This window comes from Alloacidobacterium dinghuense, from assembly GCF_014274465.1.
Classification (GTDB): Bacteria; Acidobacteriota; Terriglobia; order Terriglobales; family Acidobacteriaceae; genus Alloacidobacterium; species Alloacidobacterium dinghuense.
This window is the reverse complement of sequence record NZ_CP060394.1, coordinates 1,268,770-1,326,440: the sequence shown is the minus strand read 5'-3', so window position 1 is coordinate 1,326,440 and position 57,671 is coordinate 1,268,770. Positions and strand designations below refer to the sequence as shown.

Genomic DNA, 57,671 nt, shown 5'->3' with positions numbered 1-57,671 from the left:
CGGAAGATCAGGAAGCAATGCCCTTGGATGCGGCATTTTGGCCTCAAGCAAAGTGCCGGTATGCGCTTCGATTTCGACAAGCGGAAGCGCATCATCAATCACAAACGGACCTGCCGCAACGCGCCGAAGGCTCGCAAGATGCGCGCCGCAACCAAGCGCAATGCCCATCTCATGCGCAACACTGCGTACATAGCCACCCGCCGAGACAGTCATCCGGAAGGCGGCCGTATCACCATCCAACACTGTTATTTCAAATGCCTTGATCGTGATTCGGGCTGCTTTCAGTTTCGGCGTCTCGCCTGCCCGCGCCAGTTGGTAGGCCCGTTTCCCATCCGTCTTCTTCGCGGAGAAAGGAGGCGGCATTTGCTCGATCTCGCCTTGAAAACGCATGCCTGCCTCTCGCACCTGCTCAAGCGTCAGCGATACAGCGGCGATGTCGCCAACCGTCTGCCCCTCGGCGTCATAGGTATCCGTCGCAAAGCCGAAGCGAATCGTCCCCGTATACGTCTTTTCCAGAGATCCAAAGAATTGCGCCAGCCGCGTGTACTTGCCAAGAAGCAGAGGAAGCACGCCAGTAGCCATGGGATCGAGCGTACCCAAATGGCCAATCGACGACTCGCCCGTCGCGCGCCTCACACGCACCACAACATCATGCGAGGTCATGCCACCAGGTTTATCTACGATGAGAAGCCCGTTCACTCTGAATACTATAGCTGTTCGATTGAGTGAACTCTCAGAATCCGTTGTGCCCTCGATCGCGCACGAGTGACAAAAACTCAGCGCGTGTATTCTGCTTCTGAAACACGCCAACCATCGCGGAAGTGACAGTCGATGAGTGTTGCTTCTCCACCCCACGCATCATCATGCACAAATGCCGCGCCTCGATCACCACCCCCACGCCCTGCGGCGCAATGGCCTCCTGTATCGCATCGGCAACTTGCTGCGTCAATCGCTCCTGCACCTGCAGCCGGCGCGAAAACACCTCTACGAGACGCGGAATCTTGCTCAGTCCAATGACCTTGCCGTTCGGGATGTAGGCGACATGCACCTTGCCGAAAAAGGGCAGAATGTGGTGCTCGCACAATGAGAACATCTCGATGTCCTTCACGATTACCATTTCGTCGTAATCCACATCGAAGAGCGCACCGCGCAGAGTCTCAGTGGGATTTTCATGATATCCCTTCGTCAAAAAGGTCATCGCCTTTTCCACGCGTTCCGGCGTTCGCTCCAATCCGTCGCGTGTCGGATCTTCGTCAAAGCGACGGATAATCTCCCGATAAATCTCCTGCGTCGAAAAATTTTCCAGCCCTGTTGTCATAGTCTTGCGTACAATTGCCGGTCTCGCCATCGTCGTTCTACCCCGCTTATCCCTCAGCGCCCTGCCGCGAACGGCGCATTCGCCGGATACTCAAAAGAGTTATTGCTTGTCTCTTCCACTCGTAGCCGCACAATTTCCGCCTTCTGAAAAGCCGCAGCAAGAAGCTGGTACATCTCCATACATAGATTCTCTGTGGTCGGCACGCGATCCTTAAAGAGGGGGTCGAGATTCAAATTCGTGTGATCGAAGCGTTCCACCACCTCTTTTCGCACGCACGCATCCAGCTCGACCATATCGCATACCATTCCGGTTTCTGCATCTACAGAACCGCCTACAGTCACCTCGATCACATAATTGTGCCCATGGCCGTGTGGATTATTGCACTTCCCGTAGACATCACGGTTCCTGTCTTCAGTGAAGGCGCTTGTATGCAGGCGATGCGAAGCGCTGAACTTGTACCGGCGCGAAAAATATGCCCTCATGGCTCACCGTAGTAATCGGCAAAAAGATCGGGCATCTCGTACACGCGCACGCGATGCAACTTCGCGCCCGGAATCTTTCCCTCAAGTCGCTTCCAAACCTCAATCGCAATGTTCTCCGTTGTCGGAATCGCCTTGGCAAATTCGGGAACTTCTTTGTTCAGATGCCGATGGTCGTACACCGCAACAACCTCGCGCTCCATCACATCCTTCAACTGTTTTAGGTCCACGACAAAGCCGGACGTCGCATCCACATCTCCCGCGACCGTCACCTCCAGCGTGTAATTGTGCCCATGCCCGTTCTTATTCGCGCACCTGCCAAAAACGCGCTCATTTTCTTCCGCGGACCACGCTTCATTCCAGTAATAATGCGAGGCGGAAAACTCAGCTTTTCTCGTTAACAAGATCATTTTCTTCTTACTTTAGAGATGCAGTCTGCTGCCGCTCCGCTTCAGCGGCTCCCTCCCGCATATTCGCGTCCCTTCCAGACTACGCGTTTCGTTACCGTGTGGTCGAACCAGCTCTTCCACAGCAGCCAGACAAACAGGGGCAGGCCGAAGACACTCAACAGGCAATCGCCGAGGGGAAAATTCGACTTCGCCACCCTCCGATAGAAACGCCACAGCGTCCGCAGCCAGATCAGAAGAATGACCAACCGCGCCGTAATCCACGGCGTACTGACACTCAATGGCCCCGGGAAATACCATGCCAGCACCGGGAGTCCAGCCAGAAGAAAAATGTCGAGCAGCTTCCACCCAGCCGTTATCAGCGTATTTCCAAAGAGTAACGCCAGGTTCTTCGTCCATCCCTCGCACATCTGTCCAAAGCTGCGGTACATACGCGTGCTCAGCGCATCAGGAGCATATCGGAATCGCAATCCAAGCTTGCGTCGTTTCACCAGATACGCGAGATCGACATCCTCCAGCATCGACTCCGCCACCGCCTGATGCCCGCCGACTTGCATATACGCATCCCCCTTCACCAGTAGAAACTGCCCGTTCGCACCCGCCAGCCTTGATTCAGGATCCGACACTTTTGCCGGCGGATACGCCAGCGCAAGCTCGCTGAAAACCAGCGGCATCAGCGCCCTCTGCCAGAACCCGGCAACAATCTGCTTAGGCGAATACGACAGCATCGCCACCTTGTGTTTCTCCGCCTCATGCAGCGCCCGACGCAGGTCCCCCGCCTCATGCACCGTATCTGCATCCGTAAACAGCAGCCACTCGCCTTTGGCTAGCTTCGCCGCAGTCCATGCGGCGTTGGCCTTGCCAGTCCAATTCTTTGGCCGCTCATCCGGAAGAATCACCGTCACGCCCTCAAAACCACTGGCAATTTCCCGCGTTCGATCGGTTGATCCGTCATCCACAACCAGCAACTCCCAGTCGCGGCCCAGTTTCCAGCCTTCATCCGACTGCGCAACCAGGGACTCCAGACAAGCGCCAACACCATCCTCTTCGTTTCTAGCGGGAATAATGACCGACAGGTTCAAGACCACTCCAAGGCAAGTCCAGAACGTATTATAGAAACGTGGGTGATTTCAAAGTTCGTTATCAAAACCTGCCGGGCCCTCTGCGATCGATTTTGTTTGGGGTGATAGGACTGATTCTCCTCGCCACAACTGGGTGCGATCGCGGATCACTTCCCGAGCAAGTCGCAAAACCCGCTCCCAACTTCACCATAGTCGATGGCTCGAGAACGATCCACCTCAGCGACTATCATGGTAAAACGGTGGTTCTAAGTTTCTGGGCCTCCTGGTGCGCGCCCTGCCTTGCAGAGTTCCCGTCGCTCATCGATCTACAGAAGCAGATGCCCCAAATCGTTGTGCTGGGCGTCGACTTCAACGACGACGCTGCCGCCTACCGTCAGTACCTCGTCGATAACCACATCGACCTGCTCACAATTCACGACGAATCACAACAGAGCAACCTCGCCTTTGGAACGACTCGTCCACCCGAGACCTACATCATCGATGGTCAGGGCAAAATTCGGCGCAAGTTCATTGGCGCCCAGGACTGGACCAGCCCCGAAATCATGAACTATCTCAAAAACCTTTGAAGAAGCTCCGCCATTCGCCCGCAGTCCGCGACCTTGCTATCATTTCTCCATGACGACCGTAGATGTCCTCTTCCGCTACGAGCAGCACCCAACCGAAGCAGCCATTGCGGCCCTCAATAACATGAGCGAGGTATACGGCATTCGTGGCGTGTGGTTGAAGGAAGATGCAAAAACTATTCGCGTCGAATTTGACGCGACCCGTCTCAATAAAGCGATCGTCGCCCAGTTGTTGCGCCGTGCCGGAATTGACATCGCCGAAGAACTGCCGCTCATTCCACCACAGCCATCGGCATCAACCGAGCCAACTCCCGCGCCTGCAAAGTGATCAGACCGCGACTTCCGGAGTCAGCAAATTCGCATCCCTCGATAGAACCCACTTCCCCTCTGGCAGTTTGCGAAGAATCGTCATCGCATAGCCGGCTCGGTTCATCGGCATGCCGCCACCGCGCGGAGTAATCGTCACCCGAAGATGGTTCCGCATATAAGCGAGATTGCCAACCACCTCCAGCTCTGTAATCTCTGAACGAATCTCAAGGCGCACATGCTCCAGCCCCTGGCGAAAGCTCTGAGCAAAGGCTTCTTTCCCGTATGGCTCCCGGCCCGCGACGTGGAATACGGCATCCTCGGCGACAAGTTCCAGAACTTCCTCCACCTTGCCGGCCATCGAAGCAGCACTCCACTGCTCAACAAGATCGCGGATCGCCTGCTCATCATTCTGCATAGAACGGGACTCTCCTATTGCGACAGCTTAACACCCTGCGCACACCCGCTAACCGACCACACTCGGCATAATTTCCAAACCGCGCCGATCCCCGCTATCCGTTTGCGAAAGCCGATAGAACTTGATATCTTTAAATGAGTTCGCAGTCACCCCTCCTTGCGCGCCCATAGCTCAGTTGGATAGAGCGATTGACTACGAATCAATAGGTCGGAGGTTCGAATCCTTCTGGGCGCGCCATAAAATCAATAACTTACGGTAGATAGAGTCAGAGTCGATAGAGTCAGAGTCAGGCACGACTATGACGTAAAGTATGACATTGGCTCATGCTTCTCCCTTCCTCCTTTGTTCCGACCGCTCTTGTTGAGTGATGCCCGAAAGATAGCCTTTTAACCGACCATTGCTTGCTGGTATTCCTTATCAAGGAATGGGTGCTGAAGGTGATACGACACCCGATGGACTGATTGCACTTCGAGAAGCTCGATCTTCCTCAGGTTTGTAACATGCGCGACACGAGCCAATAGAACGGTTACATTGATACCGTTGAAGACGAGTTTCGGTTTCGCGTTCATGCGAAAGGGGTACGCCCCAAGCTGATAACCCCCACCAGTTGTAGGAGTTAAGGTATGTACGACCAAAGTTACTGGACTGGAATGACTGCACAATGCTTGCAGGCCAGGCATGATCATAGATTGATGTTTGACGAAGTCACTGGGATTGCCAACGGTCAGTGTTCGTTCAGTTACATCTGCAGTGAGTGTGATCCCCCGACGAGACAACTAGGCTATTCGTTGTTGCCCGGTCTCCCTCAGCGGGATCCCGATTTCTTTTCTTATGAGCATTAAGTTAATCAAGCTTTTGCTGCTTGCTTAGCTACATGCCAATGCAAGCAGCAACATTACAGCAAGCGCGAAAATGAAACCTGGGTCTTCGGATCCTTCTGGGCGTCGCCATAAAATCAACAACATACGATCAATACGTCCATCTATTGAAACGTACCGACGTTGCGCTACATCCGTGAACTCTCTCTGTCACCGCCTGCAAAATAATCGGCACTACTACGAATTCTTGAGCGCCCCGCGCCCGCCTCGCCGACATTAACTCCAAAAGCCCTTTCTGCGCCTTCCATCGATTGGTCTAAAATCCACAAGCGGAGGTAAAGATTTATGCGCAGCGATGTGGTGATGCAAAGCATTGTAAGTGATGTGTTTTGGTTACTCGTGCTGGTAGCCATAATCTTTTCGTTTCGGAATGAGATCAGCGCTTTGCTGAATTCCCTTGGCCGTTTTAAGGTGGCCGGCGCCAGCTTCGAGTTGAAGGATTCACGGACAACCATCGAGAACTATGTCGTCCTGACGAACATAATGATCGATATTCTTTCTGACCACGACTCGTCTCAAAAACTCGGCGATCTCATGACCTCCACCAACGTACGTCAGCTGGGAAAATTTGCAATTCAGTATGCGAAGGACGTCCCGAACGACATAAAACAAACTGAAATGCTGAAAAATATTGCTCTCATTGTTGGGCGCCGAGGTGACATCGATTCGGCCAAGCTTTTCTTCGATGCACTTCTCAAAAACAATCCTCGTGACTTGGACATCCTGAACATGAGGGCCAACATCCTGGTCGGAACCGGCTCACAAGTGAATCTCCTTGAGGCCGAATTTGCGTACGACGAGCTGGTCAAACAGCGCCCGAAAGATGGAACGTTTAGGTTTAGCCGTGCGCTCGCGAAGGTCGGCCTCGGCAAGGAGCAAGAGTGCATCGACGATCTGAGCAAGGCAATTGATCTACATTATTGGAAGAAAAATCCTGACATGCTTCACGCCACTGAATTCGATTCTCTGAGAGAAGACCTGCATTTCCTGGACCTGAATCGGAGATTGGAAAGTCTCAAGAAGAGTCAGGCGTAGAGCACTTACTTGTGCACTTCAACGTTCTGCGGCACTCGGCGTCGCTAGCTTCAAAATGTCAACCTGTCACTCTTGACAGTTATCAACGCTCGCTCTTTTCGATTTCATAGACCTCTAGAAGCGCAAATTTGCCTCCGACGTATCGGGCCGCAGCTCGGCAAGGAGTGGTTCCATGCCAAATCGGGAACAAGCGCTGTCCGCTCTTCTGTGCGTAAGTGTAACCGTCAGCTCTCTCAGCCTGAATGGCTGCAATAAGCAAGGCTCTCCACCGGCTCAAGCAGCACAAGGGCCGGCCACCACATATGCCACACCCACGGCCGACCAACTCTATCAACTCGTCGCCCCAATCGCGCTTTTCCCCGACAATCTTCTTGCGCAGGTTCTCGCGGGCTCTACTTTTCCAGACCAGATCAGCGCAGCCTATCAGTGGCTCCAGCAGAATGCGAGCCTCAAAGGTCAGCAGCTGATGCAGGCCGTCAACCAACAATCGTGGGACGCCAGCGTCAAAGGCCTCACTCAATTTCCAGACGTGCTGAAACAGATGTCTTCCAATCTCTCGTGGACCTCTGCCCTCGGAGACGCTTACTTCAATGTTCCGCAAAGCGTGATGAATGCCGTGCAGGTCATGCGTCAGCGCGCATATTCAGCCGGTAGCCTCAAAAGCAATCAGCAACAAAACGTCAGCGTTCAGAATCAAGCCCCCGGAGCAGCGCCGCCTGCGGAGGCGTCTTCAGGCTCACCACAAGTCACCGTCGTGCAGCCCCCGCCGCAGACCATCGTCATCCAGCCGTCGCAACCCAATGTCGTCTACGTTCCGACCTACAATCCAACAGTCGTGTATGGAGCCCCCGTGGCCGCATATCCCGGCTATTCCACTGCTGATCTCGTCGCCACCAGCCTGATCACCTTCGGTGTTGGCATGGCAATCGGCGCAGCCATGAGCGGAGGGTGCTGCGGATGGGGATGGAACTCATGGGGATGCGGTTGGCATAACTCTTCCGTTACCTATAACCGCAACACTTACATTTCGACCTCGAATACTTTCGTCAATCGCAATAACTACTACAACCGCAACAATTACAACAACGCAAATATCAATCGCAACGATATAAACCGGAACGACATAAACCGCAACAATATCAACCGCGACAACTACCGCGCCAACAATTTCAATAACAACGCGCGCACGTCTAACTTCACTACTCCAAGCTTCAACCAGAGAAACAATCAGCCGCAGTTCCAGAACAACCGAAATAACGTTGCGCAAAACAATCGTCAACCGCTGGGGAGCACGAATCAGCCAAGATTCGATCAGCAGAACCGGCCCGGGACGAATCAACAAAATCGCGCAGGGGTCAATCAGCAAAACCGTACCGGCCTTAACCAGACGCAAAATCGTGCCAACAACTTCAATCAGCCCCAGCGCGACCCCGCGCGTGGTTATGGACAGCAGGCCGATCGCGGGACCAACAGCGGCGCTTTCAGCAATTACAGCCAGGGAGGCAATGCTCGCACCAACAGTGCTCGCGGCCAGGAAAGTCTGGCTGCTGCAAATCGGCCGCAGCAGAACGTTGGCGGCAATGCAGGCGCAAACCGCGGCAACGCTTCACGGCCGCAGCAGTCCCGCGGAGGGGCCAAGCGTCGATAGGTCGATAGCCTGATAGCCCCGGTTGAACGTAGTTTCGAACATCACTGCAGGAGACAACTCTCGTGCATAGTACATTGCAAATTCGACCTTCGCTTTGCCGTCGCGCACATCTCATCGCGCGATATGTAGCTCCACTGACATTGATCGCGGCGCTCTCATCACTATTGCCGGATGTCTCTTCGTGCTTCGCCCAACAAGCAGGTCAGAAAACCTTTGAGTCAGCCGGCGCCGCTGCAGTTGCCCTTTACAATGCCGTCAAGTCCAGTGACGACGGCGCATTGCCAGGCGTTCTCGGTCCGAGCGTCAACGATGTCATCCGCACCGGAGACGACGTCGCCGACAAAAACGCGCGTGCAAACTTTATCCGCCGCTACGATGAGATGCATCGAGTCGTCATCGAACCCGATCAGTCTGCCACGCTCTACATCGGCGCGGAAAATTGGCCGCTCCCGATTCCAATCGTAAAGAACAGCAGTGGCGCCTGGTATTTCGACATGGATACAGGCAAGAAGGAAATTCTCTATCGCCGCATCGGCACAAACGAGAATGACGCGATCGATACTTTAGATGCTCTCGTCGATGCCCAGCACGACTACGCCTCCCAGCCACGCGATGGCGACACGACAAAACACTTCGCGATGAAGTTCATCAGTGATGAAGGCAAGCATAACGGATTGTACTGGCAGACCAGTGATACAGAAGCGCCCAGCCCAATCGGGCCACTGCTCGTGTCTGCGGCCAGCGAAGGCTACAACATGCAGCAGGGCAAGAAAGCACCGTATCACGGCTACTATTACCACATTCTCACCCGGCAAGGCCCCGCCGCTAAAGGCGGCGCGCACGATTACATGGTGAACGGCAAACTTACCCGAGGCTTCGCTTTCGTTGCCTATCCGGCCGAATATCGCAACTCCGGCGTGATGACCTTCTGCGTGAATCAGGATGGCGTGGTTTACCAGAAGAATTTGGGCCCGGACACCGCAACCATTGCGGCTGCGATGACCGAATACAATCCGAACAACACCTGGGAGCCTGCAGAATAATCTCTGTCAGATTTTGAAGTAACTAACTCAGATAAGCTTTCCAGTATTAGGCCTGTCTTCAACTTATATTTTCGGTACTTGGTGAAACGTTCATCCGCTAAATACTGGTAGAATCGCCAGTCTCCCACCTGTAAACTCCTGCTTTTACGATCCCCGTCCTAATTGAAACCAACCAGATCGCTCCATCCCCTGTTACTGTTGACAGTTCCAAGCTTGCGTTTAAAGTCCGACGATATCGAGCAAGTCAAGTTCTACCTGAGGATGCGTTTCGATACCCAGCCTCCAGTCATGTTGCGAATTGAGATCTGTGGGCGCCGGAGCTAAGTTATGGCGAAACCGCGGCTGTTGTTGGCAGACGATCATACCCTCATCGTTGAGGCGTTCACGAAGCTGCTCGAAGCAGAGTTTGAAATTGTCGGAACCGTGACAGATGGGCTTGCCTTGTTGAAGAAAGCTCCCGAACTGAAGCCTGACGTTGTCATCCTCGACCTCAGCATGCCAAAGCTGAACGGCATGGATGCAGGCAAACAACTCAAGAAAATCCTGCCCCTTACCAAAATCATCGTTCTCACCATGAGTGAGGATTTCGAATTCGCAGCACAGGCTCTGCGCCATTGGGCATCCGCCTACCTCCTGAAAAAATCCGCTGGCTCGGAGCTGATAAGAGCCATACGCGACGTTCTCAAAGGTAGAACCTACGTCACACCCAGAGTCGCGCGGCGCCTGCTGGAAGAATTCGTTCGCGATCCGCGCCCCGACCATGAAGCGCATCTCACGAAGCGGAAAAAAGAAGTGCTGCAACTGCTCGCCGAAGGCCACACCATGAGGCAGGTAGCCGTTCTACTCGAAATAAGCACGAGAACCGTCGCATTTCACAAATATCAGATGATGCAGGAGCACGGCCTCAAAACGCAGTCTGACATCGTACTTTTCGCCATCAAGCAACGCGTCCTCGCGCCACCCGCATAGCTACTGCTCAGGCGCATAGCTGAAACGAAACAGAGCATTCCTCGCCTTCTTCATTCGCCTCTTCCGTCGCGGCAAGTTTCAGAAGTCAGATTTGGATTCTACGGCTCGACCAGCGGAATGGCGGACGCCAGTTGCAGATCGATCAGCATAACCAGCCTGCGATCCAGCTGAAAAAACAGCGCCGTCTTCTTGCCGGAAATAACCTTTGCAAAGATCGGGATATATTTCACCCTGAGTTGCGCAACCGATTGATCGACCTGAAGCGCTTGTTTGGTAAGGTCTTCTGCCTGGTCATCCGTCAACGTGTCGTAGTTCTGTGCAAATTGTTTGATCGCCGTGTACTTCTGATCATTGATCTTCACCAGTTCAGCTGTGTATTGGTCATAAACAGGCCAGAACTGCTCAGATTCCTTGTCACTCAGATTCATATTGGCCGCAATCACTTGCTTTTTCTGAGATCGAACGTCTTTGCGCAGCAGGTCGATGTCTTTGTCAGTCGAGTTCTGCGCTTGGCTTGAAGAGCTGTCTTGCGACGAGCTCGTCTGCGAAAAGAGAAATCCGTTAGAGAGAGCTACCATCGACACCAATAGAACGAGCGCCATCCGGCGTTGCGTGATCATCGATTTCCTCCTAAGAATTGAAAAGATATGCGCGACGGAGTATATGCCATCGCTCGCATAACCACTTGAGTGCGTGGCTGTATGGTGGATTGCCGAGGTGAGACTCACAACTGTTAAATGTGACAGGATGATCTGGCCATCAATGGACCTGACGCTCTGATTGCAGGGCGTCAGAGTGAGTGCAAACGCCCTTGCTGATTTCAAAGCACTTGCAAATGTCTGCGAACGAATTTCTGCAATTTTGGGCCGCAATGAGTGCAAAAAACTACAGATGCGGCACAATTCGTGAAATTTTCCACTTCGGCCCTTCTCTGGGACCACCTCTGTGAAATGTCCGTATTGCCGACCAACCGTACATTACTCATCGCAAGCGCGTTTGTAGTTACTGGATGACGACCAGCTCGGCGAGCTTGGCTGCGACGTCTGCCATCGGCGCTTCTGCAGTGCTCAGGCCGCTTCGCGAGCCGAGCAGGGGGCTGACCTCGCGGAGAGCTTCATACGTCGTGTCGTGCACGATGGGAACGAGCAGGTCACGCGCCAGAAGTGCCGATAGCTCTTTGTCGGCGATACCCTCTGCTCGGAGGCGGCGCAATAGTGCAGGGGTCACCAGCACGATCCCGACTCGCGACTTCGCCAGTCCTCTGTCGATTTCGCGGAGCAACGGTGTGCCGAGGACGACGTCCTTCTCGCTGAACCAGACCCTGACGCCGCGCGACTCGAGCAGATCGTGCAGTTCCTTTGCGGCCCCGCTCCGGTCGTCCCACGCATGGCAGAGGAAGACGTCCCGAAGGTCAGGCAGGGGCGCTCGCTTTTCGACGCTCTCGCGGAACGGCGTGAGTGCCCGCACCTCGGCAAGCGTGTACGCCACGGACGAACTGGCTGGCGACCAGCGCGGCCTTGCGCTGCTGCCAGACCCGCCGCCGCTGCTCCGGCCTCCCCCGCTATTCCCCAACGAGGAGTAGGAGGGGGAAGAGTACGACCCGTAGCTGCTATAGCCGCTGTAGCGGCCATAGCGGCTACCGCATGCAGGGCAGTCCGCTGCGGCGCTCGCTGAGCGATGCCCTCTTACTGGTGCTGTGCATCTAGCCATGTGGACGATGATACCGGGTTACCATCGCCGCTCTCAATCGCCAGCGCAAAATCGGATGGTTTACCGGCTATACGGAAGTAACGTTTCGCGACATCTTTCTGGCGGGCAACACAAGGAAAGTGATCACGCTCAGAATCATCGATCCGAAAACACGTGATCTCCAAAGAAACTCGGGGCTGGCAGTCCCTCTGTCGTGAAATGGTACGGCAAGCAGCTTCCCGGGCAATAGGATCAGCTCGAATACCCCATCTGGGATAGACCCGGCCACGAATCGTGGCTGCAGGAGCGTTGCTACGGTCACCAGCGAAACCCCGATGCCGAATCCGGTAACGAGTCGCACTAGGGTTCGCCTCATGGCGAGAAGTATAGCGGACGTATCACCGGCAACACCGAACTAACAGTCGAAACTTCCGGATGGCCGACCACACGGCCAGAACTAAGATCGACGCCCTCCATTGACAGATTGTCTCCGGTGACAAGGAGTCAATTCAGTGAAACAAGACTCAACGGCTTCTCGATTTCCGCGTAGGGATAGCCGGAACAAGGCCGGGTTTCAGTATCATGGAAGCGACATGACGATGAGGCTTTCATCCGTCGCTTGCAGCTTTCGTTAGCTACCCGATTTGCTCTTTGCCTCATTTCGAGCAAAATGCTTCCTTATCTCTTCGGAGCATTCGCGTTCTTTCACACTGCGCTGTCTAGTGGCGCTCGACTCGCTCCTCAATAGCGAGGCTTGGGCTTGCAGGGATTGGGATTCTGCTTGCAGGGCCTTGCTTTGAGCAATCAATTCCGCGATGTTGGCCAGCCATTCCTGAGGCGGAGTGAGTACCGGAATCACTAGATCAGCCTCAGTTCCTGACAGCTGACCCGGCTCTTCCACAAACAAAATTACAGAGGTCGATGGGCGGGAGCGAACAACGTTGACTACGCCGTCCACCTTCAATCCCAGTCTCTGAGAAATGACAACCGCGTCTACCTGGCCCCGCTCCAACATTTCGATTAATGAATCAATCGATGAGCAAAGATTCACTTGGAATCCGGCGCTTTGCAACACCGGAATTCGGGATGCAACATCGACTCCAAAATGAACGAGACTAGGGCCTGTTAACACTATTAGGGCGAGCAGCGTTGCGAGCAAAAATCAGGCCAGACGAGGCGGAGTCCGAAGGCTGTGGCGGGACCACCGTCGAGGACAACAACGAAGTATGGCCTGATTCTTGCCGCAACCCGAAGGGAGAGGGCGGATTTTCCAGATTGCTTCGTCCCTCGTCGCTAAAATACACCCGGTATTTGTCACTCCTCGCTTCTCGCACTCAGAAAAATCCGCTCCTCTCGCTGTCGTTCTAATAGTGCTAACAGGCCCTAGTAGCCATGGCCTTGCTTATTTGGGGATAAGCTGGCACGATTTTATCCGAAGGTGCCGGAGCCAGCCAACGCTTTCTTCGCCGCTAAGAAAGCGGTTGGCGAGTGGACTTCAGCACGTCCAGCAGTGGTGCGTCATATCGATCAACAGAGACGGCTCACATGTGTGAGCACGCTCGACCGCCAATAGCTCTGATTGCCAAAACGCGGTACCCACAGTTGAAAGACATTTCGTACAGATGGCATCGAAGCTTCCATTGCGATTCTGCTGGATCATGAATGCTGGGTCAGGAACGAGGTCGACAAGAAGCGTCATTGGACGGCTTGTTCTGGCCAACACCGGGAGAGATCTAGGATGCGCCATGTTTAGCATCCTGCATGCGAGCGTCCCTGTCAGGGAGGAGATCAACAGCTTCGCATCGGTGATTATGTTCCAATTTCTCTAATCCTGACCGAAGCGATGAGGTGCCAATTGTGCGAAAGCAGATAAGGCAAATGCTGTCAAAGCTGCCATCTTCGTTTTCCCTGATCGCGAAATGAGAATCGTACTTCATATCGGGGCGTATAGTCACGACACGGTTCACGCCGATTTTCTCGCAGCAAATTCTTGAATCGTATGAACTCGTCTGCTGCCTGGTTGATCAGACAAAATGCTTCCGCAGACTTTGAGAAGTAAATCAGGCCGCACATCACCATGTTGGAGACACAGTACGTGCATCTCGGGATAGCTCTCATGCAGGCATTCGATGAATGCAGCTTTTTCACTCTCGCTGTAGGCTTGCTCCAGAATGACTAGATCAGGCTTCACGGAAAAGATAGTAGCGACAGCTCGCCCTAAGCTGGCTGCTTCGGTTGTTCGGTATCCGGCGCTATTGAGAGTATCGCAGCGAAACTTACTGAGAAAGACACTCTCATCTCTCGAAACCAAAAGTATGTGGCCCTTCATGGCGACTCCAAAGCAATGTGAGAGCATTCATGTAGTGCGGTAGGCCCCTTGCGCTCCGCCGCCGCCAAGCATCCTCGGAAGATCCGTAGGAAAACTCCCAATCCTACCCCCGGTCCAAACAAGTCGTTGAACGCCATATTGCGCCAACTGATATTAGACGATTTTAGAAGCAGCAATGCGGTGATTATCTACGAGTCTCACTGCTTCTCTTTCCCTTTCGCGCTATTGCTGCGGTCGCGTGTGCGCTGACATCTGAACCACCCTCCCGAATGAATGTGTGGACTCAAGCTGATGAATGAAACGCACAATGTCTCATCATGACCAGTTCAAAGGAACGTGCGAATCTTCTCATGGAAGAACTGCGGCATGCGGCAAGAAGCTCTCTTAAAGCGCCACAATCGGCATGTTTTGTGCTCTTATCTCTACGTTTGTGCGCGATCGCGAGAGGCAAACGATATAACCTAAAATTCTTGTCAAGCCCCCTGCGCGAAAGAAATCAATGGTGATCCCTTTGACTGAGGTTGGAGTTGGACCGTTTGTCCTGCGAAGTAGGACGGCGGTGAAAGAGCGGGGCTTCAGCCCCGCGTTAGGGCCCAACAAAGAAGGGGCTTTAGCCCCGGCGCTTTCTACACCCTTTTCCTTTGTCAAGGGGATAATCAGCAAGAAATTTTCTAACTCAAACATTCCAAAGCGAAAAAACTTGGACAAGCTTGGCGTACTATTTCCACCTAAATTGCTAAAATAGATATAGAAGAAAAAAGCCCGCTGGCACCGCGGGCTTTTTCTTTTCTCAAAGGAGACGACCCCCTGCTAAGGGGACCAATATATTTGACGCACCAGATGGCGCTAAACCATTGTGTTTCAAGGAAATACCGCTTATCGAATTGAACGTGCTGTCAGAGTATAAAGAGTATAAGTCGATCAGATTCTATAACTTACTCTTCACTCACTCGACCTTGATGTCTCAAGTATATTGAGGCCCTGCTAAGTGATTGAAAACACTAGAACCACCTTAACCCGCACAGAATCAATAGCATAGAGGGGGATGATCCCCCTCTAAGTCATTGAAAACAAATGAGGCCGATCTCGGACGGGGAGGGGAGGGGGACTGCCTTACTTGGTAGCTGGTGCCTGCGGCTGCTGCTGCTTCTGCTCAGAAGTTAGCTTGTAAGCGACATAGTACTTATAGATATTGCCCACATAAGTGACGGTCTCCTGTCCGACCTCTTTGGCAACTTCCAGCTCAACATTGCCAAACCACTTGTTCGGATCGAGCCCATCATCCTGCGCCTTCTTGCGCAGACGCACAATACGATTCGGACCAGCGTTGTAACTGGCAAAAACAAAAAGGGTTTTATTCAGAGGATCGATTCCCGGATCGTTGAAATAGGTATCAGCAATATTGCGCAGCATCTTCACTCCGGCATGAATGTTGCCGTCTGCATTGCCGACATTCGGAATATCGATAGGATTGGCCGCCGCCAGCTTCGGAATCACCTGCATCACGCCGACCGCGCCAACATGACTCTTCTTGTCTTGATCGAACAGAGACTCCTGGTAACCCTGCGCCGCCAACATCAGGTAGTCGAAGTTATATTCAGCCGCGTATTTCTTGAAGAATTCGATATACGAGTTAAACTTCTGCAGCTCTTCCGCCGAAGTCGAGTTTGTGATCCACTTCGTGTTTTGCAAATAGCGCCGCAGAAGCGTATTACCAAAAGATGTACCTACAACGTGGGTTTGAGCAAACTCATCCACCGCCTGCTTCAACTGTGGATTGTTCTTGCGCATCACCCAGCCAATGTCGAGACCGCTCGCAACCACCAGCTCCGGATGCGACTTGATATTCGGTAGTACCTGCGCCCAAAGATCAGCTCTGGGTTTGATCGTCACGGTCGCCGGAATCAATCCAGCATTCACCATCTCAATCAGATCGTCGTCGAATAGGTTATTGTCCGCAGCCTTGATCGTCAGCGGCTGTTTCCCCGCCTTCTGCTGCGCATCGCTTACCTTCTTGAGATTGTCGTAGTAAGTCGTCAGTGGATTGACATAGATCGACTTGCCCGCAAGGTCATCGAAGCTCGATACATTCGCCAAAGCTGGTCCAGTGACCACCACCTGCGCAACGTCCTTCTGGATCGGAACCGAAAAAGCGACGCGCTGCTCGCGCTCCGGCGTAATCACAATACCCTGAGCGATAATGTCGCCGAGTCCCTGAGTAAGAGCAGATTCAAGTTGGTCTGGCCGCATCGGAAGGAAGACCACCTTCACCGGCAACTTACCCGTATTCTCCTTCTCGTTAATGAACTTCTCGAACTCCTGCAGAGCCTCATATTGGATTCCCTGCGGACGCCCAGCCTGGTAGAAGAAGCCAATCGGATTCACGATAACCAGCGCGCGAATACTGCGCTCCTTCACCATCTCGTCCAGATCACCGGTTCGCTTTCCAAAGCCCGCAGGCAACACCAGGGCGCCAGAACCCCCGGACGCCGCATTCTCGCTCGGAACCAGTGCACGGGAATCTTCCTGCTTGGGAGTTTGTTCCGGAGCGGCAGGAACCTGCTTCTTACCGCAGCCTGAAACGGCAAAGCATCCAATGGAGAGCACAACGAACAGTGTGCGATACAGAGCCATGGGATCATGAAATGCCACACGACGAACAGCCTGCTACTGTCACAGTTGACAGGGTAAACAACCAGACTAGGAGGATCGCACAACTAGTCCTCCGCAAAGAACTCGCTGACCGCAGTAATATCCTGGGTAACTCGATAAGGCGGCAGACTATCCAGAAAGATACGGCCATAGCGCTGTCGCTGAATGCGCGGATCAAGCAGCACCAGCACGCCGCGATCTTCCAGTGATCGGATCAGTCGCCCGAATCCCTGCTTCAGCGTAATGACCGCCGATGGCACTTGGTACTCGAAAAAGGGGCTGCCGCCGCCGTCTTCAATCGCTCGCATGCGAGCCTGCACCACTGGATCAGTCGGCACGGCAAACGGCAAACGGTCAATAATGACGCAGCTCAACGCCTCGCCCTGCACATCTACACCTTGCCAAAAGCTCGATGTGCCAAAGAGCACCGCATTTGGCGTTGCACGGAATTCCTCAAGCAACGCCTTGCGTGGCGCAGTGCCTTGTAACAGTAGCGGGTACGGCAGCTCCATGAGGAGCCGTTCATAGACATCGCGCATCTGCTGATAACTCGTAAACAGGCAAAACGCCCGTCCTTCAGACAGTTCAAGCACGCGGCGAATCTGCTTTATCGCTTGATCCTGAAAAGTTGCATCGCGCGGATCCGGCATCTCTGGAGGAAGGTACAGCAGTGCCTGCTCGCCGTATTTGAAATGCGAGGGCACAACCAGCTCGCGCGCATCCTGCATGCCCACCCGTTTCCGAATGTGTTCAAACCCTCCCTGCACAGTCAGCGTTGCTGAAGTCAGAATCACGCTGGGAAAATTCTCGAATAGGAGTTCGCTCAGAAGCTGCGACACATCAATCGGTGTGGCCTGCAGATAGGTATTACGACCTGCTTCCCGCGTTCGTCCCGCGTTTCGCCTTTCAAGCCAAAAGACCGTGTTCCGATCATCCGCCTCCATCAAAAACTTAAGGTGCTCGCGAATATCCGTCGTGCGTTTCTTCAACCCTGGAGCTTCTTCCACTCCGCGCACATGCTCCAGTTCGCCTTCCATGCGGTGCAATGAGTTAAGCAGCGCGATATAAAGATCACCCTGGGTCTCAAGAAATTCTTCGCGATTGCCAAACTGCATGCGCCCTTCGCCATGCGCGCTCATCGGCAGCGCGCCAAAGAACATCCGCGAGCGCTCGCGGAGAAGCTGTGAGGCCGATTGCAAGCCGCTGCTCAAAGCCTGTTTCGCGCGAAGCATGGTTTCCAGATCGCGCGCCAACTCTTCGAACCGCACGTTGCTCAAGCTGATGCCGAAGTAACTCGACGCGACATCTTCCAACTCGTGCGCTTCATCGAAGATCACCGCAGCCGCCTCTGGCAGAACTCCGGCATCGGGAGCGGCTTTGGCTTGCCGTTTAATCGCGAGATCGGCAAAGAAGAGATGGTGATTCACGATGACCACATCGCTCTCAGCCGCCTTGCGCCGCATCTCGGTTATGAAGCATCGTTCATAATTCGGACAGCTCTGTCCCAGGCAGGCATCGCTACGCGCATCGAGCTTTGCCCACACAGCGCTCGTCTCCGGCAGGGAATCAATCTCGGCGCGATCCCCGGTCTCAGTTGTTTTTTCCCATTCGGCGATCGCTCTGTATTGCTCTATTTCTTCCAGACCGTTCAGAATCGGCTGGTCGCGCAGCGCGTACAGTTTGTGCCTGCATAAATAATTTGCGCGTCCTTTCATGTAGCAAACGCGCAACGGCCCAAGCAGCGATTCGAGAAATGGGACATCCTTAAAGAAAAGCTGTTCCTGAAGATTCTTCGTGCCCGTCGAAATGATCGAACGCTGCCCAGTCCGCAGCGCCGGCAGCAGATACGCCAGCGTCTTACCCGTCCCCGTTCCCGCCTCTACGATCAGGTGCTTATGCTCCTTCAGAGCACGCTCCACAGCTTGCGCCATTTCAAGCTGTCCCTTGCGGAACTCATAGGGCAGGCTCGAACGTGACAGCACGCCTCCCGGTGCGAAGAAGTCGTAGAGTGAAGGCAGCGAGGACGCAGTTTGAGTAACGGAGGCCAAAGGCGAAATTCCAGCGAACACTGGTTTCTATAATAGACAAGTGTTCGCCTTCCCAGCGCGTCACCAGGAGAAAGACTTTGAACGCAAAGAAACACCCGACGCGCAAGACAATTTCCAAAGCCGCAAACGGAGACGCTCCCGTTTTCGCCATCGTCGGACGCCCGAATGTGGGCAAGTCCACGCTTTTCAACCGCCTTACAGGTTCGCGCCGCTCCATCGTCGGCGACGAGCCCGGTATCACACGTGACCGCATCTACGGCAACGTCGAATGGAATGGCCACATTGCCCGCCTCGTTGATACTGGTGGCATCATTCCCGACGACGAAGCCCTCATCCCAACCGAAATTCTCCGTCAGGCACGCGTCGCGCTCGAAGAAGCGCAGGCCATCGTGATGGTCGTCGACGGACGCACCGAGCTAGCTTCGCCCGATATCGACCTCGCTCGTCTGCTGCAAAAGACCGGCAAACCGCTTTTTCTCGCAGTAAATAAGATCGACACCGAAGCCCTCGACGCTGGAGCCCAGAACTTCCGCCGTCTTGGAATCAAGAATCTCGTCCCCGTTTCATCCGAACATGGACACAACATTGGCGACTTGCTCGATGAGGTCTTCGCCGTGCTGACGTTTCCCGAAGTGTCTGAGGAAACAGTTGAAGCACCCGAGGAAGAACCAGCAGAAGGGGCCGAAAAAGATACGCCTCACCGCACCCACGGCGAATTCCAGCAACACGAAACGCGCGTTGCCATCATCGGACGACCGAATGTCGGCAAATCAACACTGCTCAATGCATTGACTGGATCATCCCGCGCCATCGTCTCTCCCATCGCCGGCACGACTCGCGACGCCGTGGACGAAGTCATCGAACATGCTGGCCAGCAACTCCGCATCGTCGATACTGCCGGCATTCGCCGCAAGGGCAAGACGCACCTGATGGCGGAAAAACTGTCAGTAGTCATGGCCCGCAAGCACCTCGAAGCCGCCGACGTGGCCATCCTTCTCATCGATGCAACCGAAGGTGTTACGGCATCCGACGCGACCATCGGCGGCTACGCGCACGAGAGTGGTCGTTCCGTCGTCATCGTGGTGAACAAGTGGGATCTGGTGACATCGAAGCGAACAGATGGCAAGCCGCCAGCCGATCGGGCCATCTTTGAACAACAGCTTCGCAATACTCTCAAATACTTGAACTACGCGCCTGTTCTCTTCATCTCCGCCGTAGATGGCACGAACATACACCGCGTTCTCGATACAGTCATTCGCGTCGCTGCAGAGCGCCGCAAGCGTGTTTCAACGGGGCAGATGAACCGCTTCCTGGAACGGATTGATTTCCAGCGTGCCGGCGTTCCCATGTCAAAGAAAGTCCGCATCTTCTACATGACGCAAGCAGCAGTGGCGCCACCCACGTTTATTCTCTTCACCAATCGCGACGTGAAGCTCCACTTCTCCTTCGAGCGTTTCCTCGAAAATCAGATCCGGCAAGCCTTCGGCTTTGAAGGCTCACCAATTTGGTTCAAAGTGCGCGCGCGAAACAAGGAGGCGGCAGAAAAATAGCTTACTCGGTCCGCAGCGCGTGCATCGGTTCGGTATTCGCTGCCCGCCTGGCTGGGACAACAGCCGCCACAAATGCCGCTCCCAGCAACACCAGCGTCGTAATTACGAGTACCAGCGGATCATACGGCTTGATGCCATACAGCTGGTTCGCCACAGCCCGGCCTCCCAGAATCGTTGCCGGGATACCGATAGCGAGCCCGATAACCACCTGCAGAAATGCACCCGCGAGGACCAGCTTCAACACCGCCGTGCGATCCGCACCCAGCGCCATGCGAATTCCGATCTCGCTCGTGCGCCGCTCCACGGAGTACGCCGTTACGCCATAGAGACCGATAGACGCCAGCACAAGCGCAAGCAATCCAAAGAGCGACGTCAGCTGCGCAATCATCCCCTGCTGGTTGAAGTTGCCCTCCACCTGCTCGGCAAACGTCTGAAAATCAATCACCGTCAAATCCGGATTCAGCTGCGCGATAGCATGGCGAACCTGCGCCTCCAGGCCAGGTACGTAACCGGAAGTATGCAGCTCGATCGCATTTAACTTCGTGTGCGATACATTCTCGAATGCCCCGAGATCCGGGTCGTCGTATTTCACCCATTGTTGCGCACCGAGAAAGAACATCGGGCGAATCTGGCTGGTTGCCTGCCAGTACTGCGTATCCTCGGTCACGCCAACAATCTCATACGTTCCGGAAGCCTTCTGGTCGATGCCAAAATGCTTGCCGATAGCATTGCCGTCTTTGAAAAATTTCTTCTCAAAGGTTTTGTTTACGACAGCGACCGGACGCGTTGCCGAGGTATCCGCATCCGTAAACTCGCGCCCCTTGAGAATCTTCGTGCCGATCGTATCGAAATAGCCGGCGCCTGCTCTCACCCATGAGGCGTTATTCTCGTTGCTTCCCGGCTGCGGTGGCGGTTGCCCTTCGAAATAAACGCCAGTTCCCCAGTTGTTGCCCTCCATCGGACTATAGAGCGAGTAAGACACGCTCTTCATGCCGGGGATACCGGCCAGAAGGTCATGCAGCTGACGATAGAAGGCATCCATCTGTGCCGGTTTGTATCCCGCCATCTCCGGATCGATGTGCAGAATGTAGCGATTCTTTACATCGAAGCCGAAGTTCTGATGCTGCATATTGCGCAGGCTCTGCGTCAGCAATCCAGCCGCACAGAGCAGCACCAGCGAAAACGCTGCCTGCACCACCACAAGCGTTTTCTGCGTAATCGAACTTCCCTGCCCGGTCGAACGATTCGCGCCGCGTAAAGCATCAATCGGATTCGCATGCGCCGTCATCCATGCCGGAGCCACGCCGAATAAGACTCCCGTCAACAACGACACGCCAAAAGCAAATGCCAGCACCGGTAACGAGGGCGTCGCATGAATCGGTACATAGCTTTTCTGGAATGCCAGATGCAATATCAGTTTCGTTCCGCCATAAGCAAATGCCAGGCTCACGAGCCCGCCCATCACAGCGAGCACTACGCTTTCTGTCAAAGCCTGCCGCACAAGCCTTGCGCGCGGCGCACCCAGTGCAGAGCGCACTGACGTCTGCAGCTTGCGCGTCGCAGCGCGCACCAGCATCAAGTTAGCCAAATTAGCGCAGGCAATCAGCAGTACAAACGACGAGATCCACATCAGCAGATGCAGCCCATCCTGATACTCGTCCCGCAATCGCTGCACGCCACCGCCGCCCGGAGCAAGATGCAGTGTCTGCTTCGGGATGAGAGCCTTCGATCGCTCCTCCACCTTGCTTACCGGACTCATCAACCACTGGCGCAACTGCACCTGCATCCGCGGCTCAATTTGCTTGATGTTCACACCCGGCTTCACGCGGCCAATAATGTTCAGCCATTGCAGATCCGGTCGATCGAGCACAGTCATAACGCCATCAATATGAGGCTCGCTGGATATAGGGAACCAGAACGAGGCCGGCTCAGCCGTCAACCGTTCTCCGTAGTATCCCGGCGGTGTTATGCCAATCACGGTATAGGACAGCCCATTAACGATGAAACTCGACCCTACGACAGAGGGATCCTGCCCAAACTTCTGCTGCCAGGTGCGAAAGCTCATCACCACAACCGGAGGCGCGCCCTTCTGATCGTCAGCAGGCTGCAGCAGCCGCCCCGCGTACGCATTGATGCCGAAGGTCTCAAAGGCATTGCCGGAAATGAGCTGGCTGATAAAGCTCTCTGCTGGATGATCGCTGCCCTGGCGCCGCACACTGATCTGGTTCGCACCCGATTGAAAAGCAGCCATCTGCCGAAACTCAGGATTGTTGTCGCGAAACATCTTGTACTGGTCATAAGAAAACAGCGACCAGTTATCCTCCATGCCACCGTTGATGCAGCAGTTTTCGTTATCGCCAACCCGCCACAATTCATTCGGATCCACCACCGGCAGCGACTTCAACAGGACCGCATGCACAAGAGTGAAGATTGCAGTCGTCGCCCCAATACCAAGCGCCAATGTCAAAATCGCAGTCGCGGTAAATCCCGGGACTTTACGAAACTGCCGTAATGCATAGCGAATGTCTTCCAGAATTGCCTGCATGAATTCTCCTAAGAACCAACCGATTACACCGTTCGGCGACCTACCACATAATAAGAGTTGTCATCCTGAGCGGAGCGAAGGACCTGTTTTACTCAGAGTCTAGCTATTCGCTACGCAACGTCTTTGCCGGATCGATCGACGCAGCCCGCCGCGCCGGAATGAGCCCTGCCAGCCCGCCAATCGCAAGCAGCGCAGCCATGGGCACAACCAGCGACGAAAGCACGCCTCCACCGAACGATGTGAACACCTGCTTTAAAGCAGAAGCGGCAAGGAACGACATCGCAATACCGATGACAAGGCCGATGACAACCCACGCAACCGCGCTTCTCATCACTAAACCAACAACCTGCCCTCGTTGCGCGCCCAACGCCATACGAATGCCAATCTCATTTGTACGTTGCTCAGTTACATAACTGATCAGGCCATAGATGCCCACCAGCGCCAGTACGAGTGCCAGCCCGGCAAACGCTGTCAGCAGCCACACAATCAGCCTTCTTGATGCCAACGAAGCGTCGACTCGCGATGCCAGCGTGCCAACATTGAATGCCGTCTGTCCCGGATCGACAGCGGCAATCGCACGGTTCAAAGCCGATACCAGTGTGAGCGGGTCGCCATCCGTGCGCGCCGCAAAACTGGCGATCCCGTTCGCCGACTGCGAGTAAGGATAGTAGCGCATGCCGTCGCTTACGTCTTCCTCAAGCGAGTCGGGACGAACATCGCCCACCACACCAACCACTGTCGCGACTCCATTGTCACGCAAATGCTGACCAATCGGATTCTGGCCAGGCCAGTATTTCTTTGCCAGTTTCTGGTCGATCACCACTACCGGCTGTGTATTCGAGCGGTCTTCCGTGCTGATCCAACGACCCGCAAGCAGCGGGACCTGCATCGTTTTGATGTAGTCAGCCGTAGCGAAACTCAGCTGACTGTGCGGTCCCGGATCGTTCGGGCCGAGAGCCCGCCCCTCGATGGAGAACGAGCTGGCCCCATCCTGATTGCTGAAAGGCAGAGAAGTGGTCGCCGCTGCGGATTTCACGCCCGGCTGCGCCTTCAAATTATCGAGCGCCGCATTCACAAAACTTTCCTGCCGCTGGACGTTGTTCTTATATCCCTCGCCTGAAAAAATAACCACGCCCGTCAACACGCCATGCGGATTGAATCCAGGATCAATCTGTTGCATCTGTTTCAGGCTCGCTAGAAACAGTCCAGTGCCTGCGAGCAGCACAAATGCCATTGCCACTTCGCCAATCACAAAAACGCTGCGCAACCGCTGTTTATCAACAGAGGCAGTTGAACTTCTTCCGCCGTCATGTAGCTCTAATCTCTTCTGCGAGCGCACCATCTTCACCGAAGGACCAATGCCGGCGATCAACGACGTCAACAGTCCCGCTCCTGCCGTGAAGGCGAGCACGCCAAAGGACAACTTCACAACGTAGCCTTCGCCCAGGCTCTGCGGCACCAGCCACAACAGCATCTTTCCAAACACGGGACCAATCGCAATCCCGATCAATGTCGCTAATCCGGCAAGCACCGCCGTCTCCGTGAGCATCTGACGCACCAGCCGCCATGCATTGGCGCCGAGAGCCGTACGAATCGCAAACTCCTTTGTTCGCGCTGACGCCCGCGCCAGAAAGAGTCCGGCCACATTCGCCGAAGCAATCAACAGAACCAGCGCTACCACCCCGAACAAAACATAAAGCGGCTTGCGCAGCGGTCCCGCGGCAAATTCCGTCACAGGGGTCGAGGTCATGCCCCAATTCGATCGGGTGGCGAATCCTTTCGAGCCCTCACGCACATACTCTTCATGCGACTTCGCTGCCAGGCCAGCATTAAACTGCGCAAAGCTCACACCCGGCTGCAATCGCACCACTCCCACCGAGCCTTCATTGAAGCGATTGTCGAGGTTGTACTCTTTCGGCTCCAACCCCATCGGCGTCCACACTTCCTTACCGCGCGGCCAGTCAAAATCGCTGCGCATCACGCCAATCACTCGATAGGGCTTCTCATTCAGCATCACCGTCTGGCCAACCACATTGCGGTCGCCGCCGAAAACCTTTTGCCACGCGCCATAGCTGAGCACGGCAACATTGTTCGCGCCTTTCTGATCCTCCTCTGCGGTAAAGGTCCGCCCCAGAATCGGCCGGGCGCCAAAAACGTTGAACCATTGCCATGTGACCTGCGACCCGTCCAGATGCTCGGTCCGGCCATCGCGCAGAATGTTGTAGCTGTCTCCGCGCTGCAGCGCCGCAGCCTGTACCTGATTCTTCAGCGAAGCCGCATCGGCAAAGTCAGGCACCGACAGATCCGGAAAATCGAGCCCGAGGTTGGCATACTTCGTGCGCATCACGCCCACGCGCTCGGGAGCATCCACGCCTGAGGGATGCATCAACACCGCGTGGATCACACTGAAGATAGCCGTGTTCGCTCCAATGCCGAGTGCAAGTGTCACAATCGCAGTCAGCGCAAAGCCAGGAGCCTTGCTCAATTGCCGCAGCGCAAAACGCAAATCTTCTAAGAAACTCATGCGGACACCTCACCATAAAGACTGTCCGCACATCATGTTCCAATTCGGATAAGTATGTATCCGGTTTAAAATGAATCAGATGGAGCCATTTTCACGGGGTCATACAAGACATAGCCTGTCCGAATCCGGACGAGCCTGTTCGTTTCCGGGCAAAACTCCCAGCGCCTGTGAGAAAAGCAAGAGTGGCGCCGAACACGCGAGTGCCTGGCCTGCCCTGAGCGAAGTCGAAGGGGCGAGTCCTTCTCACCAGACTGGAGGTGGCTCGCTCAGAGGAGGCAGCGGAGGCAAAGGTGGCTCAACTCTCACCGCAACCAGATCCGGTGGTGGTGGCTCCAACAAGTCACCGAGCGCTGAATAACGCGACCCAAAGAAATACGCGGCGTAAGATTCCTTAAAGACTGCAACCGTCCCGTAGACAGCGACTATCGCCACGAGATAGATGGCGATCAGCACCAGCGCTATCGCTGCGACAATCGCAATGAAAACAACTCGCAGGCCAATCCCGCCGCTCCACATCGCGCGATACAGCCCAAAGCCCACAGCCAGCCCCGCCATGCCGCCAACACCAAGAATCATGAAGACGCCGATCATCAGCGCCCAGCTGATACCCAATGCAATAATGAATCGCAGCAGCAGGTAAACCGCCACGGATCCGAAATCCTCCCGCAGCAGCGACAGAAACCTGCCGAACGCACCTTCAATCGGCGCATCTTCTATGGCAATCGGAGGCAGCACGAAATCCTGCAATACCGCATCCACCACCATCCAAACCAGCCCAATCAGGAGACAGATGCCGATGAACGGAAGCATCGGCGCCAGCATGGGCCAAGGGTTCGCATTTGGATTCGGCCCGTGGCCTCCAATCCGTGCCGCTTCTTTCATCATACGAATCAAGAATGGTCCAGCCGTCACAGCCAGCAGAATCAGACACACCAGCGAAGCCAGCAGCACCACGCCGAAATAGCACCACGTCTTCCGTCCATACTTGGCCCACGCCCCGCGCACTCTTCCCCGCCGGTAGACGACCAGATCAAAAAGCGTAAAGCGGAGGCGGCAGAAGAGATACGTCGACAATATCCAAAACACCAACCCAATCCCAAAGACGATCGCCAGCACAACAAACCCGACAGCTGCACTCGGCGCGATAAACCCGAACTCACTTGCTCCGGTACCTGCAAAACTCATCGGCGTACGATGCCGGATCGCAGCGCCAGCTCCAGCCTGTACGCCCTGCATCGGATACGAAATGATTACGGAATAAAAGCCCGGCTGCGTCAGCGCAGCAACCAGAGCAATCTTCAGAAAGAATCCCAACCGGAACGGCGCAAACATCACTTCGCGTACTCGCCGGAAAGCAGGCCCAAGAGCATCAGCGGGAGAAAGTTTCGTCATGCGTGCCCTGAGGTTACGGCAATCGCACTCTGCACTGCAACGACAATCCAATCACCGTAAAATAGAACAAGCCCATGACCACCATCCGCCACGCCACGCCAGCCGATATCCCGCTCATGCACGCCCTCATCCGCGAACTGGCCGAATTCGAGCGTGAGCCGCAATCGGTCAAGATCACCGAGGAACAGCTGCTGCGCGACGGCTTCGGCCCCAGCCCCTGCTACGAATGCCTCATAGCAGAAGAGGACTCCGTGGCCGCCGGGTCAGCGCTGTTCTTTCCCGTCTACTCCACCTGGCGCGGACGCGGCCTGCACCTCGAAGATTTGTTCGTCCGCCCGCAGTTTCGAGGACGCGGCATCGGCAAAGCGCTCCTCAGCCGCGTGGCTGCCATTGCGGTAGAAAAAGGCTGCGCGAAGCTGCAATGGGAAGTGCTTGACTGGAACCAGCCCGCCATCGACTTCTATCACTCGATTGGCGCCCATATGCTGCACGAGTGGCGCATCATGCGCGTCACTGGCGACGCGCTGCAAGCCCTGGCAAGTCCTGGCGAGGTATCGGCGTGAGCCGCATCCGTGTCATAGGCGGCGGACTCGCCGGCCCCGAAGCTGCACTCGTCGCAGCGCGAGCAGGAGTAGACGTAGACCTCTACGAGATGCGACCCGTGCGCTCCACGCCTGCGCACCAGACCGCCGACTTCGGTGAACTCGTCTGCTCCAACTCGCTCAAATCCGAGAGCGAAAACACGGCTCCGTGGCTCTTGAAGCAGGAAATGCGCCGCGCCGGATCACCACTCCTGGCCTGCGCCGATGCGAGCGCAGTCCCCGCTGGACACGCCCTCGCCGTCGACCGCGCCGAGTTCTCGCACCGCATCAACGAGGCCATCGAGCGCGAACCGCGCATCACCGTCCACCGCGAAGAAGTCACGCAGCTCGATCCCAACGACGGCATCACCATCATCGCCAGCGGCCCGCTCACATCATCAGCGCTCTCCAGCGAAATTGCTCGCCTCACCGGCAGCGACCATCTCGCCTTCTACGACTCCATCAGCCCCATCGTCGAAGCCGACTCCATCAACATGGACCGCGTCTACTTCGCCGCGCGCTGGGACAAAGGCACCGCCGACTACATCAACTGCCCCTTCACAAAAGAAGAGTACGACGCCTTCTACAACGCGCTCACCACCGCCGAAACCGTGCAGGAAAAAGAATGGGAGAAGCTCTGCTACTTCGAAGGCTGCCTGCCCATCGAAGAGCTGGCCCGACGCGGCTACGACACCCTGCGCTTCGGCTGCATGAAGCCCGTCGGCCTGCGCGATCCGCGCACTGGCAAGACACCCTACGCCGTCGTGCAGCTGCGCTGCGAAAACCTGCGCGCCGATTCCTACAACTTAGTCGGCTTCCAGAACCACCTAAAATTCGGCGAACAAGCCCGCGTCCTGCGCCTCATCCCCGGCCTCGAAAACGCAAAGTTCCTGCGCTACGGCCAGATCCACCGCAACACCTACATCAACGCACCGCGCGTTCTAACGGAAACCCTGAGCCTCCGCGACCACCCCAGCATCTACTTCGCCGGACAAGTCTCCGGCATCGAAGGCTACACCGAATCCATCGCCACCGGCCTGCTCGCCGGACTCTATGCCGCAACCGCCGTACAAGGCGCAAGCACCACACCCGTCCCCCGCGAAACAGCCCTGGGTTCGCTGGTAAACTACATCACCCAAGCGGAAGCAAAGCACTTCCAACCCGCCAACATCACATTCGATCTTTTAGTCCCGCTCGAAGAAGAGCTACGCAAGAAAATCCGCGATAAAAAAGAACGCCATCGCCTGCAATGTGAGCGATCATTGGCTGCTTTCGAACGCTGGTGGCAATCAGCCGCCATTGCCACTGCGCTGTCATCCTGAGCAAAGCGAAGGATCTGCTTTTCTGGTGGTATGGCAAGGTCTCTTGTTGAGTTGACGCTCAACCTTCGCTACATTGAATCCATACAGCAACTCGTCTTCGAAATAACGCAGGAACCCGATGGTGTCTACGTCGCCGTAGCGTTGGGCGAAAGCATCTTCACACAGGGTGACACGTGGGAGGACCTACGGTTGAACATTAAAGAAGCTGTAGAGGGCTTTTATTTCGATAGTCAAATACCCTCTCATTATTTCCTAAAGACTCAAGCGTTCCTTCTAAAATGCCCTACAATTTGAATTCTCCAAACCGTTTACTTGAACCCTGCAATTTAGAAAATCTTCCAAACTGGTACTTACGGGAACTCTCACAAGTCGACGTGACCCCGGTTCGGTCCATCCTGCAGGAAATAGCAAATCACTTGGAAGATTTCGTGCGGTGGCCGGAAAGTGCAATCTTGTTCTGGTCGGATTGCAACAGAGTAAAGCCGGATGGTGCTAAGCAGAAGTATCATCGATATTCAGCCCATATTCGTGATATGGCTAAAACCCGTCTCATAACGCTTGATAGCCGACCGAATGGACCCGCTATAGCCGCTTATCTATAGGCAGGCGGGGTCAGACCTAGTAGATTCGGTAGCAACAACTCCTGGTCCATCCACCACATTTAGTCGGGTAAATTTCCCTACATATCAAAAAAGACAACTCTTCACGCTGCCAAAGAATGTCATCATTTCACACAAAGCGCTGGGTTGGTTGCTGTGCACCCGATAGCAGATGCCTTATGTGATGAGTTTCCGCCATTCACATGGTTACTAAGAGCACAGAGCTTCAAAAAGTTCGGCTACGATCCTGACGGTGTCTTCTCACGTAAGCAGGATGTCTATGGCTTCTCGAAAGGTTGCAAGTACGAAATCGCCTTCACATCCGCGTTACCATAAGACGTGAAGATGCCCACCCTCACAAAAGCCGTAGTAAGCCTCTCCGGAGGCATGGACTCCTGCGTCTGCGCCGCCCTCGCCACCCGCGATTACGACGCCTACGCCCTCCACTTCAGCTACGGCCAACGAACCGAAGCCAAAGAGCTCGTCTCAGCTCGCGCCGTCGCTAACGAGCTTGGATTCAAGGACTTCCTGCATCTGAAAATCGATCTCTTCCGCCGCATCGGAGGCTCCGCCCTCACCGATACCAGCATCGCTGTGCCGGAAGTCGCAGAAAACAGCCAGATCGGCGCGGAAATCCCGGTAACCTACGTCCCCTTCCGCAACGCGCATTTCCTGTCTGCGGCGGTAAGCTGGGCCGAAGTCCTCGGCGCGAAAAAAATCTTCATCGGCGCCGTCGAGCAGGACAGCTCCGGTTACCCCGATTGCCGCCCCGCCTACTACGAGGCGTTTCAGCAACTTATCCGCACCGGAACGAAAAACGCAGACATCAAAGTTCTCACGCCACTCATCCATATGCGAAAGAAGGAGATCGTGTCCCTTGGCCTTGAACTCGGCGCACCATTGGATTTAACGTGGTCATGCTACTCAGGTGAGGAATTCGCCTGCGGTGTATGTGAGAGCTGCGTCCTCCGCCTCCGCGCATTTGCAGAAGCCGGATCGGAAGACCGCATCCCATACGCCGCGCATCGCAGTTAGAAGGCTGGCATCACCGGAGCAGGTTCTGGCATAGTCAGAGATTTTGGAACAATTTGAACAAAAGGACCGCGAACCGGGCACTTCCCGCAGCGCTCCTTCAAGGAGAAGAACATGAGAAAGACAAAGCTCTGGATGACGCTCGCAATCGCAGCGTTCGTATCAGCGCTGCTTACCCCCGCATTCGCCCAGGAGCCGACCGGAAAGATCCACGGCCATATTCAGGACCCCGCGGGAGTTGCGGTCGCTGACGGTATCGTCACCTTGTCCACCGACGGCGGCAAAACCGCGAAATACACCTTCAATTCCGACGCCAGCGGCGACTACAAGGGCGACAATATCGCCCCCGGAACGTACACGCTTTCACTGCGCCGCCCTGACACCCCAGCCGACAAGGTCCTTGACCAATTCCCCGAGGTAAAAATCACTGCTGGCGGTGACACCGCGCAGGACTTCGACATGACCCGGCAGGAATACCTGTCAAAGCTCACCCCTGACCAGCGCAAGGCTCTCGAAGAGTTGAAGACAAAGAATGCTACGGCGATGAAGGAAAATGCTGTCATCAAGAACCTCAACGCCGATCTCATCAAGGCGCGCGACGACAACAAGAACAAGAATTTCGCCGAAGCCGAGCAGTTGATGCAGCGAGACACGCAAGCCAAACCGGATGCCGCCGTCCTTTGGCTCGAACTTGGTGTAGCCCAGGCTGGCCAGAAGAAGAACAGCGATGCCGAGACCTCGCTTAAGAAGGCCGTCGAATTGGACAGCCAAAGCAAGAAACCCAATCCGGAAATCGAAGCCGGCGCCAACAATGCTCTGGGCGAAGTCCTCGCCAATGAAGGAAAGGCGCCAGATGCCCAGGCTGCATACGACAGTGCGGCCAAGATCAACCCGACCCAGGCCGCCATGTACTACACCAATGAAGCCATCATCATGGACCGCGCCGGACAGGTTGATGGAACCGTGACCGCAGCAGACAAAGCCATCGCGGCCGATCCGAACAAGCCGATCCCCTACTACCTGAAGGGCAAGGCGCTCATCAACAAAGCAACGGTGGATCAAAAGACCGGCAAAATCGTCCTGCCTCCTGGCTGCGCCGATGCGTATCAAAAATACCTCGAACTCGCCCCCGACGGCCAGTTCGCTCCGGAAGTGAAAAGCGTGCTTCAGGAGTCAGGCGAGACCATCAAGAGCACCTACAAGGCAGGTAAAAAGAGCTAGCCTGCGTCCCCATTCCAACCACGAGCGCCGTTGCCATCAGCGGCGCTCTTCTTCTTTGGCTAGAATTTCAGTGTGCCCGAACTCATCCTGACTTACGCGGAAGCCGCCGCCGTCGTCCAAGATCACGCAAGCATCCTGCTCGGCCAGAAGCCTACCGCAGAGAGTCTCCCACTCCTTGCTGCGCTTCATCGCGTCCTCGCTGAGCCGATTCTCGCCGATCGTAACCAGCCGCCGTTCCCGCGTTCCACGCGCGACGGATTCGCATGCCGCGCTGCCGACATCGCGGCGGCAATGCCACTCCGCGTCATCGGCCAGCTGAGAGCAGGCGACGTGTGGAAGGCTGCGCCGCTAGCAACGGGCGAAGCGATTGAAATCATGACCGGCGCTCCCGTTCCGGCAGGAGCCGACTGCGTCGTCATGGTCGAACACACCAAGGTGAGAGAAGACGTGCTGTTTGTCGAACAGGGCCGCATTCTGGGAGCCGGAGAAAACATCGTTCCATCCGGCGCAGAAGCTCAAGCAGGGAGCATCATCGTCGATGCCGGAACCCGGCTCGCAGCCTCGCACATCGCAGCCGCCGCCGCATGCGGTTACGCAAACCTACCTGTTTGTACCCGCCCGCGCGTCGCTATTCTCGCCACCGGAGACGAGCTCGTACCTATCGATCACGCTCCGCTCACTCATCAAATTCGTAACTCAAACAGTTACTCATTGGCAGCGCAGGCTACCCTTGCAGGCGCCCAGCCCTTCATTCTTCCGGTTGCCGGCGATAGCCAGGATGAAATTGAATCCTCCATCGGCAGTGCATCCGGCTGCGATCTGCTCCTGCTTTCAGGCGGCGTCTCGATGGGGAAATACGATTTCGTCGAACAGGCTTTGCGCGCGCTCGGCGCGAAATTTATCTTTACTGGTGTGAAGATCCAGCCCGGCCACCCTGTAGTCTTCGGCAAGCTGCCACAACAATATTTCTTCGGGCTTCCCGGCAATCCCGTCTCCACGATGGTCACATTCCTGCTCTTCGCACAACCGCTTATCGCCGCGCTCAGCGGAGAAACCGCCGGAGGTCCGCGTTTCGCCCTCGCGCACCTCACCCACAATTTCCGCACCAAACCGAGACTCACCCGCTTCCTGCCTGCAAGCATCGATTTCAAAATCAATTCACCGCAAGCGACTATCATTCCCTGGCAGGGATCTGGCGACCTCGCCAGCACCGCGGCAGCAAACGGCTTCGTCGTCATCCCACCGGACGCAGAACAACTCACCGCCCAGGATCGCGTCTCCGTGCTGCTGGTTTAGGCTATTTTCATGAGCAAGCTCTCACACTTCAACGAAGCAGGCGAAGCAACCATGGTCGACGTGAGCGCCAAAACCTCTACGCGTCGTGAAGCCGAAGCCTCGGCCTTTGTCGCGCTTTCCGCAGAAGTGCTCGCAGCGTTGCCAAAAAATCCGAAGGGCAATCCGCTCGAGGTCGCCCGCTTCGCAGGCATTCAGGCAGCCAAGCGAACCTCAGAGTTGATTCCCATGTGCCATCCTTTACCGCTTAGCTTTGTCGATGTAACAACCCAGATCACAACCGATGGCATCGCCATTCGCTGCGTCGCAGCAACCACTGGTCCCACCGGCGTTGAAATGGAAGCCCTCACCGCCGCCTCTGTCGCTGCGCTCACCATCTACGACATGTGCAAAGCGCTCGACAAAGGCATCACCATCCGCGAAGTTCGTCTTGAGCGCAAATCCGGCGGCAAAAGCGGCGACTATCAACGCGTAGGCTGACTCAAGAAACCTGCGTTTTCGACTATCTCTCGAAGAAACAGACCAACACATTATGCTTTTGACGATTTACAATACGCTTTCTGCCCACCGGCGGGACTGGGCAATCGGTATCACCCTCCTCTGTCTCGCCATCCTGTTAAGCTTCTTCGCGCACGACATCTTCTTTCGTCTGCTGGCGCGCTTCCGGCCAAAATATCAGGCGGAGCGGCCGCTCTTTGCCACCGCAACCCAGAGATTGCGGCGCCCCGCGCGCTGGATCGTCATCCTCACCGCCATCGGCTTTTCGCTCCCGTGGATTCCCATCCCACCCAACTACACGGACCTGGCGCACAAAGCACTTGGCATCTTGTGGTTCCTTGCCCTCGGCTGGTTCATGATCTCCGCCGTCTATATGGTCGAAGATCTTCTGCTGCGCCGCTATGATGTCGGAGCCAGCGACAATCTCAGAGCACGGCGCGTACGCACGCAGATGCAGTTCATGCGGCGTATCTCAATTTTCCTGCTGCTCTTGATCGACGCCGGCCTGATCCTCTCACTCTTCCATGACTCCAAAATCTGGCACTACGGCGCGGGATTGCTCGCGTCTGCCGGACTGGCCAGCCTCGTTCTCGCCACAGCCGCAAAATCCACCGCCTCGAATCTGCTCGCCGGACTTCAGATTGCGTTCACTGAGCCAATCCGTATCGACGACGTTGTCGTTGTGCAGGGTCAGTTTGGGAGAGTCGAAGAAATCACCACCGGATACGTGGTGATCGCCGTCTGGGACCAAAGAAAACTGATCGTCCCGCTCAGCTATTTCATTGAGAATTCATTCGAGAACTGGACCCGGAATAGTTCCGATCTGATCGGCACGTCATTCCTCTACGTGGATTATTCGATCCCCGTCGAGGCCCTGCGTCAGGAATTCACGCGCATCCTCGAATCGTCTACGCAGTGGGATCGCCGCATCAACGCGCTACAGGTCACCAATCTCTCCGAACACACCATGGAAATCCGTTGCCTGATGAGCGCGCGCAATTCCGGCCAGACATTTGACCTTCGCTGCATCGTGCGCGAAAAGATGATCGACTTCATCCAGAAAAACTACCCGGACGCCTTCCCGCGCACTCGTTTCAGTGCCATATCGCAGCCGGAAAGCGGGAACTCATTCCCCTCAACGCAGCCTCAATCCTGACTACCACGCAGTGGCCAGATAGACGCCAAACCATTCGCGCTCATCTGTCCAGTGATCGCTGAGATGAAAGTCCGCGCGCTCCAGTAGCCCGATCACGCCCTCATCGCGGAACTTGTAACTGTTTTCGGTGTGAATCGTCTCGCCCCTTTGCAGCTTCACCTCAAGCTCCAGCGCAGGAATCGAGACGCTCTGCGCAATCAAGCTCTCCAAGTGCATCTCGATGCGCGAACACTCTTCATTCCACCGCGCTCGATGACGAAACAGATTCAAATTGAAATCCGCGTCCAGCTCGCTATTGATCCGCTCCAGCGCATTCTTGTTGAAGGCCGCAGTTACGTGAGCGGCATCATCGTAAGCCTTCAAAAGGATCTCGCGATCCTTCACCATATCCACGCCCAGCAGCAACTTCTCGCCCGCCCTCAGCTCTTTACGAATATCGCGCAACAGCTGCACTGCGTCTTCAGGCTCAAAGTTCCCGATGCTCGACCCGATATACAACACCATGCGCCGCTGCCCATCGGCATTGATCTGCCCCAGTCCCTGGGTGTAATCGCCCACGCGCGGAACGACCGCCACACCCTCCAGTTCCGCCTCAATCCGCCTCTTCGCCTCATCCAGAGCCGTGCCCGAGACGTCAATCGCGTGATACGTTACCTCGGACTGGCGCCGCACCGCCGCCTTCAGCAGCAATCCCGTCTTCGTCGCCGTGCCCGCGCCCAGCTCGATCATCGTCAGCTCTTCGCAACCGGCGGCGGCGGCAACAATCTGATCCGCATGTGCGCTTAGAATGGATCTCTCTGTACGCGTCGGATAGTATTCCGGCAACTCTGTAATCTGCTCGAAGAGTTCCGACCCCCGGGCGTCATAGAACAGCCACGGGCTCAGCGTTTTCGGTCGAGCCGTCAGCCCCCGATACACTTCAGAACCAAGCGGGGTATGTGCAGCCTCCGGCAAATTTGGGCAAGCAGAGAGAACATGCATTGGTCGAGCTCCTGGGAAACTATCTTGCTAAGCGAATGCCTGAAAACTGCCAGCGCGTCGCCGGAGAAAAGAAGTTCCGGTAGCTCGCGCGAATATGTGTGCGCGGCGTTACGCAGGAACCGCCGCGCAACACCATCTGGTTTGACATGAATTTCCCGTTGTACTCACCCAGCGCTCCGGGCAATGCATGAAACCCCGGATATCCCAGGTAAGCGCTCGCCGTCCACTCCCACGCGTCACCGAACATCTGTTGCCTGCCGGTCCCAGACGCAACCGTCGTATGCAGCACGCCGTCTTCCAACAGATTTCCACTCACAACGCCATCAGATGCAGCAACCTCCCATTCCGTTTCAGTGGGAAGCCGTTTTCCTGCCCACCGTGCATAAGCATCCGCCTCGTAGTAGCTCACGTGGCATACAGTCGTCTGCTCTATGTCGTTGAGCGAAATCTCTCCTCTCAGCGTAAAGACGCTCCACGCTTTCGATTCCTTGTCCCGATTCCAGTAAAGTGGCGCGCTCCATGCCTCGCCCTGCACCGCCTGCCATCCCTCCGCGAGCCATAACTCGGGCCGCCGATAGCCACCATCTTCGATGAAGTCCAGGTACTCCGCGCACGTCACAAGCCGCGAGGCGAGAGCAAAAGGCTCCAGATAGACCCGATGCCGCGGCAATTCGTTGTCGAAGCAGAAACCGTCACTCCCATGGCCAATCTCCGCCAGACCGCCCACGTATTCCCGCCATTCCACCTCTGCTGCCGCGTCGCCAAGATTCTCAAATGGCAACACCAGATAGGCCGGCCGCAGTGGATTCGTCCAGAACGCGTGCTTAATATCGGTCAGCAGCAATTCCTGATGCTGCTGTTCGTGGTGTATTCCGAGGACAGTCCGGTGCTCCACCGCTTGCGGCGCGCCGGTCTTGAGCCACTTGTGCAGAGCCTTGTCTACGTATTCCCGATACGCGTGAATTTCCTGCACGCCCGGCCGCGAGAACGAGGCGCGCAGTTTCTTCTCTGGCTGTTCCGACACGGCGTTGTAGTAGCTGTTAAAAAGCCAGAGAAAGTCAGGATGGAAAGGCCTGTAGTCGGGATCCAATTCCCGCAAAATAAACGTTTCGAAGAACCACGTCGTATGCGCCAGGTGCCACTTGGCGGGGCTCGCCTCGGCGCACGACTGCACCATCATGTCCTCGGCAGTAAGCGGCGCACAGAGCAGTTCGGTCTGTCGCCGCACATTACAAAATTGTTGAGCCAGAGAGCTTGCCACGGCCGGGGTCGCCAGTGAACTCATCGGTATCCTCGCTCCTTCTCTACATTTAGAGAGCATTTGCAGCGGCGTGTTGCCCGCAAGGTTAACATTGGTCCCAGCTGAGCAAAGTGCGCTTCAGCAATCCGCACTCTCAGTGAGAATGAAACAGCCGAGCCAGCGCATACGCCGCTGCGGCAGCCAGCCCACCAATCGAAACCGTCTGCAGGCCACTGCGCCATACACCCGCTCCGGTAAACCTGCCCTTCACCGCGCCGAAAACCGCAAGAGCGACCAGCGTAATCGCTACAGAAGCCGCCAGCGCCCGCACGTTGTCATCAAGAACCATATACGGCACGAGCGGCACCAGCCCGCCAACGATATAGGAAATCGCAATCGTAGCCGCGCTCTGTCGCGCCCGATGCACCTCCGGCTCCTCCAGTCCCAGCTCAAACCGCATCATGAAATCCACCCATGCCTTTGGATTGCGCTTGAGCGCCTGCAGCACTGGATCGCTCTCAGCCCGCGTGACGCCATATTCCTCAAAGATGTCGTAGATCTCTTCTTCCTCATCGCGCGTCCGTTCGACCACTTCCATCTCTTCGCGCCTGCGTTCGCTCGCGTAATGCTCCGAGTCGCCCCGCGAAGCCAGATACCCGCCCAGACCCATGGCAATCGAACCGGCGGCAATCTCCGCCAGGCCTGCAATCACCACCACATGCGTCGAGGCCCCAACACCCGACAAACCAGCCGCCAGCGCAAACGGAACGGTCAGGCCATCCGACATGCCAATCACCACATCGCGGACCACCTCGCTTGATCCGAAATGCGCTTCAGTATGAGCAGAATCTTGATGATGCGACATTTCCGGAAGTTTACCGCAATGTCGTAATTCGTACGCCAAATCCATGAACAAAAAGTCCCTATAGACGTATCTCCTGATGCCGCCCGCTGAGACTCCGGCTCATATTTTTACGTCTATCAGGCAGTCAAATTGCCCAGTGCGTGCGACACGGCCTATAACCGAGTCAAAAGGGTATAAGTAACCTATGAAAGTAGCTCATCCTCGCCTTCCATTGCTTCTGCTTCTCACTTCGATGGCGCTCGCGCCGCTCTTCGCCCAACAGCCAGACGCGCAATCCAGTCCGGAGCACGAACGCCAGGGCGGCGGCCAGCGCGGCGGTTTCATGGGCATGGGCTCCGCCGTACACGGTACTGTCACCGCCATCACCGGCAGCCAGTTCACCGTCAAGGCCGAGGACGGAACTACCTACAATGTCGCGACCGGCCCCAACACTCGTGTCATGAAAGATCGCCAGCCCATCAAGGCCACCGAGATCAAAGTCGGCGATGTCGTCATGACCGGCGGCGAAGTAGACGACAAAGCCCACACCGTCGGCGCTGTATTTCTCGCCGTACTCGACGCGGAACAGGTGGCGCGCATGAAGCAGATGCAGGCCGACTTCGGCAAGACATGGACTGCGGGCAAAATCACGGCGATCAACGAGCTCACCCTCACCATCGAGCGCCCCGACAAGAAAGCCCAAACCATTACCGTCGACGAGAACACTTCATTCCAGAAACACCGCGAGAGCATCACGCTCGCAGATATTAAGGTGGGTGACGCCGTCACATCACGCGGAGCACTCAAGGACGGCAACTTCGTCGCGACCCAGCTTTCCGTCGTCGATCCGCGTCGCGGCCCGGGTGGTGCCGGCCCCAACGCTGGCAGCGCAGCAGCGGCTTCACCGCAGCAGCCGCAGTAGATTGTTGAGGATTCCACTCGTGCTCCGATTGCTGACCATCAGCCTGTTGCTAGCCATCTCGGCGACATCTCTGGCACAGACTCCCCCAGCGGTCACGCCCGCACCAGCAGCGCCTCCCGCGTCGTCCGCGCAAACAGGCGGAACGATTCACGGCGCCGTGAAATCCGGCGCCACGCCTCTGCCCGGCGTGAGCATCACCGCTACCAACACGCTGACGGGTAAGAAATACAGCACTGTCACCGACGCCGCCGGAGCCTACTCGCTCACAATTCCGCAGAACGGCCGCTATGTTTTGAAAACAGACTTCGCCGCCTTCGCCGCCACCACAAAAGAGGCCCTGCTCAACGCCACCTCCCACGATCAGCAGGCGGACTTCGCACTCACTCTCGCATCGCGTGCCACTCAGCAGGAAGGCTCGGAACAGACCGCGCAGCTCATTCAAAACCTCCGCCAATACGCCGGGAACGGAGCGTTGAATCTCAGCATGCTCAGCGGAGCGAGCGATCTCATACAAGCCGGCTCAGGAGGCGGCGGCAGCTCCGACGCGCAACTCCCAACGCTCGCCAATAACTCCGACTTCTCCAGCGAATCGGTCGCCGTAAGTGGACAAAGCGGAACGACAAACCCATTCGCCGGCATCGACTTCAACCAGATGCGCCAGAACATGGAAGACAACGAATTCAATCAGTCGCTGTCGCAGACACCGGGTAGAAGCAGTCGCGGAGGTGGACAAGACAGCGCATTCGGCGGCCCCGGAGGGTTTGGTGGTGGCGGCGGCAGAGGAGGATTCGGCGGACGCGGCAACTTCCGCAACTTCAAACCGAATCAGCCCCACGGAGCCTTCTTCTGGAATGGCGGCAACTCCGCGCTCAACGCCGAGCCGTTTTCCATTCGCGGAGCGGAGCTGAACCAGCCCGCCTATCAGTCAAACCACTTTGGCCTGACCTTCGTCGGCGCGCCCTACATTCCAAAGATTCTCACCAAAGACACGAAAGATTTCCTGTTCTTCACACTCGCCGGCAACTACACTTCGTCGCCCTTCAACCAATACGGAACCGTGCCCACAGCTGCCGAACGTGCCGGTGATCTTTCAGCACTCACCACGCAAAGCGGCCAGCCCGTCACCATCTACAATCCTCCGGCATCCAGCACGCCTGGAGGAGTAACCTGCACCGCCAATGGCAACGTACCGGGACAGCCCTTCGTCGGCAACCGCATCCCCGCGTCCTGCATTTCGCCGCAGGCAACCCAACTACTTAACTACGTCCCGCAACAAAACCTGCCCGGAGCATTCCAGAACTACCAGCGCATATCGACCGCGCAGACCAACACCACAAATGTCGGAGTCCGCTTCGTCCACAACTTCGGCTCCAGCGCGGGCGGCTCGCCGATGATCGGCATGATCCGCCAGGTCATGGGTCAGGGCAGCAACACGTTGCGCCAGACCATCAACTTCAATTTCAACTACAGCCACAACGCGGCTGACGAGCTGAGTATCTTCCCCGATCTCGGCGGCAAGCAGCAGACGCACCAATACTCCCTGCAAGCCGGCTACACCATCGGCAAGAACAAGCTCACCAACAACCTCACAGCAGGCTGGAACCGGAGCGACACGCAGCTGCTCAACTACTTCACCAACACAACCGACGTAGCCAGCCAGCTCGGCATCAACGTCTTCAACGGCGCGACCAGCCCACTCAACTTCGGCCTGCCCAGCGTCACGCTCACCCAGTTCACCGGACTCAACGAGCAGCAGCCGAATCTGCACGTCAACCAGACCATCTCCATCACCGAGTCCAGCTCCTGGATTCACCACAAGAACAACTTCAAATTCGGTGGCGATTTCCGCCGCGTCCACCTCGACATGATCGGCCAGGCCAACTCCACCGGCAGCTTCTACTTCACCGGACTCTTCACCCGCCAGCCCGGTTCACCCACCAACACTACGCCCGGCGTCTCAACCACCGGCTCCGATCTCGCCGACCTGCTCCTCGGCTTCCCACAACAGAGTGCACTGCAGGCGCCGTACCAGAAAGCCTATCTCCGCGAGAACGTCTACGATCTCTTCGCGCAGGACAGCTGGCAGGCTCTTCCGAACTTCACAGTCAATGCCGGACTGCGCTATGAATACTTCTCACCCTACTCAGAAAAAGACGACCGCCTCGTCAACCTCGACGTCGGCAACGATTTCACTACCGTCGTCCCCGTCCAGCCGAATCAGGTAGGCCCCTTCTCAGGTAAATACCCAAGCTCACTCATCAACCCCGAACGCAACGACTTCTCCCCGCGCATCGGCATCGCATGGCGCGCCATAAAAGACACCGTCATCCGCGCCGGATACGGCATCAACTTCGCCAACGGCCAATATGCAAAGTTCGTACAGGACTTCGCCTTCCAGCCGCCCTTCGCCGATGTGCAGACCAACGAATCCACAACCGGCGCCGATATCACGCTGGCCAACGGCTTCCCCGCTCCGCAAGACACCGGAAATTACGCCGTGAACAAGCGCTACCGCCTGCCCTACGTGCAGGTCTGGAACTTGGATATCCAGCGAACCTTACCTCTCGGCATCGTCCTCAACGTCGGCTATAACGGCTCCAAAGGCACGCGCCTCGACGTCGTCAGCGCACCCGGCCGCACCGCAACCGAATCGCTTAGCGGCGTCTTCTACGACTGGGAAGACTCCATCGCCTTCTCCAATTTCAACGCCCTCGCCGTGCGCCTGCGCAAGCGCATGCAGCACGGCATCGCCCTCGGCGCAACTTACACCTATTCGCACTCCATCGATAACGCCAGTTCCGTCGGCGGCGTCGGCGGCGTTGTAGCGCAGAACTGGCAGGACATCCTCGCCGAAGAATCCAACTCCAGCTTCGACGTCCGCCAACAAATCAAAGGCGACTTCGTCTACGAGCTTCCCTTCGGCCCCGACACGCACATGCTCACCAACGGAAGCTGGCTCTCCCACGCGCTCGCCAACATCTCCATGTCCGGCACCTTCGACTTCGCCACCGGCGAACCGCTCACCCCGCATTACCAGGCCAATATCGACGACGTCGCCCGTGGCAGCGCTGGCTCCCTGCGCCCCGACCGGGTCCCCGGAGCATCCCTCACCGAAGGCGGAGGCACCATCCGCAACTGGTTCAACCGTGACGCCTTCACGCAGCCCGTCAGCACCTACGGAACCGCCACGCGCTACTCCATCCCCGGCCCCGGCACCGTCTCCTTCAACGCATCACTATCGAAAAGCGTCCGCTTCGGAGACATGCGCTCGCTGGAAGTCCGCGCCACCTCGAACAACGTCTTCAACACGGTGCAATACGCAGGCGTCGACACCACCGTAGGCTCCGCCACCTACGGACAAGTCACCTCAGCCGCCAACATGCGTCAATTCACTTTCTTAGCCCGCTACCGCTTCTAGGAGACAGAGAGATGATCAAGAAAATCGATGTCATCCTGACCCTGAGTCGGCGAATGGGGAAGGATCTGCTTTTCGCTGGCACCAGCACAGCACGGGTGCCCCAGGTCTGCGAAACCGGGGCCCCTAACACGCGCGGTTCTCGCGTGTTGGGGTGGGAAAAAGACCTGGGATCATGCAAGCACCGGGTGCCCCATCCTGACAAAGTCAGGGTGGGGTTTTTAGCGACACTTGCCCTGGCACTACTCCTAACCCCCAACCTCCAAGCCCAAAATCAGCAAGACCAACAAAACCAATCCTTCACCCTGAAAGTAAACAGCGACATAGTCCTAACCAACATAGTCGTCCGAGACAAGAAAACCGGCCAGGTAGTAAAAGGACTCAAGCAAAGCGACTTCACCATCACTGAAAACGGCAAGCCGCAGCAGATCACCAGTTTCGATTTCGAAAGCGTAGACGAAGCCGCCGCGCTCAACGAAGCCACCATCAGCGGCAAAGCCGGCAACTCCATCCTCCTCGGCAAATCGCCCGTCATCACCGGCGACGCCCTCCGCGACCACCGCCTCGTCGTCCTCTTCTTTGACATCACCTCCATGCAGCCCGAAGATGTCGAGCGCGCGCAGGACGCCGCCCGCAATTACATCAACAAACAAATGCAGGCCGCCGACGTCGTCTCCGTCGTCTCGCTCGATAGCTCACTCTCTCTCGATCAGGACTTCACCCAGAACAAGCAGCTCCTCCTCAACGCCGTCAACAGCTACTCCGGCGACCAGACCCAGGGATTCGCCCCCGGTTCCACCAGCACCACCAACCAGGTCGAAGACACCACTGCCTACACCGCCGACGAGAGCGAGTACAACGACATCAACACCGACCGCGAGCTCTTCGCCATCGCCACCATCGCAAAGTCTCTGAACTACATCAACCAGAAAAAAGCGCTGCTCTACTTCTCCGGAGGCATCTCCCGCGACGGCATCGAGAACCAGGCCTCGCTCCACGCCGCCATCAACTCCGCCGTGCGCTCCAACATGTCCATCTATAGCGTCGACGCGCGCGGCCTGCAAGCCATCTCTCCGCTAGGCGACGCATCCACCGGAAGCATCCGCGGCAACAGCGCCTACAACGGCGGCGCGCTCCAGAACAACCTCGATGCCAACTTCAACTCGCAGGAAGTCATGGCCAACCTCTCATCCGACACAGGCGGCAAGGCCTTCTTCGACTCCAACGACTTCGCCCCCGCCTTCCAGCGCATGCAGCAGGACATGTCGGCCTACTACGTCATCGGCTTCCGCTCGTCTGACACGCGCCGCGACGGTTCCTACCGCCGCCTCACCATCAAGATCAACCGCTCCGACCTGAAGCTCGAGTACCGCCCCGGCTACTACGCCCCCGCCGACTACAAGCACTCGACCAAGGAAGACCGCGAGCGCCAGCTTGAAGACGAGCTAGCCACTGACCTCCCGGCAACCGACGTCTCCGTCTACCTGCAAGCGCTCTACTTCCGCATCGACGACATCCACTACTCCGTCCCCATCTCTATCCTCGTCCCCGGCTCGCAGATCCCCTTCGTCAAGGGCGGCGACCGCGACAAGGCCACGCTCGACGTCATCGGCGAAGTCAAAGACTCCGTCGGCCGCATCATCGGCAACGCGCGCGATACCGTAAAGCTCGCCATCGACCAGTCGCAGCAGGTGCGCCAGCGCAACATCCAGTACTCGACCAGCTTCACCCTCCCGGCGGGAAAGTTCCATCTCAAGTTCGTCGTGCGCGAAAACGAAACCGGACGCATGGGCTCCTTCGAGACCGACATCAACGTGCCCGACCTGCGTAAAGCGCCCGTCAAGCTCAGCTCCGTCGTCCTCGCCAGCCAGCGCATCCCCGCCGGCAAGAAGACCGATAACCCGCTCAACAATCCTCTGATTCGTGACGGCCAGGAAGTCGTCCCCAACCTCCCGCACGTCTTCCGCCAGAACCAGCACCTCTATTTCCTCTACGAGATCTACAACCCGGCGAAAGCAACCACCACAGTTACAGATCAGGCCGGGGTGCCCCAGGTCCGCGGAGAGGACCTGGGATCGAACTCAACCCAGGCACAACCTGGGGTGCCCCATTCTTTTGCGAAGCAAAAGGGTGGGAAAGGTAAGGACACGGCAGCAACCCCGGTCCGCGTCTTCACCAGCATTGAGTTTCTAAACAATGGATTAAAGGTCTACGAAACCCCACTCGTCCAGGCCACACAACTCAACGTGCCCACACGCGACGCCATAGCCTTCCAGTTCGACGTCCCACTTGCAGACCTGAAACCCGGCCTCTACACCTGCCAAGTCAACGTAATCGACGACGCCGGAGGCAGCTTCACCTTCCCAAGAATGGCCCTACTCATCCGCGAAGGAACTCCTGCAACACCGACCACGCCGGTGACCACAACAGGAGCATCAACCTCTGGTCGATAGCCCAATACCATTTGTTGCGAACTGACCAGCTTTCAGATTTGTCATCCTGAGCGCAGCGAAGGATCTGCTTTTCTTCGCTAACCCCCGGAATGCAGAGTCGCGCAAGAAATGCGCATCAAATAATGCTAAAATCGATGCCGGAGCAAACCACATGCGAACCACCGTAGCCTTGGACGACGAACTCATCAAGAAAGCGCAGGAATATACCGGCCTGAAGGAAAATAGCGCCTTATTACGCGAGGCGCTCAAAGCTCTTCTTGAACGGGAAGCAGCGCGCAGGTTAGCCGACCTGGGCGGCGCAGCCCCGAAAATGGCTCACATCCCACGCAGAAAGACAAAAACAGGATGATCCTGGCCGATACGTCCATCTGGGTCGACCACTTTCGCAAACGAGACGCCGAACTCCAACACCAACTGCTCCAGAACAACATCGCGACTCATCCATTCGTTGTCACCGAACTTGCCCTCGGCAGCCTGCCCGACCGGCGCAAAACCCTTGCCGATCTGGAACTGCTTCCAAAGGTAAGGATCGCGCAAACCGACGAAGTCCGCGCCATGATTGAATTCCGCAAACTCTTTCGCAAAGGACTCGGCTTCGTAGACGCTCACCTGATCGCCGCAGCGTTGATCACGCCCGGCACAATCCTCTGGTCGCGCGACAAGCAGCTCCATTCCATCGCCCAGTCAATGGGAATCAGTCACGCCCATCCATAAATACTGTCGCGCTGGAGGCGACGCAGAAGATGCGATATAGTCGCTTCCGGAGCCTCTCGTCATGCTGAACAGCATTACTCCCTTCTTCATCGTTGACGATTTGAGCAAAACCCTCGACTTCTACCAATCCAAACTGGGATTCAACCTCCTCTATAAAGGAGGCGGGGACAGCCAATGCGACGACTACTGGGCCTTTGTCGGACGCGACCAAATAATGATCAGTTTCAAGGCCATCACGCCCGAGATCCGTCCCCAGCCGAATCGTTCGCGCCACGAATGGGCTCGCTGGGACGCTTATATCAACACCAGCGATCCCGACGCGCTCTATGCCGAGTTCCTGTCCAGAGACGTTTCCATCCATCGAGAACTAGCCAACACAAGTGACGGATTGAGAGCCTTCGAGATCGCCGATAACAACGGATACGTCCTGTGTTTCGGTCGTCCCATAGAGAACTAACACGAAAGAGAAATCCGATTACAAAGCCGCAATGGACTCGAAACTAACGGTTCTTGTAGCATAGCCCGGGTGAAAAAGAAGGAATCCAGCACGCAAAGCAACCCGTCCCCTAAGACCGTGGATGATTATTTCGCCATTACTCCCGAACCCGCCCGTACTGTTTTGGAAAAGATGCGCGCGGCGATTCGATCTGTCGTCCCGCGTGAGTCCACCGAGGTTATCAGCTACGGCATCCCTGCGTTCAAGCACAAGACGGTGCTGGTGTGGTACGCGGCATTTGCCAATCACTGCAGCTTGTTCCCGACTGCGTCCGTCATCGAAACATTCAAAGATGAACTAGAAGCCTTCACAATATCCAAAGGTACGATTCAATTCCCAATCAACAAGCCGCTGCCAATCGCGCTGATCAAGAAAATCGTGAAGCTACGCGTTCAAAATGCACAGAGCTAACTGCCTATGCAGCCACTTTGGACCGTGACATCCGAAGCCGCGGAAGAGTAAACATGCTGCGAACAAAATCCCCAAGATGATCGTCAAGCAAGCGCAGGCTGATGCGGAGAATATAGAACGCATTGATCGCGTCTCCGATCACCAACCCCAGGGCCGCTCCGCGCAGTTCCAGGGCAGGCACCTTCATCAGCCCCGCCGCAAGCAATAGCGACACCACAGAGGACACAACAAGCACCCGAGCCATCGTTTGGTGCTTGTTAATCGAGATCGGAATCACCGAACTCGTAAACCACAACGATGAAACCACCAATTGGGCGAGCATGATGTTCAGCAGAACCGGATCGGTGGGTACCTTCCCAATCGTCCACAGCTTCCACACATACTTGCCAAACACAGCAACCGTAAGCGTTACGCAGCAGCACAGAAAGATGCTGAGCTGGCATGCGTGTCGATGCAGCTTCCTCGCCAGTTCCATATTCCTGGCGCCAAAAGCAGCCGACACTTCCGGCCACACCGAGTTATTCACCAACTGCATCACCTGATAGGCGCTACGCGAAATCGTCCTCGCTGTGCTGAATGTCACCACAGCCGTCGGTCCAAGGATGCTTCCAATGACAATCAAAATTCCCTGCAGGTTGAGGGAGTTGGCAAAAGGAACGCTCAGCATGGCAACGGCAGGTGAAACCAACCGCTTGACTGCGCTTCGCCGCGCATATTTGACGCCGAATTTAATCCACTTAATTTCGCGGCGCAGCAGAAACCATAACACCAGGGTTCCCACCGCATTGACCAGCATGTATGTGAAAGCCACCCACCGCGCAGAGAACCCCAGCATCACGGGAACCAGAATCAGCATGAAGCTCGACAGGGTGAATGTCGTTTTCATGCTCGTGCCGTAAGCATAGCGTCCAACGCATCGAAAGCAAGCCTGGAACAGCGTCTCCTGCATGGTCAGCAGAGTCGACAGGCCGAGGAAAAGTATGACGATGCGCACGTCAACCACACTAAGTTGCTGTATGTGCAGCCATCGATCCAGTGGAATAAACCAGATAAGTCCAAAGAGCAGCAGCCCCGCAATCGAAGAGCATGTCGTGGTAACAATCCACACGCTTTGGAAAACCTCCAGCGCTTCATCCAGTTTGCCGGCTGCCGCCAGCATGGTCATTTCGTTCCCGGCGACGCTTCCCAGTCCAATATCGCTCAGGCTGAAGTACGTTGGGATCGTGCTCAGAAGGAGCCATTCACCATAAAGGTGCGCACCCCAATGGCTCAAATAAATCGGCACAGAAACGATCTGGATGATCGTAGTGCTCAATCGGCCAAAGATATTCGCCATGAACGACGCGACGAGCCTTCTCTTCGTCGAACTCATGCGGCCATCCTCGCCACGCAAGCTCGCAATGTTTCAAGAGATCTCATCACCGCTTCCAATTCACCACTACAACTTTCATAGGATTCAGGATCGATCCAGATCCGGAGAACGAATCAGAGCAATCAGCTTGTTCTCGATGCTCAAAATGAATCAGTAACCTCGGGGTTGCAACTACTTCGTCTGCGTCCGCGCTTCTGCCAGAGCCATGCCAACTCCGGCTTCAGCTTTCACTATAACCTTCGGCAGAGAACGATAATTCAGAGCCATCAGTCTCCGCGTGAATTCCTTCAGCCTCACCTTTAACGGAACCGAAGAAACAGCTTCACCCTCGCCTCTTTCCGTGGCCGCGATTTCATTCTGTATCCCGGCGATGCGCCGATCCAGTTTTCCTCCCAGCTCCGGACCCAAATTCTTCTTCGCAAAGGCCAGCATCGCCGCCGTAGCCTTGCGCCAGTTATTGGGATTGCTGTGGCCGGCGTTTAAACCGTGCACGCGATAGTACCCCAGCGGCTTGCGCACGAACTTGGTTTTCCCCTTCGTTCCCAGCATCAGGGCCCAATACCAGTCGGTTGCCAGGTCGGCTTCTCTGGGCAACGCAGGCGTCTCTAACAGCATTTGGCGGGAAAGCAGAGCAACGCTGATCGTATAGGCATTCCCTCCCATAAAGAACTGAAAGCCTTCAGGCGCATGCAGCGTATTCGTCGGCAACGCAATGCCTCGTGCTCGCTTTGGAACAAGTTTCTCATCGCATTCAAGACTCGCACCCGCAATCATTGCGACATTGTCTTCAAGCCCTGCCCGCATCGTCTCTACAAACGACGGCATGAGCGCATCATCGGAAGAAAGAAAACAGATGTAATCTCCCTTGGCCTCTTCCAGAAGAAAACGGTAATGCTCTCCAAGGCTGAAGCGTTGCGGCGGGCGAATAATGCGAACCCCAGAAATCCCTTCATACTCCTTCACGATTTCGTAACTTCGATCCGGCGAGTTATCGTCCGAAATCAAAATCTCGTCAGCGGGCACAGTCTGTGCCAATGCCGATTCAATCGTTGTTCGAATGTAACGCTCCGATTTGTAGCACGGGATACAAATGGAGATCGTTGCCGTCATGCAATAGGTCCTCGATGAAAGGGGTGCATCCGATTATATAGTGGCGCCTTTAATCGACAGCGCTTCTGCAGGCCTCAACGCGTTGTGCTGATGCAGCAAGCTGAGATCACCTAATCTGCTGGGATATGATCCTGTGCATGACGCGGACTGCCTCTGCGTTCTTTCTCTCATTGTTGGCAGGAACATGCGCGCTCCACGCGCAGTCTCAGAAATGCGGCTCGAATGCGCAAAGCACGATTGCCACAGACCGTCCGCAAATCACCAGCTCAAGCATTGTTGTACCCTGCGGAAGCCTGCAGTTTGAGAATGGATTTGCAGCCACCAGCAACGCGGGCCAGCACACCTTTGATTTCCCCGAAACCTCCATACGTTTTGGAATCGCACAGAAGACCGAGCTGCGCTTCGCCGTTCCGAACTACTTCAACAACGACGACACGCCATCCGGATTCACTAGCGGGTTCGGTGATTTGAGCCTCGGCTTCAAACAGCAACTCGGGCCACTTCACGGCTTCGATGTCTCGCTCATCCCGTCCGTAGCCTTTCCCACCGGAGCCAACCTCATATCGAGCCACGGCTATGATCCAACTGTCCAGCTTCCCTGGTCTCGCGGGCTCAGTAAAAATTGGACAATCGCCGGAATGTTCTCCCTCATGTGGCCAACCGAAGGGGCACAGCGAAATCTCACCGGCCAGTCCAGTGTGTACTTCGCCCGCCAGCTAAAACTGCCATGGGATGCTTACCTCGAATACTCCGGCTCATTCCCCCAGCGTGGCGGCCCGCAGCATTTCATTGATTTCGGCACATCCTATAAGCTTTCGCCGCATCAGCAGCTCGACTTCCATTGGACCTTTGGCCTCTCGGCCGCAACCCCTGACTACTCAATCGGCATCGGCTACTCTGTACGCTTCCAGGTCATTCAGTCCAGGTAACGCAAGCCAATCCACCCATCACAATTCCTTCGACCACTCACACCTTCGTCGTTTATCATCCTCCCGCCATGCCAAACCCAATCGCCCATTTCGAAATCCCTGCTGACGACGTCCAGCGCGCGAAAAAGTTCTACGAAGAAGCCTTTGGCTGGAAGATCAGCGATCCCTGGAACATGAACTACTTCTTCGTCGAGACCCGGAAAGACGGGGAGATCGGCATCAACGGAGGTCTGATGCAGCGCCACAGTCCCGGCCAGCCCTTCATGAACTACATCAGTGTCGATTCCATCGACGACGCCTGCAAGAAGGTCGAAGCCGCAGGCGGCGCCATCATTTTGCCCAAACAGGAAATCGGTCAGGGCATGGGCTGGATCTCCGCATTCAAGGACACAGAAGGAAACATCCTCGGCTTCCACCAGAGCGCACCCAAGCCGGCCTGATGCAGGGACAACGATTCCTCCCGCAATAGCTTCAAAATGAGTTGCTGCTACGAAACAGCAACTGGAGCAGCTCCACTTGAATCAAGGAGTCCCGCCAAACCTGAATGAGCACTCTACTCCTTCGTTTCCTCATCGGCGGATTTGTAGTGAGCTTCTTCGCGACGCTGGGTGATGTTCTTCGTCCCAAGAGCTTCGCCGGATTGTTCGGAGCCGCGCCTTCCATTGCCCTTGCCACGCTGGGCCTTTCCATTCACGAACACGGCAAACCTTACACCGCATTCGAAGCCAGATCGATGCTGTTCGGTGCTGTTGCCTTCTTTGTTTATGCGGCCCTCACCAGTTGGGTTTTGCGCCGGTTCAGACCCAACACACTCCTGACCACACTGACATTGATGCCCTTCTGGTTTGCAGTCTCTATCGGCTTATGGGCATTCATTGGCGGGAGCGTGTGAAATGGTTGACATCAAATTCTCCGCGCTCAGAGATACCAAGCCTCACGAGTACTTCATGCGATTTCTCTTCGGTGGACTGGTCACCGCCGCAGCCGGACTCATCGCCACCCGCTTCGGACCCGCCATTGGCGGCCTCTTTCTCGCCTTCCCCGCTATCTTCCCCGCCAGTGCGACTCTCATTGCAACCCACGAGAAACGCCGCAAAGCCGCAATTGGCCACAACGGCGCCAACCGCGGCCGCATGGCCGCCAGCATCGACTCTGCGGGAGCCGCCCTCGGCTGCATCGGTCTCTTCGGATTCGCGCTCGTAGTCTGGCGCATGCTGCCCGCGCACAATCCAATCATGGTAATCGCCACAGCCAGCGCCGTCTGGACACTCCTCGCATGCGCATCCTGGGAGCTGCGCAAAAGACGGATCTTCGCTCACCGAACACGTCGCTGAAGTCCGCATTCGGTTTCGTTCCCGACCAGCCCCGCCGTTACACTTTCTCCGCAGACGAAAAAAGGAATTCGCTGATGCTCAATCGCCGCGCCTTCTTAAAGACCGGAGCAGCCGCGCTCCCGCTCGTGGCCGCCCTCGACATCAACCTCCCCGCGCAAACAACCAGCGAAGCAACATCCGTGCCGAATCTCGTCACTCTGCCACCGCGCCTCACTCCACCCGATCCCGCCACCGAACCCTGGCAGAAAAAGATCCGCCGCGTCGGCCAAAGCAACATGACCGAGCACGATCCCGCCGTGATGAACATCGAAGAGTGGGCCAACTACTGGCACTCCGCCGGGGCCGGCATCGTCTTCATCAGCGTCACCGGCATTCTCGCTTTCTATCCATCCAAAGTCCCATTCCACCGCCACGGAAAATTCCTCAACAATCGCGACTTCTTCGGCGAGTGCGTCGCCGCGGCAAAGAAACGCGACATGCGGGTCGTCGCCCGCATGAGTCCCGATCTCAACTGGGGGGACGCGCTCGCCGCGCACCCCGAATGGGCCATGCGCAATAAGGACGGCTCCGTTCAGTTCAACACCGAAGAGCCGCACCTTTTCAAGACCTGCATGTTCTCCACGTACATGGACGACTACGTGCCCGCCATCATGCGCGAAATCAACTCGCTCTACATCGTCGACTGCTTCTACACAAACGGATGGCCGCCCATCGGCAGCCTCCCCGAATGCCATTGCGCCATCTGCAGCAAGCTGCCGCCGCATGACACCACTGCCTACTGGCATGCCTTCAATGACCGCCTCGTCGATCTCTGGCAAAAATACGACGCCATCGCGAAAGAGAAAAACTCCGAAAGCTTCTTCTTCGCCAACCTCGGCGGCAACGTCCACGCCGGACCCGACCTCGACCGCCTCGGCAAAATCGCCGCATGGTTCCAGGCCGACAACCAGGGCCGCACCTCCGACGACCCCGCCGTCTGGGGATGCAGCCTCCAGGGCCGCGTCTGCAACGCCGTCCAGAACGGAAAGTTTGCCGCCAACGTCACCGCCGGATACTCCACCGGCAGTGTGCGCTGGCGCAACGCATCCAAGAACCCCGCCGAAGCAGACATGTGGCTCAACGAAACCCTCGCCAGCGGCATGGTTCCTTACTTCCACTTCATCGGTTCTGAAGCAGGATTCTGCGAAGACCGCCGCTGGCAAAAAGTCGGCGCCGAATACTTCCAGTGGACCGCAAAGCACGACGCGCATCTCACCACACGCCGCTCCATCGCCAACATCGGCGTGGTCATAGGCCAGAGCACACAACTGCTCTACAAAGGCCCCGCCGCCGCACACTCACGCTACTACATGCGTGAAACCACACACGGCATCTACGAAACACTGCTGCGCGGACGCTACGCCTTCGACTTCGTACATGAAAATCAGCTCGAACCCGAACGGCTCAGCAAATACCGCGCGCTGCTGCTCCCCAACATCGCCATGCTCAGCGACCGCCAGTGCCAGCAGATTCGCGACTACGTCCACTCCGGCGGATCCATCATGGCCAGCTTCGAAACCAGCCTCTACGACGAAAACCTGCAACCGCGCTCCGACTTCGCCCTCGCCGATCTCTTCGGCATCAGCAAAGCAGGCGACATCATCGGAACCAACGGCAACGCCTACTACGCCCGCATCGAGCGCGCGCACGCCATCCTCGAAGGCTTCGCCAGCACCAACTGGCTGCCCGGCGCGCAGAACCGCGTGCCGCTCAAGCCTGTGCCCGAACCCGTCCTCACCGTCGTCCCCGGCTTCGTGCAATATCCGCCGGAACTCGCCTACCCATCTCCCAACCACACCGACGAACCGGCCGTAGTCCTGCGCGAAACCGGCACAAGCCGCATCGCCTGGTTTCCCGGAGATATCGAGCGCACCTTCTGGCTCACCGGCCACGGCGATCTCCTTCGCCTCATGCACAACACCATCCGCTGGATCACCCGCGACGAAAGCATCGTTCACGTCGAAGGCGACGGCTTCATCGAAATCTTCGCATGGGAAACCGCACCCGGCTACGCCATCCATCTGCTCAACTACACCAACCCGAACGCGCACCACGGCTGGATGCAATCAACCTACCCACTAGGCCCGCAGACCATAAGCATGAAGCTTCCCGCAGGAGTAAAAGCAAAATCCGTAGAACTCTTGAAAGCCGAACAAACCATACCCTTCCACATCGAAAACGAAGCCCTGCGCTTCACCATCCCCCGCGTCGAAGACTACGAAATAGCCGCAATCACCGTTGCCTAGATTCTCGATTAACCAAAGAACGGGGTGCCCCACCTGTTGAAATGAGGGTGATGGGGTCTTCCTCAATCAAACCGCGGCTGCCGGGTGCCCCATCCTTTTGCGCAGTTTGCGAAAGGGTGGGAGGCCACAAATCTCTTCATCAACAAAACAGAAAGAGGTGCAAAAGCACCTCAAGGTAGAACCAGAGGGCTTCAGCCCTCTGAATAAGATTGCCGTCGCGAGACGGCGTACCTTACTGCCGTAGGCTAATCGGCGCAGGTCGAAGACCGCAGCGGATCACTCTCGATGCGCGCCGTGCCAACGACGCGCAACCTTATTCGCGGCCCCCACAAACCAGCTACTATCCCATGCCCCACGGCATTTCACATCGTCACCATCATCACAGCTGATAATGTCAGTCATGGACAGCCTGCCCCTGCCCACCCTGCTGTCACACGCGCTGGTAGCCTTCACCATCGAGTTCGACAACGAATCCGAGCACCAGCTCCCGCACTCCACTACAAACCACGGCTTAACCCCTGGACCATTCCCCAAACCCTGGCTCGTCTCCATGGTCATGTGGTGCAACTGCATGCAATATGTCAGCGAAGAGGGCGTAACCGTCGCAGAGATGGAACAACTCGCGCGCACCCCCACCAATCTCGATGGCATGCGGCGCTGGGGATACATCCATCTCGCACCCCATCCAGACGACAAGCGCGCAAAACCGCCTCAGTCAGCATGGCTTATCACTCCACCGCCGAAAAATCGCCGCTCTTTCGCGGACTCGAAACCTACCCCGAAGGCTGGCGAGCCTCAATTCCGCGCCCCAAAGCACTCCCGCACTATCCCCGTAGTCCTCCATCGCGGCGGCTACCCCGACGGCAGCTAATCCTCGGAACGGGGCATTCCTCTCAGCGACAAGGCAGTGAAGTCAGCCAAGGACCGAGCCATGTCTCCATCCCCAAAAAGATGTCAGGCTCCGGAGCAGCAGAAATCAATGGTGATCCCTTTGACGGAGGTTGGAGTTGGACCGCTTGTCCTGCGAAGCAGGACGGCGGTGAAAGAGCGGGGCTTTCAGCCCCGCGTTACCATCCCAGCAATAGGGGCTTCAGCCCGGGGCTTTTCCCTGCTTCTCCTTTGTCAAGGGGATGATCAGCAAGAAATCTTATAACCCACACATTTCAAAGCTCAAAAAGCAGCGCAGAATTGGCGTGTTTCCTGATTGAGCCAGCTATAATAGAAATAGAACATTAAAAGAAAGGCCCGTCTTTGGCGACGGGCCTTTTTCATTAAAGGCGATATCTGGAAAATTCCAGAATCGCTAGTCTCGACTTTTCCAATTCACGAAATCCTGACTATTCGAAAAACCGGAAAGGTCCTTTTACAGGCCGCGCAGGGCTATGTTGAATAGGAAGCTTCTCGTGTCGTACAGGTTTTGGACATGGTGCCCCGGACCGTGCAAATTCCGCATAGCCTCGTTGCTCCGCGGTAGTCAATGAAATAACCAGCGGCAAGGCAACCGTGCCCAATGCCGCAATAAACCGGCGTCGGCTTGGATGCGATGTCGAAGAATTAAGCAGATTCTGCTCTTGCAATTGCAGAATCGATTCTTCAGCGACTTCTTCTGTTATCTCCGTGCCAAGCGAAGATCGCATTTGTTCGGTGAGCACGGAGAGTGTAGTCGGCTCGCTGCATGCGTCCCAGGCTGCGCCGGCTGTTGCGTTTAGGGCCAGAACTCTGTTGTTTTGGGAATCAACAATAACTCTTGACCCGTCAGGAAGGCTACTTACAACCAAAGCGTTGGCATTCGTGCGCTCAACTTGCATTTGACTCCTCTCTTTCAGCAATTTCAGCGGGGGAGAGTCAATTCGCAAACATCACTCGCTAACACAATTGTATACAGTGCAAACCTAGTCTATAGAGTACTTTATGGTAACCAGGACGCCTGTTACTGGCATGGAATAGTAACCTGAGAGATCCGAAAGGCATATTGATTCCAAAATACTTAGCCGCAAGTCTAGAAGATTCAAATACTTGCGGCCAATATGAAACGGAGGCTTTAAATTCAATAATTTAGCGTACACCCCCGAGGATTACGAGCACCTATCGCGGAGCCGGACTCCCCGAATCCGCCAGCGCATATGCGAGAACCGCCACCACCGCCGCATTCTCGCTCAACTCCTGCGGATTGACTTTGTCGAAGGTATCCGCGGCCGTGTGGTGATAGTTGAAGTAGGACCGGCTGTCCTGGTTCGGAGCAAACTGCGGCACCCCTTGAAGAAAGCCGATGTCTTCTCCAGCCTCAGGACTCGGCGCAACCACAGCGGCCCCAATCGGAGCCAGCACATGCCCTACCGGACGCAGCCAATCCACAAGCTCAGGTTTGCCTGCCGCCATGATGCCGATCGGATGGCCCGCGCCCAGATCGGACTCAATCGCCCCAATGTGGTTGCTCAACTGTGAAGCATGCTCCTGCGCATACGTCTGGGCGCCTGAGCCGCCTTGCTCTTCATCCATCCACGCGATGAAGCGAACCGTTCGCTTGGGATGAACGCCCAGTTTTTGCAGCAGGTGTATCGCCTGCATGGAGACGACGATGCCGGCCCCATCATCGATCGCCCCAGTACCAAGATCCCAGGAGTCAAGATGTCCTGAGACGATGACCACCTGCTCCGGATGCTCGGTGCCTTTCCAGTCGGCGATGACGTTGTAGCTCTCCGCATTCGGCAACCGTTGCGGAGTCAGCACCAACCGCATCTTCACCGGCCCCTGCTGCGTAAGATTGGCCAGCAGGTCAGCATCCTCCGCCGTCACCGCCGCCGCCGGAATCTTCTCGAGGCCGTCGGCGTACACCGTAGCCCCGGTATGTGGCAGCCTGTAGTCTGCGCCTCCAACAGAGCGCACCAGCACCGCAACCGCGCCAAGAGACGCGGCGACCGAAGGCCCGGCGCCCCGGTAAACAACAGATTGCCCGTAAGCATTCAACCCATCGCCCTGCGCCGCAAGCCGCTTATCGAAAGGGTGATTGAACAGCAGAATTTTGCCCTTAACCGCGCCTTCAGGCAGCTTTTTCACCGCTTCAAAGGAGTCGGCCACAACCACATCCGCAACCAACCCGTCCGCATTCGTCGCCACGCTTCCGCCGAGAGCGGTCAGCACAATTTTCTGCTTGGTTCCCTCAGCCATTCCCGGCCAGGAAACCAGCTCGCCCGCCTCCGCGCCGCGCACCCAGTGCGGAACCGATGTCTTCTCCAACTGGACCTCTGCTCCGAGAGAACGCATCTCCGCCGCAACGTAATCCACGGCCTTCTGTGCCTGCGGAGAGCCGCTCAAACGCGGCCCGATGTTGTCCGTCAGGTGCCGCAGCTCGGTCAACGCATACGTATCCTGCATCGCCGCATCGCGCAGCTTCGCCATCGTGGCAATCTGATCCTCGGTCCATACGCCGTTTGAGGTATTCATCAGCCGCTGCAAGCGATCTTGTATAGATTGAGCAGGGAGCGAAGCACACAACGCCGCAGAGGCGGCAAACAGGAGAGATTTTCTAAGCATAGCGAATCGTATCACGCAAAAACCCGTGCGCTTTCTGGTTCATGCAGATGAGTTTCCACCTTTGCACATGACCCGAAACGCTATGCTCGAATCATGAGCCCGACCGCCACGCAACGTAAGCCGACCACGCGTAAAAAGAAGAAAGCCGCAGCACGTGGTTGGATCACATGGTGGCCGTTGCTGCTCGGAATTCTCGTCACGCCCTTGACCGTCCGTGCGGCAGGCGTGATGGCGCTCGCCGGCCCTGATGCCCTGCGGATGCTGTATCCGTGGGTGCAGCTCGTGCAGAACCCGATGCTGGCGTTTCCCACAGATATCGCCGGAACGCTCTCGCAGGCAATGATGTATCTGCAGTTCCCGCTTTATGGATTACTGATGGCCCTGGTTCTGCGAGCAAAAGGTATGCTGCCCGCCATCATCGCAGCCGCAGCCGCACATTTTGGAGCAGTCGCCATTGTCGTCGCGCTCGCGCATCTGTAGATTCTGTAGATTGGGTAGTTCCGATGAGCGAAGCAGTCAAACTGATCGAATGCCCCCGCGACGCATGGCAAGGTCTGCCGAAGAGCATTCCTGCCGAAGTCAAAGCCGACTACCTGCGCACACTCGTTGCCGCGGGGTTTAAACATATTGACGCGGTCTCATTCGTCTCGCCCAAAGCCGTGCCACAGATGGCCGACTCCGAGCAGGTGCTCGAATATCTCGATCCGCCCGATGATGTCGAAATCATCGGCATCGTCGTAAACGAAAAGGGCGCGCAACGCGCCATTGCAACGGAAGCAGTCCGCACCCTAGGCTTTCCGTACTCCATCTCGCCCGAATTCCTCAAACGGAATCAGGGTCAGACGCCGGAAGAGTCGCTCGATGCGCTGGAAACGATCGGTCAGGCTGCTTTCAAGGCAGGCCTTGGGGTCGTTGCCTACATATCGATGGCCTTCGGCAATCCCTACGGGGACAACTGGAGCATCGACGAAGTCATTGCCGCCTGCGACTTGTTAGCCGACATGGGTATTGAGCAAATCTCCCTCGCCGATACCGTGGGCCTGGCAACTCCAGA

At 56.3% G+C, this 57,671-nt stretch carries 51 protein-coding genes and 1 tRNA gene (2 of these 52 only partly in view); 30 read left to right on the top strand and 22 right to left on the bottom strand.

Annotated elements, in window-relative coordinates:
• The 5 genes in view from truB to H7849_RS05355 are tightly spaced (at most 41 nt apart) and all read right to left on the bottom strand, a layout consistent with a single transcriptional unit that may run on beyond the window.
• Nucleotides 1-699, bottom strand: partial view of a tRNA pseudouridine(55) synthase TruB gene (truB, locus tag H7849_RS05375; protein WP_186744772.1) — the 5' portion only. The gene continues 174 nt to the left of window position 1, outside the view; the window shows 699 of its 873 coding nt (coding positions 1-699); its start codon is at nucleotides 697-699; its stop codon lies beyond the left edge, outside the window.
• Between the two features lie 34 nt (nucleotides 700-733).
• On the bottom strand, nucleotides 734-1,348 hold the full coding sequence (gene folE / locus H7849_RS05370; RefSeq protein ID WP_251106627.1) for a GTP cyclohydrolase I FolE: 615 nt from the start codon (nucleotides 1,346-1,348) through the stop codon (nucleotides 734-736).
• 23 nt (nucleotides 1,349-1,371) lie between these two features.
• A complete protein-coding gene (locus H7849_RS05365) occupies nucleotides 1,372-1,800 on the bottom strand; it encodes a 6-carboxytetrahydropterin synthase (RefSeq protein WP_186744770.1) in 429 nt (142 codons plus the stop codon).
• Nucleotides 1,797-2,207, bottom strand: a complete 411-nt coding sequence (locus tag H7849_RS05360) for a 6-pyruvoyl trahydropterin synthase family protein (RefSeq protein WP_186744769.1) — start codon at nucleotides 2,205-2,207, stop codon at nucleotides 1,797-1,799. Before H7849_RS05360 ends, H7849_RS05365 begins: the two co-directional genes overlap by 4 nt.
• Nucleotides 2,208-2,248: 41 nt before the next feature.
• Nucleotides 2,249-3,286, bottom strand: coding sequence for a glycosyltransferase family 2 protein (locus tag H7849_RS05355; RefSeq protein ID WP_251106626.1), 1,038 nt, complete (start codon nucleotides 3,284-3,286; stop codon nucleotides 2,249-2,251).
• A gap of 38 nt (nucleotides 3,287-3,324) precedes the next feature.
• Here H7849_RS05355 and H7849_RS05350 point away from each other — a divergent pair, with 38 nt between their 5' ends.
• Both H7849_RS05350 and H7849_RS05345 read left to right on the top strand, forming a co-directional pair.
• Nucleotides 3,325-3,852, top strand: coding sequence for a TlpA family protein disulfide reductase (locus H7849_RS05350; protein ID WP_251106625.1), 528 nt, complete (start codon nucleotides 3,325-3,327; stop codon nucleotides 3,850-3,852).
• Nucleotides 3,853-3,901: 49 nt separating this feature from the next.
• Nucleotides 3,902-4,177 (top strand): hypothetical protein, encoded by a 276-nt coding sequence (locus H7849_RS05345; protein WP_186744765.1) that lies wholly within the window; start codon nucleotides 3,902-3,904, stop codon nucleotides 4,175-4,177.
• Here H7849_RS05345 and H7849_RS05340 read toward each other — a convergent pair whose 3' ends face one another.
• The gene (locus tag H7849_RS05340; RefSeq protein ID WP_186744763.1) at nucleotides 4,178-4,573 is read right to left on the bottom strand and encodes a YybH family protein; all 396 of its coding nucleotides are present in this window, start codon (nucleotides 4,571-4,573) and stop codon (nucleotides 4,178-4,180) included.
• 160 nt (nucleotides 4,574-4,733) lie between these two features.
• On the opposite strand from H7849_RS05340, the gene H7849_RS05335 reads away from it, so the two are divergent.
• Nucleotides 4,734-4,810, top strand: a tRNA-Arg gene (locus H7849_RS05335).
• A 149-nt stretch (nucleotides 4,811-4,959) separates the two neighbouring features.
• Here the strand turns inward: H7849_RS05335 and H7849_RS05330 are convergent.
• Entirely contained in the window at nucleotides 4,960-5,142 is a 183-nt protein-coding gene (locus H7849_RS05330; protein WP_186744761.1) for a hypothetical protein, read from the bottom strand.
• A gap of 594 nt (nucleotides 5,143-5,736) precedes the next feature.
• Between H7849_RS05330 and H7849_RS05325 the strand changes: the two genes are divergently transcribed.
• The 4 genes from H7849_RS05325 (at nucleotide 5,737) to H7849_RS05310 (ending at nucleotide 10,146) form a co-directional block, all read left to right on the top strand.
• Nucleotides 5,737-6,486, top strand: coding sequence for a tetratricopeptide repeat protein (locus H7849_RS05325; protein WP_186744759.1), 750 nt, complete (start codon nucleotides 5,737-5,739; stop codon nucleotides 6,484-6,486).
• A 172-nt stretch (nucleotides 6,487-6,658) separates the two neighbouring features.
• Nucleotides 6,659-8,134: a DUF3300 domain-containing protein gene (locus H7849_RS05320; RefSeq protein WP_186744757.1), complete on the top strand. Its 1,476-nt coding sequence runs from the start codon at nucleotides 6,659-6,661 to the stop codon at nucleotides 8,132-8,134.
• Nucleotides 8,135-8,196: 62 nt separating this feature from the next.
• Nucleotides 8,197-9,177: a DUF2950 domain-containing protein gene (locus H7849_RS05315; protein ID WP_251106624.1), complete on the top strand. Its 981-nt coding sequence runs from the start codon at nucleotides 8,197-8,199 to the stop codon at nucleotides 9,175-9,177.
• Nucleotides 9,178-9,504: 327 nt separating this feature from the next.
• Nucleotides 9,505-10,146, top strand: a complete 642-nt coding sequence (locus H7849_RS05310; RefSeq protein WP_186744755.1) for a response regulator — start codon at nucleotides 9,505-9,507, stop codon at nucleotides 10,144-10,146.
• Nucleotides 10,147-10,244: 98 nt separating this feature from the next.
• Here the strand turns inward: H7849_RS05310 and H7849_RS05305 are convergent, their stop codons facing one another.
• From H7849_RS05305 to yoaA, 5 genes are all read right to left on the bottom strand, one after another.
• Nucleotides 10,245-10,766 (bottom strand): hypothetical protein, encoded by a 522-nt coding sequence (locus H7849_RS05305; protein WP_251106623.1) that lies wholly within the window; start codon nucleotides 10,764-10,766, stop codon nucleotides 10,245-10,247.
• 382 nt (nucleotides 10,767-11,148) lie between these two features.
• On the bottom strand, nucleotides 11,149-11,856 hold the full coding sequence (locus H7849_RS05300) for a toll/interleukin-1 receptor domain-containing protein (RefSeq protein ID WP_186744753.1): 708 nt from the start codon (nucleotides 11,854-11,856) through the stop codon (nucleotides 11,149-11,151).
• Between the two features lie 67 nt (nucleotides 11,857-11,923).
• Complete coding sequence (locus tag H7849_RS05295) at nucleotides 11,924-12,196, bottom strand: hypothetical protein (RefSeq protein WP_186744751.1); 273 nt, start codon at nucleotides 12,194-12,196, stop codon at nucleotides 11,924-11,926.
• 3,081 nt (nucleotides 12,197-15,277) lie between these two features.
• Nucleotides 15,278-16,816, bottom strand: coding sequence for an MltF family protein (locus H7849_RS05290; protein WP_186744749.1), 1,539 nt, complete (start codon nucleotides 16,814-16,816; stop codon nucleotides 15,278-15,280).
• Nucleotides 16,817-16,881: 65 nt separating this feature from the next.
• Nucleotides 16,882-18,864: a DNA repair helicase YoaA gene (gene yoaA, locus H7849_RS05285; protein ID WP_251106622.1), complete on the bottom strand. Its 1,983-nt coding sequence runs from the start codon at nucleotides 18,862-18,864 to the stop codon at nucleotides 16,882-16,884.
• 110 nt (nucleotides 18,865-18,974) lie between these two features.
• Between yoaA and der the strand changes: the two genes are divergently transcribed.
• Complete coding sequence (gene der / locus H7849_RS05280; RefSeq protein WP_186747219.1) at nucleotides 18,975-20,414, top strand: ribosome biogenesis GTPase Der; 1,440 nt, start codon at nucleotides 18,975-18,977, stop codon at nucleotides 20,412-20,414.
• A gap of 1 nt (nucleotide 20,415) precedes the next feature.
• On the opposite strand, the gene H7849_RS05275 is transcribed toward der, so the two are convergent.
• The 3 genes from H7849_RS05275 to H7849_RS05265 form a co-directional block, all read right to left on the bottom strand.
• Nucleotides 20,416-22,959, bottom strand: coding sequence for an ABC transporter permease (locus H7849_RS05275; RefSeq protein WP_222439766.1), 2,544 nt, complete (start codon nucleotides 22,957-22,959; stop codon nucleotides 20,416-20,418).
• Between the two features lie 103 nt (nucleotides 22,960-23,062).
• On the bottom strand, nucleotides 23,063-25,483 hold the full coding sequence (locus tag H7849_RS05270) for an ABC transporter permease (protein ID WP_186744747.1): 2,421 nt from the start codon (nucleotides 25,481-25,483) through the stop codon (nucleotides 23,063-23,065).
• A 243-nt stretch (nucleotides 25,484-25,726) separates the two neighbouring features.
• Nucleotides 25,727-26,875: a DUF7544 domain-containing protein gene (locus tag H7849_RS05265; RefSeq protein WP_186744745.1), complete on the bottom strand. Its 1,149-nt coding sequence runs from the start codon at nucleotides 26,873-26,875 to the stop codon at nucleotides 25,727-25,729.
• A gap of 74 nt (nucleotides 26,876-26,949) precedes the next feature.
• On the opposite strand from H7849_RS05265, the gene H7849_RS05260 reads away from it, so the two are divergent.
• The 7 genes from H7849_RS05260 (at nucleotide 26,950) to H7849_RS05230 (ending at nucleotide 34,577) form a co-directional block, all read left to right on the top strand.
• On the top strand, nucleotides 26,950-27,438 hold the full coding sequence (locus H7849_RS05260; protein WP_186744743.1) for a GNAT family N-acetyltransferase: 489 nt from the start codon (nucleotides 26,950-26,952) through the stop codon (nucleotides 27,436-27,438).
• A complete protein-coding gene (gene trmFO / locus H7849_RS05255) occupies nucleotides 27,435-28,778 on the top strand; it encodes a methylenetetrahydrofolate--tRNA-(uracil(54)-C(5))-methyltransferase (FADH(2)-oxidizing) TrmFO (protein ID WP_186744741.1) in 1,344 nt (447 codons plus the stop codon). Before H7849_RS05260 ends, trmFO begins: the two co-directional genes overlap by 4 nt.
• Before the next feature lie 944 nt (nucleotides 28,779-29,722).
• Nucleotides 29,723-30,412, top strand: coding sequence for a 7-cyano-7-deazaguanine synthase QueC (gene queC / locus H7849_RS05250; protein WP_186744739.1), 690 nt, complete (start codon nucleotides 29,723-29,725; stop codon nucleotides 30,410-30,412).
• A gap of 111 nt (nucleotides 30,413-30,523) precedes the next feature.
• Complete coding sequence (locus tag H7849_RS05245) at nucleotides 30,524-31,630, top strand: carboxypeptidase regulatory-like domain-containing protein (protein WP_186744737.1); 1,107 nt, start codon at nucleotides 30,524-30,526, stop codon at nucleotides 31,628-31,630.
• Between the two features lie 72 nt (nucleotides 31,631-31,702).
• On the top strand, nucleotides 31,703-32,926 hold the full coding sequence (locus H7849_RS05240; RefSeq protein ID WP_186744736.1) for a molybdopterin molybdotransferase MoeA: 1,224 nt from the start codon (nucleotides 31,703-31,705) through the stop codon (nucleotides 32,924-32,926).
• A gap of 9 nt (nucleotides 32,927-32,935) precedes the next feature.
• Nucleotides 32,936-33,403 carry a cyclic pyranopterin monophosphate synthase MoaC gene (moaC, locus tag H7849_RS05235; RefSeq protein WP_186744735.1) on the top strand — a complete coding sequence of 156 codons (468 nt, stop codon included), beginning with the start codon at nucleotides 32,936-32,938 and terminating at the stop codon, nucleotides 33,401-33,403.
• A 52-nt stretch (nucleotides 33,404-33,455) separates the two neighbouring features.
• On the top strand, nucleotides 33,456-34,577 hold the full coding sequence (locus H7849_RS05230) for a mechanosensitive ion channel family protein (RefSeq protein ID WP_186744734.1): 1,122 nt from the start codon (nucleotides 33,456-33,458) through the stop codon (nucleotides 34,575-34,577).
• Here the strand turns inward: H7849_RS05230 and egtD are convergent, their stop codons facing one another.
• The 3 genes from egtD to H7849_RS05215 form a co-directional block, all read right to left on the bottom strand.
• Nucleotides 34,578-35,558 carry an L-histidine N(alpha)-methyltransferase gene (gene egtD, locus H7849_RS05225; RefSeq protein ID WP_186744732.1) on the bottom strand — a complete coding sequence of 327 codons (981 nt, stop codon included), beginning with the start codon at nucleotides 35,556-35,558 and terminating at the stop codon, nucleotides 34,578-34,580.
• Between the two features lie 19 nt (nucleotides 35,559-35,577).
• Nucleotides 35,578-36,843: an ergothioneine biosynthesis protein EgtB gene (gene egtB, locus H7849_RS05220; RefSeq protein ID WP_186744731.1), complete on the bottom strand. Its 1,266-nt coding sequence runs from the start codon at nucleotides 36,841-36,843 to the stop codon at nucleotides 35,578-35,580.
• 109 nt (nucleotides 36,844-36,952) lie between these two features.
• The gene (locus tag H7849_RS05215; protein WP_186744729.1) at nucleotides 36,953-37,663 is read right to left on the bottom strand and encodes a VIT1/CCC1 transporter family protein; all 711 of its coding nucleotides are present in this window, start codon (nucleotides 37,661-37,663) and stop codon (nucleotides 36,953-36,955) included.
• 184 nt (nucleotides 37,664-37,847) lie between these two features.
• On the opposite strand from H7849_RS05215, the gene H7849_RS05210 reads away from it, so the two are divergent.
• The 7 genes from H7849_RS05210 to H7849_RS05180 all read left to right on the top strand — a co-directional run bounded on the left by H7849_RS05210 (nucleotide 37,848) and on the right by H7849_RS05180 (nucleotide 46,053).
• Nucleotides 37,848-38,564: a DUF5666 domain-containing protein gene (locus H7849_RS05210; protein WP_186744727.1), complete on the top strand. Its 717-nt coding sequence runs from the start codon at nucleotides 37,848-37,850 to the stop codon at nucleotides 38,562-38,564.
• Nucleotides 38,565-38,583: 19 nt separating this feature from the next.
• Entirely contained in the window at nucleotides 38,584-41,982 is a 3,399-nt protein-coding gene (locus tag H7849_RS05205; RefSeq protein WP_186744725.1) for a TonB-dependent receptor, read from the top strand.
• A gap of 11 nt (nucleotides 41,983-41,993) precedes the next feature.
• Nucleotides 41,994-44,432: a VWA domain-containing protein gene (locus H7849_RS05200; protein WP_251106620.1), complete on the top strand. Its 2,439-nt coding sequence runs from the start codon at nucleotides 41,994-41,996 to the stop codon at nucleotides 44,430-44,432.
• A gap of 151 nt (nucleotides 44,433-44,583) precedes the next feature.
• Complete coding sequence (locus H7849_RS05195; RefSeq protein WP_186744723.1) at nucleotides 44,584-44,781, top strand: type II toxin-antitoxin system VapB family antitoxin; 198 nt, start codon at nucleotides 44,584-44,586, stop codon at nucleotides 44,779-44,781.
• Nucleotides 44,778-45,146 (top strand): type II toxin-antitoxin system VapC family toxin, encoded by a 369-nt coding sequence (locus H7849_RS05190; RefSeq protein WP_186744721.1) that lies wholly within the window; start codon nucleotides 44,778-44,780, stop codon nucleotides 45,144-45,146. Before H7849_RS05195 ends, H7849_RS05190 begins: the two co-directional genes overlap by 4 nt.
• A 61-nt stretch (nucleotides 45,147-45,207) precedes the next feature.
• The gene (locus H7849_RS05185) at nucleotides 45,208-45,603 is read left to right on the top strand and encodes a VOC family protein (RefSeq protein WP_186744719.1); all 396 of its coding nucleotides are present in this window, start codon (nucleotides 45,208-45,210) and stop codon (nucleotides 45,601-45,603) included.
• A gap of 69 nt (nucleotides 45,604-45,672) precedes the next feature.
• Entirely contained in the window at nucleotides 45,673-46,053 is a 381-nt protein-coding gene (locus tag H7849_RS05180; protein ID WP_222439765.1) for an iron chaperone, read from the top strand.
• A 4-nt stretch (nucleotides 46,054-46,057) separates the two neighbouring features.
• Here the strand turns inward: H7849_RS05180 and H7849_RS05175 are convergent, their stop codons facing one another.
• Nucleotides 46,058-47,425 (bottom strand): lipopolysaccharide biosynthesis protein, encoded by a 1,368-nt coding sequence (locus H7849_RS05175; protein ID WP_186744717.1) that lies wholly within the window; start codon nucleotides 47,423-47,425, stop codon nucleotides 46,058-46,060.
• A gap of 171 nt (nucleotides 47,426-47,596) precedes the next feature.
• Nucleotides 47,597-48,535 carry a glycosyltransferase family 2 protein gene (locus tag H7849_RS05170; protein WP_186744715.1) on the bottom strand — a complete coding sequence of 313 codons (939 nt, stop codon included), beginning with the start codon at nucleotides 48,533-48,535 and terminating at the stop codon, nucleotides 47,597-47,599.
• A 137-nt stretch (nucleotides 48,536-48,672) separates the two neighbouring features.
• On the opposite strand from H7849_RS05170, the gene H7849_RS05165 reads away from it, so the two are divergent.
• From H7849_RS05165 to H7849_RS05140, 6 genes are all read left to right on the top strand, one after another.
• Complete coding sequence (locus tag H7849_RS05165; protein ID WP_186744714.1) at nucleotides 48,673-49,464, top strand: transporter; 792 nt, start codon at nucleotides 48,673-48,675, stop codon at nucleotides 49,462-49,464.
• A 68-nt stretch (nucleotides 49,465-49,532) separates the two neighbouring features.
• Nucleotides 49,533-49,904, top strand: coding sequence for a VOC family protein (locus H7849_RS05160; RefSeq protein ID WP_186744712.1), 372 nt, complete (start codon nucleotides 49,533-49,535; stop codon nucleotides 49,902-49,904).
• Nucleotides 49,905-50,008: 104 nt separating this feature from the next.
• Nucleotides 50,009-50,356 carry a DUF3147 family protein gene (locus H7849_RS05155; RefSeq protein ID WP_186744710.1) on the top strand — a complete coding sequence of 116 codons (348 nt, stop codon included), beginning with the start codon at nucleotides 50,009-50,011 and terminating at the stop codon, nucleotides 50,354-50,356.
• A 1-nt stretch (nucleotide 50,357) separates the two neighbouring features.
• A complete protein-coding gene (locus H7849_RS05150) occupies nucleotides 50,358-50,798 on the top strand; it encodes a DUF3147 family protein (RefSeq protein ID WP_186744708.1) in 441 nt (146 codons plus the stop codon).
• The gene (locus tag H7849_RS05145) at nucleotides 50,741-53,083 is read left to right on the top strand and encodes an alpha-amylase family protein (protein ID WP_186744706.1); all 2,343 of its coding nucleotides are present in this window, start codon (nucleotides 50,741-50,743) and stop codon (nucleotides 53,081-53,083) included. The genes H7849_RS05150 and H7849_RS05145 overlap by 58 nt, the downstream gene beginning before the upstream one ends.
• A 400-nt stretch (nucleotides 53,084-53,483) precedes the next feature.
• On the top strand, nucleotides 53,484-53,954 hold the full coding sequence (locus H7849_RS05140; protein ID WP_186744705.1) for a hypothetical protein: 471 nt from the start codon (nucleotides 53,484-53,486) through the stop codon (nucleotides 53,952-53,954).
• A gap of 466 nt (nucleotides 53,955-54,420) precedes the next feature.
• Here H7849_RS05140 and H7849_RS27310 read toward each other — a convergent pair whose 3' ends face one another.
• Nucleotides 54,421-54,891 (bottom strand): PqqD family protein, encoded by a 471-nt coding sequence (locus tag H7849_RS27310; protein WP_186744703.1) that lies wholly within the window; start codon nucleotides 54,889-54,891, stop codon nucleotides 54,421-54,423.
• A gap of 277 nt (nucleotides 54,892-55,168) precedes the next feature.
• Nucleotides 55,169-56,527 (bottom strand): M20/M25/M40 family metallo-hydrolase, encoded by a 1,359-nt coding sequence (locus H7849_RS05130; RefSeq protein ID WP_251106619.1) that lies wholly within the window; start codon nucleotides 56,525-56,527, stop codon nucleotides 55,169-55,171.
• 183 nt (nucleotides 56,528-56,710) lie between these two features.
• Between H7849_RS05130 and H7849_RS05125 the strand changes: the two genes are divergently transcribed.
• On the top strand, nucleotides 56,711-57,097 hold the full coding sequence (locus H7849_RS05125; protein ID WP_186744699.1) for a hypothetical protein: 387 nt from the start codon (nucleotides 56,711-56,713) through the stop codon (nucleotides 57,095-57,097).
• Nucleotides 57,098-57,120: 23 nt separating this feature from the next.
• Nucleotides 57,121-57,671, top strand: the 5' portion of a protein-coding gene (locus tag H7849_RS05120; RefSeq protein WP_186744697.1) for a hydroxymethylglutaryl-CoA lyase. The gene runs 322 nt beyond the window's last position; the window shows 551 of its 873 coding nt (coding positions 1-551); it begins with the start codon at nucleotides 57,121-57,123; its stop codon lies beyond the right edge, outside the window.

Bases quoted from the DNA above. Each gene is read 5' to 3' on its own strand.
- folE (WP_251106627.1), bottom strand. From the start codon at position 1,348: ATGGCGAGACCGGCAATTGTACGCAAGACTATGACAACAGGGCTGGAA.
- H7849_RS05365 (WP_186744770.1), bottom strand. From the start codon at position 1,800: ATGAGGGCATATTTTTCGCGCCGGTACAAGTTCAGCGCTTCGCATCGC.
- H7849_RS05360 (WP_186744769.1), bottom strand. From the start codon at position 2,207: ATGATCTTGTTAACGAGAAAAGCTGAGTTTTCCGCCTCGCATTATTAC.
- H7849_RS05345 (WP_186744765.1), top strand. From the start codon at position 3,902: ATGACGACCGTAGATGTCCTCTTCCGCTACGAGCAGCACCCAACCGAA.
- H7849_RS05340 (WP_186744763.1), bottom strand. From the start codon at position 4,573: ATGCAGAATGATGAGCAGGCGATCCGCGATCTTGTTGAGCAGTGGAGT.
- H7849_RS05330 (WP_186744761.1), bottom strand. From the start codon at position 5,142: ATGAACGCGAAACCGAAACTCGTCTTCAACGGTATCAATGTAACCGTT.
- H7849_RS05325 (WP_186744759.1), top strand. From the start codon at position 5,737: ATGCGCAGCGATGTGGTGATGCAAAGCATTGTAAGTGATGTGTTTTGG.
- H7849_RS05320 (WP_186744757.1), top strand. From the start codon at position 6,659: ATGCCAAATCGGGAACAAGCGCTGTCCGCTCTTCTGTGCGTAAGTGTA.
- H7849_RS05310 (WP_186744755.1), top strand. From the start codon at position 9,505: ATGGCGAAACCGCGGCTGTTGTTGGCAGACGATCATACCCTCATCGTT.
- H7849_RS05305 (WP_251106623.1), bottom strand. From the start codon at position 10,766: ATGATCACGCAACGCCGGATGGCGCTCGTTCTATTGGTGTCGATGGTA.
- H7849_RS05300 (WP_186744753.1), bottom strand. From the start codon at position 11,856: ATGGCTAGATGCACAGCACCAGTAAGAGGGCATCGCTCAGCGAGCGCC.
- H7849_RS05275 (WP_222439766.1), bottom strand. From the start codon at position 22,959: ATGCAGGCAATTCTGGAAGACATTCGCTATGCATTACGGCAGTTTCGT.
- H7849_RS05270 (WP_186744747.1), bottom strand. From the start codon at position 25,483: ATGAGTTTCTTAGAAGATTTGCGTTTTGCGCTGCGGCAATTGAGCAAG.
- H7849_RS05265 (WP_186744745.1), bottom strand. From the start codon at position 26,875: ATGACGAAACTTTCTCCCGCTGATGCTCTTGGGCCTGCTTTCCGGCGA.
- H7849_RS05260 (WP_186744743.1), top strand. From the start codon at position 26,950: ATGACCACCATCCGCCACGCCACGCCAGCCGATATCCCGCTCATGCAC.
- queC (WP_186744739.1), top strand. From the start codon at position 29,723: ATGCCCACCCTCACAAAAGCCGTAGTAAGCCTCTCCGGAGGCATGGAC.
- H7849_RS05245 (WP_186744737.1), top strand. From the start codon at position 30,524: ATGAGAAAGACAAAGCTCTGGATGACGCTCGCAATCGCAGCGTTCGTA.
- moaC (WP_186744735.1), top strand. From the start codon at position 32,936: ATGAGCAAGCTCTCACACTTCAACGAAGCAGGCGAAGCAACCATGGTC.
- H7849_RS05230 (WP_186744734.1), top strand. From the start codon at position 33,456: ATGCTTTTGACGATTTACAATACGCTTTCTGCCCACCGGCGGGACTGG.
- egtD (WP_186744732.1), bottom strand. From the start codon at position 35,558: ATGCATGTTCTCTCTGCTTGCCCAAATTTGCCGGAGGCTGCACATACC.
- egtB (WP_186744731.1), bottom strand. From the start codon at position 36,843: ATGAGTTCACTGGCGACCCCGGCCGTGGCAAGCTCTCTGGCTCAACAA.
- H7849_RS05215 (WP_186744729.1), bottom strand. From the start codon at position 37,663: ATGTCGCATCATCAAGATTCTGCTCATACTGAAGCGCATTTCGGATCA.
- H7849_RS05210 (WP_186744727.1), top strand. From the start codon at position 37,848: ATGAAAGTAGCTCATCCTCGCCTTCCATTGCTTCTGCTTCTCACTTCG.
- H7849_RS05200 (WP_251106620.1), top strand. From the start codon at position 41,994: ATGATCAAGAAAATCGATGTCATCCTGACCCTGAGTCGGCGAATGGGG.
- H7849_RS05195 (WP_186744723.1), top strand. From the start codon at position 44,584: ATGCGAACCACCGTAGCCTTGGACGACGAACTCATCAAGAAAGCGCAG.
- H7849_RS05190 (WP_186744721.1), top strand. From the start codon at position 44,778: ATGATCCTGGCCGATACGTCCATCTGGGTCGACCACTTTCGCAAACGA.
- H7849_RS05185 (WP_186744719.1), top strand. From the start codon at position 45,208: ATGCTGAACAGCATTACTCCCTTCTTCATCGTTGACGATTTGAGCAAA.
- H7849_RS05175 (WP_186744717.1), bottom strand. From the start codon at position 47,425: ATGAGTTCGACGAAGAGAAGGCTCGTCGCGTCGTTCATGGCGAATATC.
- H7849_RS05170 (WP_186744715.1), bottom strand. From the start codon at position 48,535: ATGACGGCAACGATCTCCATTTGTATCCCGTGCTACAAATCGGAGCGT.
- H7849_RS05165 (WP_186744714.1), top strand. From the start codon at position 48,673: ATGACGCGGACTGCCTCTGCGTTCTTTCTCTCATTGTTGGCAGGAACA.
- H7849_RS05160 (WP_186744712.1), top strand. From the start codon at position 49,533: ATGCCAAACCCAATCGCCCATTTCGAAATCCCTGCTGACGACGTCCAG.
- H7849_RS05155 (WP_186744710.1), top strand. From the start codon at position 50,009: ATGAGCACTCTACTCCTTCGTTTCCTCATCGGCGGATTTGTAGTGAGC.
- H7849_RS05150 (WP_186744708.1), top strand. From the start codon at position 50,358: ATGGTTGACATCAAATTCTCCGCGCTCAGAGATACCAAGCCTCACGAG.
- H7849_RS05145 (WP_186744706.1), top strand. From the start codon at position 50,741: ATGCGCATCCTGGGAGCTGCGCAAAAGACGGATCTTCGCTCACCGAAC.
- H7849_RS05140 (WP_186744705.1), top strand. From the start codon at position 53,484: ATGGACAGCCTGCCCCTGCCCACCCTGCTGTCACACGCGCTGGTAGCC.
- H7849_RS27310 (WP_186744703.1), bottom strand. From the start codon at position 54,891: ATGCAAGTTGAGCGCACGAATGCCAACGCTTTGGTTGTAAGTAGCCTT.
- H7849_RS05130 (WP_251106619.1), bottom strand. From the start codon at position 56,527: ATGAATACCTCAAACGGCGTATGGACCGAGGATCAGATTGCCACGATG.
- H7849_RS05125 (WP_186744699.1), top strand. From the start codon at position 56,711: ATGAGCCCGACCGCCACGCAACGTAAGCCGACCACGCGTAAAAAGAAG.